The organism is Mesorhizobium sp. B2-3-15, from assembly GCF_006442875.1.
GTDB lineage: Bacteria > Pseudomonadota > Alphaproteobacteria > Rhizobiales > Rhizobiaceae > Mesorhizobium > Mesorhizobium australicum.
This window is the reverse complement of the sequence record NZ_VFVO01000004.1, coordinates 115,344-171,228: the sequence shown is the minus strand read 5'-3', so window position 1 is coordinate 171,228 and position 55,885 is coordinate 115,344. Positions and strand designations below refer to the sequence as shown.

Annotated in this window: 55 protein-coding genes and 2 pseudogenes (1 of these 57 running past the window's edge); 23 read left to right on the top strand and 34 right to left on the bottom strand. The window is 60.9% G+C overall.

All coding sequences use genetic code 11. The features are described 5' to 3' along the window. Nucleotides 1–245: 245 nt before the first annotated feature. From FJ954_RS10345 to FJ954_RS10330, 4 genes are all read left to right on the top strand, one after another. On the top strand, nt 246–833 hold the full coding sequence (locus FJ954_RS10345; protein WP_140620438.1) for a hypothetical protein: 588 nt from the start codon (nt 246–248) through the stop codon (nt 831–833). A gap of 562 nt (nt 834–1,395) precedes the next feature. After that, entirely contained in the window at nt 1,396–1,581 is a 186-nt protein-coding gene (locus FJ954_RS10340) for a hypothetical protein (protein WP_140620436.1), read from the top strand. A 221-nt stretch (nt 1,582–1,802) separates the two neighbouring features. Further along, nucleotides 1,803–2,717 carry a zincin-like metallopeptidase domain-containing protein gene (locus tag FJ954_RS10335; protein ID WP_140661385.1) on the top strand — a complete coding sequence of 305 codons (915 nt, stop codon included), beginning with the start codon at nt 1,803–1,805 and terminating at the stop codon, nt 2,715–2,717. A gap of 407 nt (nt 2,718–3,124) precedes the next feature. Continuing rightward, entirely contained in the window at nt 3,125–3,421 is a 297-nt protein-coding gene (locus tag FJ954_RS10330; protein ID WP_140620432.1) for a DUF736 domain-containing protein, read from the top strand. A 500-nt stretch (nt 3,422–3,921) separates the two neighbouring features. Here FJ954_RS10330 and FJ954_RS10325 read toward each other — a convergent pair. From FJ954_RS10325 to FJ954_RS10310, 4 genes and pseudogenes are all read right to left on the bottom strand, one after another. Then, nucleotides 3,922–4,152, bottom strand: a pseudogene (locus FJ954_RS10325) (WGR domain-containing protein); the annotation flags it as partial. A 172-nt stretch (nt 4,153–4,324) separates the two neighbouring features. Beyond that, nucleotides 4,325–4,807 (bottom strand): helix-turn-helix transcriptional regulator, encoded by a 483-nt coding sequence (locus FJ954_RS10320; protein WP_140620428.1) that lies wholly within the window; start codon nt 4,805–4,807, stop codon nt 4,325–4,327. 177 nt (nt 4,808–4,984) lie between these two features. Continuing rightward, nucleotides 4,985–5,320, bottom strand: coding sequence for a hypothetical protein (locus FJ954_RS10315; protein WP_140620426.1), 336 nt, complete (start codon nt 5,318–5,320; stop codon nt 4,985–4,987). Continuing rightward, nucleotides 5,320–6,018: a ParA family protein gene (locus FJ954_RS10310; RefSeq protein WP_140620424.1), complete on the bottom strand. Its 699-nt coding sequence runs from the start codon at nt 6,016–6,018 to the stop codon at nt 5,320–5,322. Before FJ954_RS10310 ends, FJ954_RS10315 begins: the two co-directional genes overlap by 1 nt. 353 nt (nt 6,019–6,371) lie before the next feature. Here FJ954_RS10310 and FJ954_RS10305 point away from each other — a divergent pair, with 353 nt between their 5' ends. Together FJ954_RS10305 and FJ954_RS10300 are read left to right on the top strand one after the other, a co-directional pair. Further along, nucleotides 6,372–6,686, top strand: a complete 315-nt coding sequence (locus FJ954_RS10305; protein ID WP_246677770.1) for a plasmid mobilization relaxosome protein MobC — start codon at nt 6,372–6,374, stop codon at nt 6,684–6,686. Further along, nucleotides 6,686–8,830 carry a conjugal transfer protein TraA gene (locus FJ954_RS10300; protein ID WP_140620420.1) on the top strand — a complete coding sequence of 715 codons (2,145 nt, stop codon included), beginning with the start codon at nt 6,686–6,688 and terminating at the stop codon, nt 8,828–8,830. Before FJ954_RS10305 ends, FJ954_RS10300 begins: the two co-directional genes overlap by 1 nt. 36 nt (nt 8,831–8,866) lie before the next feature. Here FJ954_RS10300 and FJ954_RS10295 read toward each other — a convergent pair whose 3' ends face one another. Beyond that, nucleotides 8,867–11,263 (bottom strand): 1-deoxy-D-xylulose-5-phosphate synthase N-terminal domain-containing protein, encoded by a 2,397-nt coding sequence (locus tag FJ954_RS10295; RefSeq protein WP_140661268.1) that lies wholly within the window; start codon nt 11,261–11,263, stop codon nt 8,867–8,869. Nucleotides 11,264–11,386: 123 nt separating this feature from the next. On the opposite strand from FJ954_RS10295, the gene FJ954_RS10290 reads away from it, so the two are divergent. Beyond that, nucleotides 11,387–11,860, top strand: a complete 474-nt coding sequence (locus tag FJ954_RS10290) for an Lrp/AsnC family transcriptional regulator (RefSeq protein ID WP_140620416.1) — start codon at nt 11,387–11,389, stop codon at nt 11,858–11,860. A gap of 350 nt (nt 11,861–12,210) precedes the next feature. On the opposite strand, the gene FJ954_RS10285 is transcribed toward FJ954_RS10290, so the two are convergent. Continuing rightward, on the bottom strand, nt 12,211–12,540 hold the full coding sequence (locus FJ954_RS10285; protein ID WP_224643194.1) for an ArsR family transcriptional regulator: 330 nt from the start codon (nt 12,538–12,540) through the stop codon (nt 12,211–12,213). 239 nt (nt 12,541–12,779) lie between these two features. After that, on the bottom strand, nt 12,780–13,013 hold the full coding sequence (locus tag FJ954_RS10280; RefSeq protein WP_140620412.1) for a hypothetical protein: 234 nt from the start codon (nt 13,011–13,013) through the stop codon (nt 12,780–12,782). 449 nt (nt 13,014–13,462) lie between these two features. On the opposite strand from FJ954_RS10280, the pseudogene FJ954_RS10270 reads away from it, so the two are divergent. From FJ954_RS10270 to FJ954_RS10260, 3 genes and pseudogenes are all read left to right on the top strand, one after another. Then, nucleotides 13,463–13,956: pseudogene (locus tag FJ954_RS10270) on the top strand (helix-turn-helix domain-containing protein); the annotation flags it as partial. 155 nt (nt 13,957–14,111) lie between these two features. After that, entirely contained in the window at nt 14,112–14,363 is a 252-nt protein-coding gene (locus FJ954_RS10265) for a helix-turn-helix domain-containing protein (protein WP_140620410.1), read from the top strand. Continuing rightward, complete coding sequence (locus FJ954_RS10260; RefSeq protein WP_140620408.1) at nt 14,363–15,676, top strand: type II toxin-antitoxin system HipA family toxin; 1,314 nt, start codon at nt 14,363–14,365, stop codon at nt 15,674–15,676. Before FJ954_RS10265 ends, FJ954_RS10260 begins: the two co-directional genes overlap by 1 nt. Nucleotides 15,677–15,709: 33 nt before the next feature. On the opposite strand, the gene FJ954_RS10255 is transcribed toward FJ954_RS10260, so the two are convergent. Genes FJ954_RS10255 through FJ954_RS10195 form a run of 13 tightly spaced genes read right to left on the bottom strand, consistent with a single transcriptional unit; the run spans nt 15,710 to nt 28,402 of the window. After that, nucleotides 15,710–17,662, bottom strand: coding sequence for a type IV secretory system conjugative DNA transfer family protein (locus FJ954_RS10255; RefSeq protein WP_140620406.1), 1,953 nt, complete (start codon nt 17,660–17,662; stop codon nt 15,710–15,712). Next, the gene (gene virB11 / locus FJ954_RS10250) at nt 17,659–18,684 is read right to left on the bottom strand and encodes a P-type DNA transfer ATPase VirB11 (protein ID WP_140620405.1); all 1,026 of its coding nucleotides are present in this window, start codon (nt 18,682–18,684) and stop codon (nt 17,659–17,661) included. Before virB11 ends, FJ954_RS10255 begins: the two co-directional genes overlap by 4 nt. Next, nucleotides 18,650–19,873 carry a type IV secretion system protein VirB10 gene (gene virB10, locus FJ954_RS10245; RefSeq protein WP_140661383.1) on the bottom strand — a complete coding sequence of 408 codons (1,224 nt, stop codon included), beginning with the start codon at nt 19,871–19,873 and terminating at the stop codon, nt 18,650–18,652. The genes virB11 and virB10 overlap by 35 nt, the downstream gene beginning before the upstream one ends. Next, nucleotides 19,873–20,685 (bottom strand): TrbG/VirB9 family P-type conjugative transfer protein, encoded by an 813-nt coding sequence (locus tag FJ954_RS10240; protein ID WP_140620530.1) that lies wholly within the window; start codon nt 20,683–20,685, stop codon nt 19,873–19,875. The genes virB10 and FJ954_RS10240 overlap by 1 nt, the downstream gene beginning before the upstream one ends. Then, nucleotides 20,685–21,380, bottom strand: coding sequence for a type IV secretion system protein (locus tag FJ954_RS10235; RefSeq protein ID WP_140620403.1), 696 nt, complete (start codon nt 21,378–21,380; stop codon nt 20,685–20,687). The genes FJ954_RS10240 and FJ954_RS10235 overlap by 1 nt, the downstream gene beginning before the upstream one ends. 45 nt (nt 21,381–21,425) lie before the next feature. After that, nucleotides 21,426–22,427 (bottom strand): type IV secretion system protein, encoded by a 1,002-nt coding sequence (locus FJ954_RS10230; protein ID WP_140661267.1) that lies wholly within the window; start codon nt 22,425–22,427, stop codon nt 21,426–21,428. Between the two features lie 7 nt (nt 22,428–22,434). Continuing rightward, complete coding sequence (locus FJ954_RS10225; RefSeq protein WP_140620399.1) at nt 22,435–22,662, bottom strand: hypothetical protein; 228 nt, start codon at nt 22,660–22,662, stop codon at nt 22,435–22,437. Then, nucleotides 22,659–23,354 (bottom strand): type IV secretion system protein, encoded by a 696-nt coding sequence (locus FJ954_RS10220; RefSeq protein WP_140620397.1) that lies wholly within the window; start codon nt 23,352–23,354, stop codon nt 22,659–22,661. Before FJ954_RS10220 ends, FJ954_RS10225 begins: the two co-directional genes overlap by 4 nt. After that, nucleotides 23,351–24,427: a lytic transglycosylase domain-containing protein gene (locus FJ954_RS10215; RefSeq protein ID WP_140661266.1), complete on the bottom strand. Its 1,077-nt coding sequence runs from the start codon at nt 24,425–24,427 to the stop codon at nt 23,351–23,353. The genes FJ954_RS10220 and FJ954_RS10215 overlap by 4 nt, the downstream gene beginning before the upstream one ends. Continuing rightward, nucleotides 24,424–26,838: a VirB4 family type IV secretion system protein gene (locus tag FJ954_RS10210; RefSeq protein WP_140620393.1), complete on the bottom strand. Its 2,415-nt coding sequence runs from the start codon at nt 26,836–26,838 to the stop codon at nt 24,424–24,426. Before FJ954_RS10210 ends, FJ954_RS10215 begins: the two co-directional genes overlap by 4 nt. 2 nt (nt 26,839–26,840) lie before the next feature. After that, nucleotides 26,841–27,140 carry a VirB3 family type IV secretion system protein gene (locus tag FJ954_RS10205; RefSeq protein WP_140620392.1) on the bottom strand — a complete coding sequence of 100 codons (300 nt, stop codon included), beginning with the start codon at nt 27,138–27,140 and terminating at the stop codon, nt 26,841–26,843. A gap of 3 nt (nt 27,141–27,143) precedes the next feature. Continuing rightward, a complete protein-coding gene (locus FJ954_RS10200; RefSeq protein WP_140620390.1) occupies nt 27,144–27,482 on the bottom strand; it encodes a TrbC/VirB2 family protein in 339 nt (112 codons plus the stop codon). An 11-nt stretch (nt 27,483–27,493) separates the two neighbouring features. Continuing rightward, the gene (locus FJ954_RS10195; RefSeq protein WP_140620388.1) at nt 27,494–28,402 is read right to left on the bottom strand and encodes a lytic transglycosylase domain-containing protein; all 909 of its coding nucleotides are present in this window, start codon (nt 28,400–28,402) and stop codon (nt 27,494–27,496) included. Between the two features lie 148 nt (nt 28,403–28,550). Between FJ954_RS10195 and FJ954_RS10190 the strand changes: the two genes are divergently transcribed. The 3 genes from FJ954_RS10190 to FJ954_RS10180 all read left to right on the top strand — a co-directional run bounded on the left by FJ954_RS10190 (nt 28,551) and on the right by FJ954_RS10180 (nt 30,399). Next, nucleotides 28,551–29,165: a hypothetical protein gene (locus FJ954_RS10190; RefSeq protein WP_140620386.1), complete on the top strand. Its 615-nt coding sequence runs from the start codon at nt 28,551–28,553 to the stop codon at nt 29,163–29,165. Continuing rightward, nucleotides 29,162–29,695, top strand: a complete 534-nt coding sequence (locus FJ954_RS10185; RefSeq protein WP_140620385.1) for a thermonuclease family protein — start codon at nt 29,162–29,164, stop codon at nt 29,693–29,695. The genes FJ954_RS10190 and FJ954_RS10185 overlap by 4 nt, the downstream gene beginning before the upstream one ends. Nucleotides 29,696–29,859: 164 nt before the next feature. After that, complete coding sequence (locus tag FJ954_RS10180; protein ID WP_224643157.1) at nt 29,860–30,399, top strand: thermonuclease family protein; 540 nt, start codon at nt 29,860–29,862, stop codon at nt 30,397–30,399. Nucleotides 30,400–30,520: 121 nt separating this feature from the next. Here the strand turns inward: FJ954_RS10180 and FJ954_RS10175 are convergent, their stop codons facing one another. Then, a complete protein-coding gene (locus FJ954_RS10175) occupies nt 30,521–31,015 on the bottom strand; it encodes a hypothetical protein (RefSeq protein WP_140620381.1) in 495 nt (164 codons plus the stop codon). A 291-nt stretch (nt 31,016–31,306) separates the two neighbouring features. Beyond that, complete coding sequence (locus FJ954_RS10170; RefSeq protein WP_224682167.1) at nt 31,307–31,531, bottom strand: hypothetical protein; 225 nt, start codon at nt 31,529–31,531, stop codon at nt 31,307–31,309. 237 nt (nt 31,532–31,768) lie between these two features. Here FJ954_RS10170 and FJ954_RS31930 point away from each other — a divergent pair, with 237 nt between their 5' ends. Then, a complete protein-coding gene (locus FJ954_RS31930) occupies nt 31,769–32,164 on the top strand; it encodes a hypothetical protein (protein ID WP_246677772.1) in 396 nt (131 codons plus the stop codon). Between the two features lie 529 nt (nt 32,165–32,693). Further along, nucleotides 32,694–32,960 (top strand): hypothetical protein, encoded by a 267-nt coding sequence (locus FJ954_RS31805; protein ID WP_140620377.1) that lies wholly within the window; start codon nt 32,694–32,696, stop codon nt 32,958–32,960. 181 nt (nt 32,961–33,141) lie between these two features. Here FJ954_RS31805 and FJ954_RS10155 read toward each other — a convergent pair whose 3' ends face one another. The 4 genes from FJ954_RS10155 to FJ954_RS31515 form a co-directional block, all read right to left on the bottom strand. After that, entirely contained in the window at nt 33,142–33,612 is a 471-nt protein-coding gene (locus FJ954_RS10155; protein WP_140620375.1) for a hypothetical protein, read from the bottom strand. Between the two features lie 290 nt (nt 33,613–33,902). Beyond that, nucleotides 33,903–37,373, bottom strand: coding sequence for an AAA family ATPase (locus FJ954_RS10150; RefSeq protein WP_140620373.1), 3,471 nt, complete (start codon nt 37,371–37,373; stop codon nt 33,903–33,905). Continuing rightward, on the bottom strand, nt 37,370–38,629 hold the full coding sequence (locus tag FJ954_RS10145; protein WP_140620371.1) for a DNA repair exonuclease: 1,260 nt from the start codon (nt 38,627–38,629) through the stop codon (nt 37,370–37,372). Before FJ954_RS10145 ends, FJ954_RS10150 begins: the two co-directional genes overlap by 4 nt. Before the next feature lie 285 nt (nt 38,630–38,914). Further along, a complete protein-coding gene (locus FJ954_RS31515; protein ID WP_181177801.1) occupies nt 38,915–39,424 on the bottom strand; it encodes a hypothetical protein in 510 nt (169 codons plus the stop codon). On the opposite strand from FJ954_RS31515, the gene FJ954_RS10140 reads away from it, so the two are divergent. The 6 genes from FJ954_RS10140 (at nt 39,306) to FJ954_RS10115 (ending at nt 45,669) form a co-directional block, all read left to right on the top strand. Beyond that, nucleotides 39,306–40,133, top strand: coding sequence for an SDR family oxidoreductase (locus FJ954_RS10140; RefSeq protein WP_140620369.1), 828 nt, complete (start codon nt 39,306–39,308; stop codon nt 40,131–40,133). The genes FJ954_RS31515 and FJ954_RS10140 overlap by 119 nt on opposite strands. After that, the gene (locus FJ954_RS10135) at nt 40,130–40,924 is read left to right on the top strand and encodes a FadR/GntR family transcriptional regulator (RefSeq protein WP_181166440.1); all 795 of its coding nucleotides are present in this window, start codon (nt 40,130–40,132) and stop codon (nt 40,922–40,924) included. Before FJ954_RS10140 ends, FJ954_RS10135 begins: the two co-directional genes overlap by 4 nt. Before the next feature lie 82 nt (nt 40,925–41,006). Then, complete coding sequence (locus FJ954_RS10130) at nt 41,007–42,011, top strand: substrate-binding domain-containing protein (RefSeq protein ID WP_246677773.1); 1,005 nt, start codon at nt 41,007–41,009, stop codon at nt 42,009–42,011. A 127-nt stretch (nt 42,012–42,138) separates the two neighbouring features. Beyond that, nucleotides 42,139–43,647: a sugar ABC transporter ATP-binding protein gene (locus tag FJ954_RS10125; protein WP_140620366.1), complete on the top strand. Its 1,509-nt coding sequence runs from the start codon at nt 42,139–42,141 to the stop codon at nt 43,645–43,647. Beyond that, on the top strand, nt 43,640–44,638 hold the full coding sequence (locus FJ954_RS10120; RefSeq protein WP_140620364.1) for an ABC transporter permease: 999 nt from the start codon (nt 43,640–43,642) through the stop codon (nt 44,636–44,638). Before FJ954_RS10125 ends, FJ954_RS10120 begins: the two co-directional genes overlap by 8 nt. A gap of 26 nt (nt 44,639–44,664) precedes the next feature. After that, nucleotides 44,665–45,669: an ABC transporter permease gene (locus tag FJ954_RS10115; RefSeq protein ID WP_181166441.1), complete on the top strand. Its 1,005-nt coding sequence runs from the start codon at nt 44,665–44,667 to the stop codon at nt 45,667–45,669. Nucleotides 45,670–45,678: 9 nt separating this feature from the next. Here the strand turns inward: FJ954_RS10115 and FJ954_RS10110 are convergent, their stop codons facing one another. The 5 genes from FJ954_RS10110 to iolG all read right to left on the bottom strand — a co-directional run bounded on the left by FJ954_RS10110 (nt 45,679) and on the right by iolG (nt 51,796). Further along, a complete protein-coding gene (locus FJ954_RS10110; RefSeq protein WP_246677774.1) occupies nt 45,679–46,641 on the bottom strand; it encodes an aldo/keto reductase in 963 nt (320 codons plus the stop codon). A gap of 141 nt (nt 46,642–46,782) precedes the next feature. After that, entirely contained in the window at nt 46,783–47,829 is a 1,047-nt protein-coding gene (locus FJ954_RS10105; RefSeq protein ID WP_140620358.1) for an ABC transporter permease, read from the bottom strand. Continuing rightward, nucleotides 47,826–49,310 carry a sugar ABC transporter ATP-binding protein gene (locus FJ954_RS10100; protein ID WP_140824032.1) on the bottom strand — a complete coding sequence of 495 codons (1,485 nt, stop codon included), beginning with the start codon at nt 49,308–49,310 and terminating at the stop codon, nt 47,826–47,828. The genes FJ954_RS10105 and FJ954_RS10100 overlap by 4 nt, the downstream gene beginning before the upstream one ends. Nucleotides 49,311–49,338: 28 nt before the next feature. Further along, entirely contained in the window at nt 49,339–50,403 is a 1,065-nt protein-coding gene (locus FJ954_RS10095; RefSeq protein WP_140620354.1) for a sugar ABC transporter substrate-binding protein, read from the bottom strand. 379 nt (nt 50,404–50,782) lie between these two features. Next, on the bottom strand, nt 50,783–51,796 hold the full coding sequence (gene iolG, locus FJ954_RS10090) for an inositol 2-dehydrogenase (protein ID WP_210243317.1): 1,014 nt from the start codon (nt 51,794–51,796) through the stop codon (nt 50,783–50,785). Nucleotides 51,797–51,943: 147 nt separating this feature from the next. Here iolG and FJ954_RS10085 point away from each other — a divergent pair, with 147 nt between their 5' ends. Then, nucleotides 51,944–52,762 (top strand): SDR family oxidoreductase, encoded by an 819-nt coding sequence (locus tag FJ954_RS10085; protein WP_140620351.1) that lies wholly within the window; start codon nt 51,944–51,946, stop codon nt 52,760–52,762. Nucleotides 52,763–52,832: 70 nt separating this feature from the next. Here the strand turns inward: FJ954_RS10085 and FJ954_RS10080 are convergent, their stop codons facing one another. Beyond that, nucleotides 52,833–54,047, bottom strand: coding sequence for a substrate-binding domain-containing protein (locus FJ954_RS10080; RefSeq protein ID WP_140620349.1), 1,215 nt, complete (start codon nt 54,045–54,047; stop codon nt 52,833–52,835). Between the two features lie 18 nt (nt 54,048–54,065). Between FJ954_RS10080 and FJ954_RS10075 the strand changes: the two genes are divergently transcribed. Next, a complete protein-coding gene (locus tag FJ954_RS10075; RefSeq protein WP_140620347.1) occupies nt 54,066–54,287 on the top strand; it encodes a hypothetical protein in 222 nt (73 codons plus the stop codon). Here the strand turns inward: FJ954_RS10075 and FJ954_RS10070 are convergent. Together FJ954_RS10070 and FJ954_RS10065 are read right to left on the bottom strand one after the other, a co-directional pair. Further along, nucleotides 54,274–55,398 (bottom strand): Gfo/Idh/MocA family oxidoreductase, encoded by a 1,125-nt coding sequence (locus FJ954_RS10070; RefSeq protein WP_140661263.1) that lies wholly within the window; start codon nt 55,396–55,398, stop codon nt 54,274–54,276. The two genes, FJ954_RS10075 and FJ954_RS10070, sit on opposite strands and share 14 nt — an antisense overlap. Then, nucleotides 55,388–55,885, bottom strand: the 3' portion of a protein-coding gene (locus FJ954_RS10065; protein WP_140620343.1) for a hydroxyacid dehydrogenase. Its footprint extends 468 nt past the window's final position; only the last 498 of its 966 coding nucleotides appear in the window; its start codon lies off the right edge, out of view — the gene reads right to left on this strand; its stop codon occupies nt 55,388–55,390. Before FJ954_RS10065 ends, FJ954_RS10070 begins: the two co-directional genes overlap by 11 nt.

The following is a 55,885-nucleotide window of genomic DNA, read 5'->3' as shown; positions in this document are numbered from 1 at the left end:
GTCGTTCACTTCAAGGCCGCGTTCCGCGCCGCGCGGCGGCCGGAGCGATCCAGTCTCGGCATAGCAGCCCCGCGTCCCGCGCGAGGGCTGGGAAGGAGCCCTGCTTGGCCGCAAACCTGCCCTGCTCGCCTCGGTCCACCCGGACCTTGAAGCGAACGCCGCTCGGCCGGTTCTGTGGGTCCGCGCCCGAGGGCGGGCCGGCACGGAGCCGGTCTGCGCTTCGGAAACCGAAGAAAGGATGTGTCATGATCAAGAAAGCTGCCAATCCTCGCTCTACCGCTCGCGTGGTGCCGCTGCGCAAGGCAACCACCTTGCAGATGGTGCGGTTCGCCTGCCCCGATGCCGCGCAGTGCTCTCTCGTTTCCGAGAGCTTCGGCCTGCCTGTCCTCGACAGCGACGGCATCCGCGACCTGCACGAAAAGCTGATCGTCGACACCGCAGCAGCGCTGGACGAGGGGCTTGGCGAGCGCGCCATGCAGATCCACCTGCAGCGCGTCGTCGGGGCCTTCGTCGGGTCCGCCTACGGCGCCGGCCAGTTCTACAGCCGGGCGGTCTCCCAAGCTCGCGACGCAACCGCCAAGTCCGCCTGTGACGATCGGGACGAAGATGTCGGTGGTCCCGTTGGTTTCGACAGCGCCGCCCAGCGCCAGCGCGAGTTCGCTGCGGACATGGCACTCCAGGCCCACGCTTTGCGCATGGCCGCCGAGGGGGCCATCATCGCCTATGAGCACGTTGTTGGCGAGGTCTGGAAGCCTTTCGAGCGGTCGGTCGAGAACTCTGGCCCCACAGTCGACCGCAAGGCGGCCGAGCTGCAGATGGCAGCTCTCGGGTAGGCGCCTTCAGGGCGGGGCTCTGCCCCGCTCTTCGCTTGCCGCGCCCCAACTTCTCCCGCCTGCCTCGGCGGGGGAGGTCTACTGAACCCGGGACCCGCCAACTCAACGGATGGTCCTAGGGCCGACCCGTTGGCTCGAGTGTTGGTGGCGCATGCGGATTTGCCTCAAGGATCGATAAAGATGGGTCAGGCACTACACAGCCGTTGAGAGATCACGTTGCCGCGGCAATTCCAACGCTGCTCAGCTTGGGTCCGGCAGGTCGCCCGGCCGCGCCAAATGTCCGACAGAATGGCCGCCGCGGTCACGCTGCCGATCCATGGAGCCGCCTTCAGGCCAGTGACATCGGATGCGGCCGAGCACTGCCGGCCCGGACTTGAGCAATCCAATCCCGCTCTTTCGTGATGGCTTTCCTGGTGCGGCGCGGTCTTCCACGATCAACCCGCAAGGGGTCCGCTAGCAAGCTGCGGCCGCTCGGCTGTCGCCTCGCGATGATCGCGCCCGCCGCCGCACCCCGACGCAGCCATTGAGCGGGGATTGGCCCGCTCCAAGATGGAGCCCTCAGATGTCGCACGATCTCACTCTTGCCCAGAAGGCCGCCTGGCATCTCGCCCGCACCCTCATGGCCCCAGTCGTTCTCTTCCAGGTCGACGCCGAATTCGGCATCCTGCCCGCCGACGAGCTCGATGACGCAGAGGTCGAAATCCTCTGCGAATACGATCCCTACCGGGGCGGCCGTGCGATTCGCTGAGCCGACCCTTCTTGCGAGACGTATCGAGGCGGCGCCCAGCGCCGCCTCTTTCGCGCCCCGTCTTTCCCGCGGTCCTGGCGCAGCAAGACAGTCAGCGCAACGGCTGCGCCGTCCTTCGCTGGCGCTATGGCCCTGCGGGTGCGCTGCCCGTCTTCCTTCGCCACCGGCGGACCGTGACGGGCCGCGATCGGCGCGGCCTCCAAAACCAGAGGTTCAGAGAGATGAGCAGAAAAGGGCCGCGCGTCGACATCTATGCGCGGATCACCGATCGGATTGTCGCCGATCTCGAGAGGGGCGTCCGCCCCTGGATGCAGCCATGGCACTGCGCCACCGCCGTCGGTCGGGTGACCCGACCGATACGGCATAACGGCATGCCCTACAACGGCATGAACGTGTTGTTGCTGTGGTCAGAGGCAATCGCGCGGGGCTTCTCCAGCCCGATGTGGATGACCTTCAAGCAGGCGCTCGAGCTCGGCGGGGCGGTGCGCAAGGGAGAGTCGGGCACCCTGGTGGTCTTCGCAGGCCGCCTCACCAAGACGCAAATCGACGCCTCGGGCGAGGAGTTCGACCGCGAGATCCCGTTTCTCAAAGCCTACAGCGTCTTCAACGCCGGCCAGATCGAGGGTCTGCCCGACCAGCTTTATGAGCGGGTTGAGCCGGTTCGTGAGCCGGTCGAGCATATCGTTCACGCCGACCGCTTCTTTGCCAACACCGGTGCGGTCATCCGACACGGCGGCGATCGCGCTTACTTTTCGCCTGCGACCGACCATATCCAGATGCCGCCGCCCCAAGCCTTCCGCGATGCGGCGGCCTATGTCGCGACGCTCAGCCACGAGGCCACACATTGGACATCGGCGCCGCAACGGGTGAACCGCGACCTCAGCCGGTATGCCAAGGATCGCAGCGAGCGGGCGCGGGAGGAGCTCATTGCCGAACTTGGCAGCTGCTTCCTTTGCGCGGATCTGGGCATCGCGCCGGAACTCGAGCCGCGGCCGGATCACGCGAGCTATCTCGCCTCCTGGCTTCAGGTCCTTGCCAGCGACAAGCGGGCGATCTTTTCCGCTGCCGGTCATGCACAGCGAGCCGTCGCCTTCCTGCACGATCTTCAGCCCGCGCCCTCAATGCCACCGGACTGAGCCATCGCTTCGCGGCCCCTCCGAGATACCCGCATTATCACGGTCACACTTGCCGGGCCTCAGGATCGCGCCTGGATATTGGACATAGCATCGCCAGCGGCGGTTTTGGCCTCGCCGAGGGTCCTCTGCTCCACGCGGTTACCAGAGGAGCGTCCACTACGGCCTTTCTTGGTGGCGTATCTCACACCGCGTCCAGCTGCTGCGCAGCCCGACTTCGATCCCGCAACAGCCATGCCGACCTTCTTCCCCGCCGTGCTGCGCGCGGCTTCCTCGCGCGCCAAGAAGCTCGGCGCTGCGCTGCCTCCCACTCGCGTTTTAGCCCTGCGGGTGCGGGCCGGTCGCGTGGTGCCCTGCGATCGCCATCAAGGCCGCGATGGTCGCGACCTGATACAGCAAGGAGAAAACCCATGGCTCAGATCGGCACTTTCACTCGCAACGAAGACGGCTCGTTTGTCGGAGTTATCAAGACGCTCAACCTCAACATCAAGGCCCGCCTGATCCAGGCCGAGAAGGAAAGCGATAAGTCGCCCGACCTTCGGGCCCTCGCAGGGACCATCGAGATTGGCGCCGGCTGGAAGAAGGCAGCCAAGGAAACCGGCCGAGAATACCACTCCGTCAAGCTTGATGATCCAAGCTTCCCCGCTCCGATCTACGCGAGCCTGGTCGAGAATGACGAGGGATACGCTCTCATATGGTCGCGCTGAGGCGGCCACGCATTGGACGCGGCGCTCCCCCGGGGCGCCGCGATCCTGCGAAGGGGCAAGGCGAGAACTCCGGCGGCGAAAGCTCGACCGCAAGCCTGCTCATCCGACGGGTCGCGAGCCCTTTGTCGGCGAAGGGTCACCCACGGCGCTCAAGCCAACAGGGTCCCCGACGATCCCGGGGCGTCAGACGATCGTCGCTTCAGCGGCCCAATGCGCCAACCTGTTGGGGACAAGGAGGGGGCAGGTTTTCGCTGTTCCGTTCTCGATGGCCTGGCATCGGCAACCGACCGCGCAGCGCCCGCCGAACAGGCCGGGCGCTTGGCGCAAAGGCGAGGCATGAGGTCATTTGGAATTGGGCGCAGCATCGATGCGCCACGCCTGCCTGCTTACTTCGTGCCAGGGGTCGTGATGATCATCTGTGATGCCTTGCCGGCAAACGGCACCGGCTGGCACGCCGGATCGGGCGCACCTGCCGGGGAGACCTCATGGGGATTGCCCGAATATCCCCGATTGGACTTTTGCGCGGCCAGCCGCGACAGCGCCGCAGCTGCTTGCAGGCAATCGTCGAAAAACTCGACTTTCTGACGCCCACGTGTGCCGATGCGGCCCCATTGCCGTACAAGGGACACGTCACCGAACAGCGTGGGTTGCAATGCCATGACATAGTACCGCGCCATGTTGCGGGCACTGTCTATGCGCCGCAGGAACAGTGGATGGGTCGCGTGCTTCATGCATCGGATTATCTGCGTTCGCCCAAATACCGTCCAATGCATTTTCTGAATCGGTGGTTCGAGACCGATTCAAAACTTTGATCGAATAGCGGGCTTTCGGGCCGGGCCAGTTGCGGCCGGCATGAGCACGTTGCCGCCGGCCGGGAATCGGGGACAGGGCGCGGCGATCGCATCATCGATCGCCCGGATCGTCTCCGGCACTTGCGCCGGCGAGACCCTCGACAAGGTTCAACAGGCCTGATGCCGACGAAGCCGGCATATCAAGCACACGCAAAATCAGTTTCAGCTTATCGTCAGCTTCTTGCCGGTTCTGGCCGAAAAAATGCGGGGCAGCAAAATGGATCATTTCGATCGGTGAGCAGTCGAGAATCTCGCAAACATGAATGAGTCTCGTCGCATGCAGCTTCGAAAAGGCCCGCTCATAGCGTGCAAAGATAGTCTCATGCAGGCCGACCATGGTTCCCATCTGGGCGCGATTGAGCCTTCTGGCTTCGCGGCGTTCGCGCACAAACCGACCGAAGGCCTTCTCCATATCGCCGAAGCTCCGTACGCCTTCGAAGCCGGGTTTCCTGTAGACCGGCTTTTCGGATTCGGCGTCTTCCGTTTCGGTGAGTGCGTGCTCGTGAATGTATTTCTGAAGGTCCTTGATTGCCATTTCGAGGGCTTTTGCCAGCTCCTGTGCGTGTCGAGAAAGCACATCGATAGGACGTGCCTTTCCACCTCAAATTGCCCGATGTGAGAAAAATCAGAGCCAACTTGACCGCGAGTCTAGCAGGGGAGGGGTCTGACATCAAATTCCGCGATCCGCCAGGGAAGAACCACGTGGCTGGAGTTATAGGCCTAGCTCGTCCAAATACTTGACGATCGCCGCTTCCACGATTGCCTGCATCGTTGTGTCGTCATGGAAGGCTGCCAGTTTCAAGCGGCGCTTGGTTGGCCGGTCGAGGTTCACATTGACAAAGCAGCTTTGCCCCTTAACGCGCTCTCGTTTCATCCGGCGCAAGGCTTTTCGGGCCTCCTGTCGAAGGTCGCTCCGGTTCGGCGACGTGCGGTCTGAGTTAGGGTCAGTGCTGACTAGATCCGACGCACGATCTTCATCACCTCTCACCGCTTGCTTCCTGGCAGCGAGCGCGAACTCGTCGAGCGACAGGGTTTCCCTGCCGCTCATCAAGCGGGCCCCGCTTCTGCGCCGGAGCTCAGCAGTGCATCGATTTCGCTCACGATCTCTTGGGTCTCGCGCCGCGCTTTGGCGACAGCCTCGGACAGCGTCTGCATCTGGAGAGTGCCGATGCCGTTTTGAATGTCCTTGTAGACGTTACGCTCCATAACCTCGGTACGAAACAGATAGGTTCCGACCTTGTCCTCGATGATTGGCCTAATCTTGCGGTAGAGCTCTGTCTGGCGAACCGTCATCGAGATGCGGGTTCGCAAAACACCATGCCGGCATGCGCTGGCGCGAGCCTCGTTGATCCTGAGTACGGAGTGAAAGCAGTCGATCGCGCCAAGGACCTCGCGTTTAGACGGCTGCACAGGAGATATCACCAGGTCGGACCAACCAATCACCGGATCGATCGTAGAAATATCCTCTCCAGGCGTGTCGATGAGGAGGTAATCGAAACGGTGGCCATGGCGCTCAACGAACGCGTCCAAGGACTTGGCGGTCTTGTGGCTGAAAACGCTGATGCCTTCCGGCTGCGCGTTCTTGTCGTGGCACTCGCTCCACCATTTGGTCAGATTGCTTCTCCCGTCCATGTCGACCATGGCCACGGCTGAACCGCGCAGTGCGTACTCGCCAGCAATGTTCATCAAGGCGGTGGTCTTGCCGGCGCCCCCCTTGCCATTGATGGCGGAGATCACGACAGGCATGAGCGAGCTCTCCTCATAAACGTGTGTTCCTACATCCACTTGAATCCAGATCTGTTCGAAAGTGGATCAGTGGACAGATGGATTTCCATCAATATAGAAAAACACAGTCAAAACTACAAGAAAAATCAGTTCAATTGCGGTAAACAGGAAAATTCGATGTCAAAGCGGTTGGCAGGATACGCAAAAACGTGATACGTTTTTTCTGACGATCGAGGGACTGGCCCTCGATCCGCGGCTTCGGCCGCGAACAAGGCAGAAGCGTAATGACGAGAGCCGGCGCAGCTATCGCAAGACGGCCGCCGAGGCGGGAGAGGGTCGCACATATCCGGTTCGCCCCGGATGAGCTTGCCGTCATGAAATCGGCCGCGAATGGCGCCGGCATGTCAGTGTCCGCCTTCATCCGCACACTCGCCTGCGAGGGTGCGGGCATCCGCCCGTTTCTCAATGATGCCGATCGCGCGATCCTACAACTCCTCGCCGCGGATCTGAGTGCTGTTGCCAATGGCCTCAATCAAGCCGTACGCGCGCTCAACACGGGGCGGTTAAGCTCGGTTTCGGATATCGCCGCAGCTGCCGATGATGCCCGCGCAATTTCATTGACGGTCGCTGCAGAGCTGTCCCAGATGACGAAACGCGCCGGCGCGGCGCGGCGCTCGGGGGCTGGCTAATGGAATTTTTCCTGGGGGCTTTCGAACGGGAGTGGGAACGGCGTCGCGCAGCGCTGCTTCATGAAATGCAGCGGGGGCGCGACGCGCATGAATGTGACTGGCGGCGAAGGGGCGGGGTGGCGTTGGCACCAGACGAAACGGTAAAGCGAGGGGACAGGGCGCGCGCCGGCCACAATGCCAGCGCGCGTTCCTGTCGCACCGGAGCTGTCGCGCCGAACCGATCGATGCGTCAACGGTTCACAGCCGTGGCTCAAGGGAGCCAGCCTGCGGTGGTCAAGCTCACGTCCTATGGTCGTGGAGCGCGTATGGGTGCGATGGTGAGCTACGTCTCCCGGAATGGCGAACTGGCCGTAGAAACCGACAAGGGCGAGCAGATCATCGGCAAGGCGGGCCTGCTGCAACTTCGCACCGAATGGGAGCATCTTTTTGATAATCGTGCCTCGAGCCGGGACGTAAGTCTGTTCCAGGTGACGGTGAACTTAAAGGCAAGCGATCGCGAGCATGACCAAATCGTTCGCCACGTCCTGCGCGCCGCCTTCGGCGAGCGCCGGTTCGTTTATGCAATGGAGCAAGCGGACGGCGAGCGTTTGCGGGTGCAGGGGGTCCTGCTCCTGCGCGGGCCGGATGGCGAGCGCCTGACCGGCGACGCGAAGGCCGCGGCAATCGCCCAAGAGCGGTTGAACAGGAGCAAGATCGGCAGCGACGTCCAGGCACGGGTTCTGTTCCACGGTCACGGCAATGGCGTTGCCTTCGCAACGAGCCGGATTCGCCAAATGGTGGAGCGCTTCGAAGGGCGGGTCCGTGATGATACGGACAGCCATATCGAGACTGTCAAACAAGCCGGCGATCTCGTCCAGAAAGACTGGCGCAAGCAGATGCAAAGCCGCACAGGACGCGACATCATGCATCTGGTCGCCTCGGCGCGCGCGGGCACCGATCAAGCTGCATTTCGAGATGCCGTGCGGGAGTTCCTTGGCGATCAATTCCCCGGGCATCGGTATGTTTATGCCATGCACGATCCGTCTGACGATCCAAAAGTGGCAGGGCAGGGTGGCAAGCGGCCCCATGTCCACGCCCACGCGATCGTCACCATGCGTGCGGAGACAGGAGAACGCATCGAGACGAGCCCGCGGGAGTTTCGGGAATGGCGCTCACTGATGGCTGAGAAGGCCCGGGAGCACGGAATCCGCATGGAGCTGACCGACCGCCGCGAGTTTGCAAGTGCGCCGGCCTATGCTCGTACTCAGGTGCGTCCTGTCAGCTATGTCGGCAGAAGCGAGCATGAGGGCACCAGCCAGCCGGCACAGGCACGCTATGCAGCCAAACGTTCCAATCTCCGTCACGCGGCGAGGTCCATCCGCAGTACCAAATACGTGACGGAAGTTGGTCAGGCATGGAGCGCAATTGCGCGCGATAGCCAAGATAAGAAGGTGGCCGAGTTCGCCGCAGATCAGCTCGAACGAATCCGGGCCGCGTCACGTTTCACCCAGATCGCGACTGAGAATGAATTCTCTCGGCAAACACCGGACGGGGACGACCCCAAAGCCGTTTTGGCCCGGGAACTTTTTGGAGGCGAGGAAGCTGCCATGCTTGCTATGACACGTCCTGAGTTCGAGGCATACGAAAAGCGGATAGGGACTATTCTGGCGGACATTGAGCGCTCAATCGAGCCATGGGAGCGCAAACAATTCAACGAAGTCGTTGAAGCCGCGCGCGAAGTGATGACCGTCCGGCGGGAAAACCTCCGCATTTCGGAACAACAGCTTGCCGCCAGCGAAGCTGACCACAACACCCCAGTTCGCAGTGGCGAGCTTTCGCAGTTGTTTGAGAGCGGATCTCGAACCCCTCAAACCACATCGAACTCAAAGCACGAGCCGATTTCAGGGAATGCGCCTGTGGTCCGCAGCCGGGAGGTTGCCCAGGAGGATCGGCTGCGCAGCGCCCATCAAGCTCTTGATCCCCGCGATCTACGTGCGGGTGAAAGGACGGGATTGCCCAGGAAAATAGCGGGTCAACAAAGAGGGCTGCCGGAGCCGAGTTCGCCACGACAGGATCCACACCAGCAATCCGCGCAGCGTACGCCAGGATTGGAGCAGGAAATCGAAGAGAGGCACCCGCGTGACCGCAACGAGCGCGAGCGCTAGACCAATGACACCTTCGCGCCTTGTAGAGCCGAGATGTTAGACGGCCGCTCGTAAGTGTCGGATTGGCCTTCCAGGTGAAAGCGACTGCGCGGCTCGCGCGATGCTTTGCGCGTCAATTCCATGGTGCCGATAAAGGTCCGCGATGGTGCCCGACTGGCCGAAATGCTCCACGCCCAGTGAACGGGTCTTGTGACCCTCGACGGATCCGAGCCAAGCAAGCGTGGCGGGATGGCCGTCAAGCACGGTGATGAGCCCACAATATGAGGGGACGCTGGCAAGCAGGCGCTCAACAGGGCTTTGTGCATGGGCGACGCCGTGCTCCCTGGCGCGCTGCGCGGCCGTCCATCCCGCATTCAGGCGATCTGCAGACGTTACCGCCAAAAGGCCCACATCGCGGCGATCCTCTGCAATCAACCCAATCGCATCAATGGCTTCGGGTGCAACCGCTCCCGTATAGGCGATCACAATCTGGGCATTTGGCCCTGGCTTTCGCATCCAATAGCCTCCATTGAGGATGTCTTCAGCCAACGTCTGATCAATGACGCGTTTGGGTTGTTCAATCGGCCGAGTCGACAGTCTGAGATATACCGAGCCTCCAGTGGCATCCCTGAGCCAGCTCACGGGATCGGGCTGGGTGTCTCCATCGCGCTGGATGTAGTCAAACGAAAATCGCAGAATGGTTGCAAGCTCGTCGACGAAGGCTGGCTCAAAGCTGGCGAGCCCATCCTGAGCCATGCCGATAAGTGGAGTTGCTATCGATTGATGGGCGCCGCCTTCAGGCGCCAAACTGATCCCGGAAGGGGTGGCAACGACAATGAAGCGCGCATCTTGGTAGCAGGCGTAGTTCAGCGCATCGAGCCCACGTTCGATGAACGGGTCATAAAGGGTCCCTATCGGCAAAAGCCGCTCGCCAAATGTCGAATGGGAAAGCCCCAGAGCCGAGAGGTTTATAAACAAGTTCATCTCGGCGATGCCGAGTTCGATATGCTGGCCTTTGGGCGAGAATTGCCAGTTGAAGGTCGACGGGATCCGCTCCTTCTTGAATAGATCCGCCTTCTCTTCCCGGGCAAAGAGCCCCCGACGATTGACCCATGCGCCGAGATTGGTTGAGACGGTGACGTCCGGCGACGTCGTGACGATCCGTCTCGCCAGATCAGTCTCCGTCTTGGCGACCTCGTGGATGAGAATTCCGAAGCCGTGCTGTGTGGAGACAGGAGATTGCACCTCTATGGCAAACGCCTCAGGGACAGCGATTTTCGGTGCCCGGTGGCGGCCACGGCGCCGGGCATTGAATGGAGCTTCCTTGAGGAAAGCAGCCAGCTCAGCGGCAGGCAGCTGAAGACCTTCAAACAATTCCCATTCGCAGCCCGGCCGAATCCGAAGACGAGCGCGCAGGTCTTCGGTCTGCGCGGTGGTCATCAAACCTGCATGATTGTCCTTGTGGCCCGCCAGCGGCAGGCCGAATCCCTTGATCGTGTAGGCGAGAAAGCAGATCGGCCGGTCATGCTTGCGGGCCTCTTCGAAGGTCCTCAACAACAGGGGCAGATCATGACCGCCAAGGTTTGTCATTAAGCACGCAAGGTCTTCGTCCGAACGCTTTTCAATCAACCGGGAGATTTGACCCTGGTCACCGATCTCATCGAGCAGGCGTCTGCGCCACGCTGCCCCACCTTGATAAGCCAGAGCCGAATAGAGCTGGTTGGGACAATTGTCGATCCAGGCGCGTAAAGCCTCGCCCCCAGGCTCCTCGAAGGCTTGCTCGAGCAGGGAGCCGTATTTGAGGATTACCACCTCCCAGCCGAAATCGCGAAACAGAGAGACGAAGCGCTCCCACAAGCCCTCCCTTACGACCGCGTCCAAGCTTTGGCGATTATAATCAACGATCCACCACGTGTTGCGCAGACCGTGTTTCCAACCCTCGAGAAGAGCCTCAAAAATGTTACCCTCATCCATCTCGGCGTCGCCAATAAGCGCGACCATGCGGCCTTCCGGACGGTCCTTGGCCATGCCTTTTGCTCGAAGGTAATCCTGCACCAATGAGGAAAACAGGGTTTGCGCGACGCCCAGTCCGACAGACCCGGTCGAGAAGTCGACATCGTCCGTATCCTTCGTCCGTGATGGATAGGACTGCGCACCTCCATAAGCGCGGAAGGATTCCAGTTTCGACCGTGTCTGGTTGCCGAAGAGATACTGGATGGCGTGAAAGACCGGACTTGCATGCGGTTTCACCGCGACCCTGTCTTCTGGATGCAAGACCGCGAAGTATAGCGCAGTCATGAGCGTGGTGAGCGATGCTGACGAGGCCTGATGCCCTCCAACTTTGAGCCCGTCGTCATTCGGCCGAAGGTTGTTGGCGTTGTGGACCATCCATGTGGAAAGCCACAGTACCTTGCTTTCGAGTTCCTTGAGGCACGCGAGTTGAGGATCGTTCATTTTATAACTCCACCGAGAGGAGGGAGGATAGGAAAATCCAGCGGGCGATTGCGGCTAAAAGCGCGATAAGCTAGAGCCGCTTCGGCCGGACTCAGCTAATTTTTATGCAGGAAACAAAAACCTATGCCAAAAGATGTGATTGACGATATCGATCGCAGGTTGCTGGCTGCACTTCAGTCGGATGCTCACGCGACAACGGAAGATCTCAGCGAGATCGCCGGGCTCTCTCCATCGCCTTGCGCGCGCCGAGTGCGGATGCTCGAAAAATCAGGCGTGATCAGAGCCTACGTGGCAATCGTTGATCAGGTGAAGGTTGGATTGCCCGTTAGCGCCTTTGCTTCCGTCAAGCTTGAGCGACAACGGGAGGAAGAGCTCGATGGTTTTTCGAGCGCGGTCCGTCGTTGGCCGGAAGTCGTCGAATGTTATTTGATGACCGGAAAAATGGATTTCTTGCTGCGTGTCGTCGTCAAGGATCTAGAGGCATATGAAACCTTCCTGAAGCAGAAACTCACCAGGCTCGACGGCGTGGCCTCGATCGAATCCAGCTTTGCGTTGGGCCAGGTGAAGCATGCTCACGGGTTGCCGATCGGCGTCTGACAGCCGGCCTGTAAATCTCGCGGGCGACCAGGGCACGGTAAGCCTATGGTGCCAGATAGCGAACGAATCCTATCGGGCTACGATATTGACGACGTTGATGCCGGCGCCGTTTCGTATTTGCGCTATTGCTAATATTAGTTCATGATCCTTCTGCCGGGGGGGATCGCCGGCATGGCCCGGTTGGGGACCTTCAAGCCCAAATCAACCCCTCGGTAGCCGGGCCGCTCATCATCAATTGGTTGACGAAGGCCGCCGCACAGGCCCGGTGGTATTCCAACGGATGAACTCGGTTCCTTCCCTGTCGATTCCCGCATAGACTTAACAGTCCCTCATGGGGGGTCCGCAAGGGCTCAATCTGGAATTCCCAAGTCTGCGTTTTGCTTCGAAGGGCCACTTCCATAAGCGTGGTCCAGCAGGGCAAGCAGTTTGCGGGCCGAGTCATTGCAACAGGAATAGTGAACTATGTTGTCACGGTCGCGGCGGACGCGGACCAGGCCGAGTGCGCGTAACTTGGCCATGTGCTGTGACAGTGCCGACGAGCTAAGCCCCAGTTGCTCTCGAAGCGCCTCAGCCGGCAATTCGCGGTCGAGCACGAGGTGCATGATCAACAGGCGTCGAGCATTGGCCATCGCCGTCACAAATCTTGCAGCCTCTTTAGCTTTAGTCCCAATTTGTTTCACGCGCCCCCCTGCCGAGCGAAGTTCGGCGACCGATATGCCCATCGTCACGTCGGCGGGCGCCCGTCTTTGAGCCCTGTAGCCACGCCATAGGGGTCCGTCGGGGAGCGCGCGGCGGCCTTCCTGAACGCTGTTTCATCGCGGTACGCGTAAGGGCTGGACGCCTTGCCCATGAAATGCTGGTCGATGTTCCCCTACCCACTGGCGTGCCATTGGGGCGAAGGGGACAAGGAAGTCTAGGTTCACGATCGTTCTACATTGGCTTGCATTGGCAGATTGCGCACGCGATCTTCCAGATCGCGCTGCTTTTCTTCGTTCGAGGCCAGCCGGTTGAAGGCATGTTCGGCAAGCATGGACCCGACGGATATGATCAGGAGCGGCGCGGTCCACGTCCAGCAGGAATGCAAGGCGAAACACGCCAAGCCGGCGACAGCGGCCGAAACCGCAAAGATCGCGAACCGGATCATCTGGGCCATCGTTACTCCCTGTCCAATTAGCATGATCGAGGATTAATGCAGCAAGGGGCTGCATTAGCAATGATTAAAGCAAGCTGGAAGGCCGCAGGAGCGTCATCTCAGTCGCCGAGCTGACACAAAAGCTTTTCACTGACGCCAAAAAGGTCGGCATCAGCAGCACTGAGATCGAGGAAGATACTGGCAGCCCTCACTTGGCAGTCGGGCACGACTTACAGGCGGCGGCCAGCTCAACTCTCTATATGGTTGAATCTAAACGACAATATTCCGTTCCATAATGTATGTTATGCCGCAAAATGGTTCTAGCAGCTATTTAGTAATGCGACAGTTGCCCCAGTTAGAGATGCGACACTTCCCGCGTCCGAGGCTGGTCAACATGAAGCTGGAAAGGAAGGCTAGCGACTTCACAGAGTCTGGCGTGAGGGCGGGCTTATTGCGGGAGCCGTCATGCTTTGGTCACCTTGTCGCAAAAAGAGCTGCATCGTCCCGAAGCCATCCAGAAGATCCGCGACCGACGGCTGAGCGTCGTACATGCAGCGGAGCTCCTTCACCTCAGCCGCAGTCAGGTTCACCGGCTGTTGCAGGCCTATGACCAGGACGGCGCCGGCGGGCTGGCGTCCAAGAAGCGCGGTCGGCCGAGCAATCGACGCCATGATGAGGATTTCCGCAACACCACATTGGATCTGGTAAGCGATCGCTACCGGGACTTCGGCCCGACGCTCGCCCGAGAGAAGCTGCTTGAATGGCACCAGATTGCCGTCAGCACCGAGACACTACGCAAATGGATGACGGAGCCGGAATCTGGACTTCACGCCGTGAGCGGAAGCGCCAACTGCATCAGCCGCGCGGTCGGCGTGACTGTCTGGGCGAGCTCGTGCAGATCGATGGCTCTCACCATTGGTGGTTCGAGAGCCGCGGCCCCAAATGCGCCTTGCTCGTCTATATCGCGACGCGATCAGCCGAGGCATTAAGGGGGTTCCCGTGGGAGCATCTGTTATGCGCTTCCTTGGATAATTGCGTATATCCGACTTAGCAGATAAGTTCAGGATATTCGATCTAACACATATTTACAAAATATAGAAGCTGACGCATAATTCGAGCATGGTCCTCGCCCGTACCCCTGAGCAAATCGGAAATGCTATCCGCCGCGCTCGCAAGCAGAAAGGCCTCAGCCAAGCCGCGCTTGGCGATCGTGCCGGTATGCGGCAGCCCTCCGTTTCCATTATTGAGAGCGGGAACCCAGCCGCCCGACTTGACAGCGTGCTGGCTTTGCTGGCAGCCCTCGACCTGGAGTTCCAAGTCGCGCCGCGCTCCAAGCGGTCCTCCTCTGAAATAGAAGACCTGCTCAGCTGATGGGTCGGCGGCCCCTTCACGTGCCGTTGCGGGTCTATCTGAACAACCGCCTTGTCGGCCAGCTCAGCAAAGAGTCCAGCGGCGCCGTTCGCTTCCGCTACGAGGATCACTGGCTTGCGCGGCGGGGCGCGTTTCCGGTCTCCCTCTCCCTGCCTTTGCGCGAAGATGCCTACCGGGGTGAACCCGTCAACGCCGTTTTCGAGAATCTGCTGCCTGACTCGGACGCGCTGCGCCGCCGTGTGGCCGAGAAAGTCGGCGCGCGGGGTATAGACGCCTACAGCCTGCTGGCGCGGATTGGCCGCGACTGCGTGGGCGCACTGCAATTCATTGCCGGAGACGATGACTTACCAGATATCGAAGCTATCAGCGGCGAAGCCGTCGATGACGGTGAGATTGAGAAACTCCTCAAGAACCTGGCACAGGCTCCGCTCGGCTTGAGCCGCGATGATGACTTCCGCATCTCTGTCGCCGGCGCTCAGGAGAAGACGGCCCTGCTCCGGCATGACGGACGGTGGCTCAAACCGCACGGCACCACCCCCACCACACACATCTTCAAGACGCAGATCGGCACGCTGCCTAACGGCATCGACCTCACCAACAGCGTCGAGAACGAGTTTTACTGCCTGGCGCTGGCCGAAGCGTTTGGCCTGCCCGTCAACACGGCGCGCATTGCCACCTTCGGCAAGACCAAGGCGCTGGCCATCGAACGCTTCGATCGACGCTGGACCGAGAGCGGACGCCTCATCCGCCTTCCACAGGAAGACTGCTGCCAAGCCCTCTCTGTGCCGCCGACCCTCAAGTACCAACACGAGGGCGGGCCAGGCATGGCGGCAATCCTCAATCTCCTCAAAGGCAGTGATACGCCGGCAGAAGACCAGAAGACCTTCCTCGCCGCCCAGATGTTGTTCTGGATCCTAGGCGCGACTGACGGCCACGCAAAGAATTTCAGCGTGTTTCTGGCGCCCGGTGGCGGCTACCAACTGACCCCGCTCTACGACATCCTAACCGCTCAGCCGAGCCTCGACTTGAACCAGATCACGCGCAAGCAGATGAAGCTGGCAATGGCAGTGGGAACGAACCGTAACTACCGGATAGACCAAATTCACCCGCGGCATTTCCTTCAGACCGCCGCCGCGGTCAAACTGCCGGACAGCGTGGTGAATGGGGCCATGGCGCATATCGCAGAACGTGGCGAACGCGCCTTCACCCGGGTAACTGAACTCCTTCCTCGTGACTTTCCCGAAGCGATCCACGCCAGCGTCAGTGCCGCCGCCCTACCGCGGCTGAGGGCGTTTGAAGAGGCGGTGTCCTGAGTAGGACAAGAACCACCCCGGATGGATAACAAGTTAGCTCGTGCCGAAAGTTGACGGGCCCTGACTGCATGCATCGTCTTCCTGCCCGGTCGGATCGTCAGGCACGATCTCATCAAAAATCGCGGACCAATTCCGCTTTGCCTTGCCGCTGGATCTCTCGGATACCGTGGTGGTCAGTTGTTTCAGTTTTCGAGCTGCAGCAACAAAGCGCGCCTCTATCGCAGCTCCGGAGGGAGGCGTAGGCGGATGAGCTGTGCCGAATGCTGCAATGCGGCGATCTTCGGACGCGCCCGACTGGGAATAGGCGTCTGTGAGCGCGGGTATCGCAGCCCGCGGCAGCAGCTCCGTCGCTGGTACATCGGGGGTATTGGATCGCGAGAACCGCTCCATTGCCTTGAATGGAGAAGTCGCAAAAAAGCGCAACTTGTCTGCCAAAACAGGCGCCTGCCCTTCTACGAGGATGACCATCTTGTCGGCGGGCATTTGCCTGACCTCCTGAGGCATCATCAGATCGCGTTCGCGCACCTGTTCGACTTTGGTGCGGCGATGCAGCCCCATCAGTTCGATCGTTCTCGACTCCGTCCTGTAACGCACTGTCTTCTTGCCCAGTCCCCTTGAAACGCTCTCGGCCGTGACCTGGTCGTTTGCGCCAAGCACTAGCTGATATCCGCAATTGCCCATAAGCGAATGGCGGGCGGTTTCGCCGTAGATCTCATCCAAGTTTTTGAGGTCTTGGATGATGAAGGCCATTTTTATGTTGTAGCCGGCCACATAGGGCAGTTTGCTGGTGATCTCGGAGACTTTTCTCAGCTGCCGAAACTCGTCCAGCAGGAAGTAGATGGGCAGCGAATTCTGGTCCTGGGTGAGCAGCAGCGTGTCCAGCGACTGTTGGACAAAAAGCGATAGCAGCGGTTTCAGCATCGCCACGTCGGTGATGTTGGGCGCCAGGTATATCGAGATCGGTCGATGCTTCAGCGCACGAAGATCCATGTCGGTGACTTCGGTGGCTGCGACCACGCGCTCGTTGCGAAAGGGACGCAGGGCCTTCTGCACGTCGAGCAGCGCGGACGCAGCGGCGCGCTCCGACAGCGCGATATAGGCGTTGAAGCTTTCGAGCGTAAAGCGCGACAGGTTCGGCTCCTTTTCTTTGATGAGGCTCATCAGGGCCTGCAGATCGACGCCGCTGTTGAAGAATGAAATCACCTCGCCAAGATTGCGGCGGCCGCGATAGGAGTCGCTCTCGTTCACGTAGCTGATAGCCCCAGCCAGCACCAGCTGCGCGGTGGCCTGCCAGATCGCGTTCTCGGAATCGGCACTCTCGGGGACGAGAATGCTTGCTATGTTCAGAATGTCCGTTGTGCGATCGCCCCGGTCGGGCCTGATGAAGTCGAGCGGATTGTAACGATGTGTTCTTTCGCTGCCCGGCGCGAACAGGAAGACCTGGTTTCCGGTTGCCTTGCGATACCCGGCCGTTGAGCGGAAGATTTCGCCTTTCAGGTCGGTAACGATCATCGACCCTTGATGAGTGAGTGCGTTCGGGATGACGTAGGAGGTCCCCTTGCCCGAGCGCGTCGGACCGATGACCAGGTGATGGCGCTCGTCTTGGACGCGAAGGACATGGCGCCCGTAACGCCCCAGAATGTGTCCGTGGCGCCGGAACCATCTGCCATGCCGCAGCGAGGTCGTATTTTGGAAACGAGCATTGCCAAGCGGTTCGGAAGCACGCTTCAAACCGAGAGAGGCGATCGCACCGGCGATGAGGACCGACACGGCGGCTGCCCCCAGACTGGTCCGCTGCAACACGGCGTTGTGAGGGTAACGGGCAAGCTGCTGGAGCGCTGCGAACGGATTGGTTGTCGCGGTGACCTGCAAGATGCGGCCGTCGCCATACAACAACTGTAGCACCACCCCGTAGGCGAGCAGCCAGACGACAAAACCAATCGCGAGGCAGAAAACGAGATAGGCGATGCGGAACGTGCCGGTCATGATCGATCCATTCTTGAGAAATAGATCTCCGACACGCCACGACGTCCGCCCTCGCGCCTCAGCTGGACAACGATCGGAATGACGCTGCGAATGTAGGAAATAAGGTCGGCTTTCGAGTAAGCTGCCGACAGACCCGATTGCATCACCATCATGGCGAGCTGCTCATAGGCGCCGCGAGGCGTGTCGGCGTGGACTGTCGACATCGAGCCTGGATGGCCCGTGTTGACCGCACGCAGGAACGAGAACGCCTCACCTCCTCTCACTTCGCCCACGAACAGCCGGTCCGGGCGCATGCGCAACGAGGCCTCGAGCAGGTTCTGGATCGTCACACTCGCCGTGCCTTGGTCGCCTTTGGATGAAAGCAGGTGCACGGTGTTGCGCTGGGGAGGAAACAGCTCGCGAGTATCTTCCAGCGTGATCAGGCGTTCGCCCTCGTGGACGGCCTTGAGGCAGGCGTTCATGAATGTGGTCTTGCCGCTTGAGGTGCCACCACTGATTAGCATGGAGACGCGGCTGAAAATGGCGCTACGGACAAAGCCATAGGCGTCGTCCCTCCGCAAAAGCTCCGTCAAGCCGCGATCGGCATCGTTCATGCCGCTGATGCCAACGGATACCTTATTGAAGGCGCCAGCGTCGCGATAATCCTCAAGCGTGAACTCGCCAACGACTTGCTTTCGGATCGAAACCGCGCCCCCCTCGGGCGCTGCCGGCGGCAGCACGAATTGTATGCGCTCCCCAGTTGGAAGGGCTGCGCTGAGGATCGGGTTTGCGGGACCAATGAACTGATTGGTGGCGGCCGCGACCCGTTCGCCCATATGGACGATTTCGGAGGCTGTCAGCTTTGGAATGTGATGGTATTCCATGTGACCGGCACCAAGGCGCTCGACATAGACATGGCCAGGTTTGTTGATCGAGATCTCGACAATCTGTGGATCTGTCAGCAGCGGCCTGAGCGGTTCGAGAGACCGGTGAAGGAAATAGTGCCGGTCATTGTTGCCAGGCTCGATCGAAACCGCGCTCATGACGAATTTCCTCCAATGCCTCTGAAACCGGATCGTCGTAGACAGCGGAAAAGTCGAGGTCCTGGCGCACGAAGACGAAGATCCGCTCGCCTTGCGGCACGCTGATCGTCGGCGGGATTTTCAGGCTCTCGCCAAGCGCCTGGTTGGCCATGTCCGAGAACGTCTGAGCAATCGTCGAGCGTGCGTTATCCTCAGCGCGCCTTGCCTCGTCGCTGCCTGTCGCGGTCTGGCTGCCGTAGCCGGTCAGGTAACTGGCGCCGCCGCCGACGATCGAAAGCAGGATGGCCGCGCCGAAGCGCTCCCGAAACTTGGTGTCGACCCGGCCGGTAAGCCCGGAGCGGCCAAGACTGTCGGCGCCGATCGAGTTCAAGCGGACGCTGACACCGTCATCGCGAAGCAATCGTGTCCAGATCACGAAGATGCGCTTCTGGCCGCGGGTGATTTCGGACTGGTATTCACCTATCAGCCGCGTGCCTGTCGGGATCAGTACACGACGGCCGTCGAATGAATAGACGTCCTCGGCGACGATGGCGCGGATCTGACCGGGAAGGTCGCTGACAACCGCGGTCTCGAGAATGCCGGGAAGGAGCGTGCCTTCCGCAATCAGTGCATCGACCCGGGCGATCTTCCTGGCCCGTGCCGAGCGATCGCCGATGTTGGCCGCTGCAGCGAGAAACTTGCTGTTACGGTCTTCGCCGGCAACGGCGCGCGGTTGCGCATCGCCGGCCGAGGCGCCTTGCTCGTCGCTGGTCGCCCCCTTTTCGTCGAAGACGATCATCTTGGAACGAAAGCGTTTGGGAAACTCATCGCCTGGGGCTGCCGGGGCGTCGGGAGCGGATAGAGGCGCTGCGGGCGGTGGCACATCGAAAGGCGTGACATTGGGACTCGGCACTGGCGGCGGTGGTGGCGGTGGCGGCAATTCGATCACTTCGGGCGCGGTGGGCTTCGCCGGCTGTTCTCGCTCACGCATGAACGAAGGCGGCCGAAAACTGGTGGTCGAGAACTCCTCGTCACCGGCTGGCACGTGGCCTTGCAACGGTTGACGCCCAGCCAAGGTAAAATAGCCCGCCACAAGCCCCAACAGGATCAGGACGGCACCACCGGCAAGCTGCTTGCGACGTACGGACCCGTCCGCAACAGCGGGGTCGTCATTGCCGGCCAAAGCCTCCAGTTCGGGACTTCGCTGGATCAATTTCCGCTCCTCCTGCGGACCGTTGCCATGTCGTCTCGCACTGGCGCCAGCGCGTCGGCATCGGGCGCGCCGAAATCGGGCTTTCGAAGATTGAAGATGCACAGCCACTGATTGCCGTCGCGCAACGTGTATTGGGCGGCGACACCGTCGACGACGATGTACTCGCCTTCCTTGCGGAAGTTCCTCAGCATCTCCGAGAAATCGGAATTGACGGCGAAGATCGCCGCGGCACGCCGGCCGAAACGGAAGAAAGTCTTTGTGCCGTCATCGAACACTAACGCCGGCTTCAGACCCGCATCGCCGGAAAATGAATAGTCGATGTTGACATTGGCCTTGTCGATCGCGGCGATGTTGGGCCAGGCCGCGCGCTGCTCAGCTTCGCTCCTCAGCGCCGCGTCGCGGTCCTTCTCCGGATAAGCGAAACGAATGCCGAACACCTGTCGGCCTCCTGCGGGAGCACTATCCTTCAGCTCCAGAAAGTAAATGCGCCTGCTGGTCACGACGTTCATGTTCGTCGTCACGTTCCTGGCGATCGGCTTGACGAAAAGGATGTTGCCCTGCTCAGCAGGAACGACCTGCCAACTTTCGCTGTCGCCGAGCGATATGGTCTGAAATTTCTCCTCCTCGTCGAAGACGATCATCGTCGATACGCCATAGCTTGCATGCACTTGGACGACGTTGTTCTCCTGATAGGTGACGCTGGTGATGCGCGCGTCCAGGCGACCGGCCTTCGGCGTCTGCGCGCCGAAGGCCACAGCGGTGAACTCGAAGAGGATCAGATAAGCGACCACGACCAGACCGCGTGCCATCATTCGGAACCGCCCGGTGTCACCGTTTCCTGGTCGCGGCGGTAGCTGTAGACCTGGAAGCCGAGCGGATTTTCGAAGCGCCATTCGTTCTTGAGCGGGCTCTCGGTGTAGCGGAATCTCACCACCGAGATCCAATGCCTGTGAATGGCTTCCGTCTCGCTCTTTTCTGTGGTCGAGAAGCGCACGATCGCCGTACTGGCGTTTGGGAAGGTGACGGACTTGATATCGACAAGCACCCGCTTCAGCCGGCCATAGATCTTCGCCGGATTTTGCGCGTTGGCGGCGCTGAACTGCATCTGCAGGTCGCGGGCCGCCTCGTCGGTCGACAAAAGCGCCGCGATCCCGAAATATTCGTCGATGGCAAAAGGATCATATCCCTCGCGGTTGCGGATGTAGCGAACGACATTGGCCTGGGTGACAGCCTCCTGACCGGTGAGATCAGAGGTCCTCGTCAATCCCGACTTGACCTCGATATAGCCGGTGTTCCTGTCGACCTCGACCACATAGGGCTCGAAGCTCTTCAGCGGCACCATCAGCACCAGCGCCAACAGGGCAAGGGCCGCGATCGAGGCAAATAGCAGCGTGAAAAACCAGGCGATGCGGCTGGAGCGCATGGCGCGCTTGAAGATCTCGTGCTCCCAGACGTCACCGTCCTGGAAGTAGGATCTCAGCTTTTCGTCGAGGGGTTCTGCCATTGGACGTTGCGGAGCGTTGGAGGACAATTCTGTTGCGTTTTGGTGTTACCGCGTCTGTGCATTGGCGGTGATGGCGCGCTGCATGGCCTCGCGCGACGGCGTTTGAGGGCTGCGCAATCGGGCCTGCACACGATTGATAGCGGCCTGCATCTGTGTGGCCGAGCCGGCAACAGCGGCGCGCCCCGAAAGGACGCCGCGGCCGGTAAGGGCTCGCGAACGCTGACCAACCGGCATCGCGAGCCCGCCGACAATGCCTTGCGCCAGCGACTGGATCTGCAAGAGAACGAAACTGCCGGCCAGGCACAACATCACGAAGGCTGCAAGGTCGCTGAGCTTCAGCTCGCGATTGCCCGAGATCTGGTTGATCTTGGTCAGTTCCGGCGCCATCGCCGCGATCAGGAAGGCGGCGATCACGTAGACGAACAACGGGATCAGTGCGTAGAGCAGCGACTGGTTCAACCATCCCATCGCGTAGTTGCGCGTCACATCAAAGAACATGCAGGCGATGAAGATCGGCGCGGTGCCAAGCAGAACCCACAGGATCACCTTGGCCAGGACCAGGATGCCCAGCGCCACGGAGACGAACAGCCCGGCAAAGGCCATGATGATCATGCCGATCAAGGCCGGCAGCACGGAGAAATAGCCGGCCTGCTCGGCAAATGTGGACGCTGCCAGATTGGCGGTCTGCCAGATCTCCGAGAGGCCGTTGCTGGGTTCCGTCACCCCTGTGCCCGATGCGGCCAGTATTGCCCGCCCCGCCGCCTCCGGGACTTTTGTGATCCAGGCATAGACGAGAGCCTGGAAGTGCGACCAGGTGCTGACCAGAACGAGGATCACCATGACGCGGGCGACGCGGCCCACGATCTCGGCAGCGCTGAGCCTCGACGTTCCCAGCACCAATTGCACTCCGTAGAAGAGCACGACCAGCATGAACAGCAGCCGAAGCAGTGGCTCGATGTCCCTGCTCAGAACCTCGAACGCACGCTCGGAGAAATTCTCGCCCGAAGCATCGATGCGCTGCAGCAGTTCGCCGATGAAATTATCCACGTCAGCCCTATTCCGTTCGAGAGGGAAAATCGCCGCCGATCATTGCCCATGCCGCCGCTCTGTCGGGGTTGACCGGCCGCATCGGCCCGCACTCAAGGTGGGTGGCTTGTGCCGCGTAGCTCATCACGGCGGCCGGCCGTTTGCAGGGCGCGGATTTTTCCTTGGGCGTGGCGCACCCGGCAAGCAGCAGCGCCACGACGCTAAGCGCGATCGGTTCGTGCCGGCCTCGTGTCATTCGTAGGTCAGCGCCTTCTTGGTGTTTGAAATATCAGTCAACCTGCGCTGGTTCTCCGCCTGCAGCGCCTGGACGGCACCGTTCATGACGCCGATCATCTCGTTCAGGGTCAGTCCGGTCTGCACCTGCAATTGTGTGTTCTGGTCAATCGAGCCTTTGATGTCCTGAGCCTGGCCGATCCCCTGCCCGGCTCGCTCAAGCGCGGCACGCCGCGTTGCGACAGCCTGTCGCGAGCCAGTGATCAGAGCCGACACGCCGAGCACCGTCTTGACCATCTCCTCGTACGATTTGTCGCTCGCCAGAGAACTTTGCTGTTTGCCAGAAAGCGATTTCACCAGTTGCATGCCGTTGATGAAGGTCGTCGCGGCCTTGGCGATCTCCGGACCCATGGAGCCAAAATCCGGAACGCCATTTTGAAGCACGCTGTCGAAGGAAGGCACCGAGGAGACGCTGAAACCATTGCCGATCGCCAAGTCCTTGAGCGAGCCGACGTCGCTGCCGCGGTTGCCGGTAACTGCCTGCAGGGTCTTTTCGACGGTGGTCAGAATATCCCTGTTGGTGTCCAGGATTCTCGCGGCCTTGTCGGCGGTGTCCTTGGCGACGGCATAGTTCGTCCTGTCGATCACCGGAATGTCGGCTTTGGCCGAGGTGACCATCACGGTCGCGGCGACCAGCACAAGAGCACGTTTCATTGGAGACCTCCTTGTTGCGGGTTGAAGAACAGCTCGACCTCTTGCTCGAGCTCGTGGACGCAGGCTTGCGCTTGCCGGCTCCAGACCAGACCGACGCGCGCATCGCAAAATCCGCCTGTCGGCGGCTGGTCGTCGGGCTTCGGACGGCCACCCGAACGGCTGGCGCCTGAAAGGTCGCTCAGCGTCACCGCGTTGCTCGAGTTGACCAGGTCTGCGAAACTGGCGCCCAGTTGGATCAGCCGGTTGAGCATTTCGACATTGGCGTTGCGGGCGCCTGAATTCTTGTCCCAGCTGTCTTGAACCGTGCCGGTGGCAGCCGAGCCGAATTGCTCAAACCAGGACGCCACATCGTTTGAGCCGTCGCCGACCGCACTGGTCAGTCCCATGGCGTCCACCGTTGCGGTACGCATGCCCTGGAAGGCGGCACCCGTTCCGCCATAGTTCAATGGAATGCCCGACTTGTCCGAGCCGCCAAAGGCCGGCAGCCACTTTTGCGTTATCGCCGCGACATAGCCCTGCGTTTCTCTGAAGGGCGGGATGCCGCCGTACTTTTCGACGCTGCCGGCACCTGCATTGTATGCGGCCAGTGCAAGCGAGGCGTTTCCGTTGAAGCGTTCGAGCTGCTGCTTAAAGTAACGCGCGCCGCCACGCAGATTCTGCTCGACGCTGTTTGCGTCAACGCCAAGCTCCGCCGCCGTTCCCGGCATCAGCTGCGCCAGCCCGATGGCGCCAGCGCTCGATCTTGCACAGGGGTTAAACCTGCTCTCCTGGTAGACCAGGGCCAGAAACTGGTTCTCGTCGACGCCCTCCTCGCGGGCCACCCGCCGGACGAGGCCGGCGATGGTTGGGTTGACGTTGGCGGCGGCAACCGGATCGTCCTTGCGGCCCGGCCGATACATCGCGCATGTGATGCTTTGATCGACGCTGTAGCGATCGCGATCGGCCTTCTCGATTGCCGTGACATTGCCGTTGCGGTCCTTTCGCCTTTCGAGCACCGAGCCGTCGATGGTCACCACATCGGCTGCCGAGGGCGAGGCAAGAAGCAGCAAAAGCAGGGGGAGACGCCGGATCATGTCGATTGCCTCCAACCGCAGAATTCCGCCAGCCAGAGTGCCGGATCATCACCCAGTCGCGCCCGCAGGGCTGCGCATGCCTCGATCGTTTCCTTGCGGCCCGACAGCACTTTGAGGATGTCAGGCATGGTCGAGAGATCAAGTCGGGCAATGACGGAATCGTTGCCGTGCTTGATCAGGAACGTCCGCCGCTCCGGTGGCGTGTTCCTGACAAAGGCGAACTCCTTGGCCGTCAGCCCGAAGCGGCCGACATAGCTCTCCTCATCGGCGCGCGGATTTGGAAAGTGCAGGTTGGTGGAGGACTGCTCGATGAGGGTGTGCGATTGTGGTGCCTTGGCGATGTCGGCCGCCGACTGCGTGCCGAACCCGACGATCCCGTTCAGCTTGCGGATCGTCTTCATCTTGTCGACGATATAGCCGGAGAAGGTCTTGTCCTGCAGAAGCTTCCAGCCCTCGTCCATGAAGATCAGGACCGGATTGCCGGTGAGCAGCTCATCGAGGCGGTGGTAAAGGTACATCAGTGCAGGCGTGCGCACCTCGGCATTGTCCAACACATGCGTCATATCGAAACCGAAGATGCGGCTGCCGGAGAAGGACAGGACATCGCGCGGCGCATTGAACAACCAGGCCCTCTCCCCCTCGAACCATGGCCTGAGGCGTGATTGGAGGTCGTTGGCGTCGGAGCGCGATCGCCCCATCAGCAGAGCCGAGAGGTTGGCGAAGGTGCGCTGCTGCGCCGGCACCTGGCAAATGCGCGCGATCGCGCCTTCCAGCGTATGCTCTTCCTCCTGCGAGAAGCCGCGGCCGTCGGCGGGTTGCAGCATCGCCTTGACCAGCCGCAGCAGGAATTCGCGGTTGGCCGGCGTATTGTCCATCTGCAGCGGATTGAAGCCGGTGGCGACGCCGGGCTCCAGCACTTCATAGGTTCCACCGACGGCGCGAATGAAGATCTCGGCGCCGCGATCCTTGTCGAAGAAGACCGCACGCGGCTCTGGCGAGATGCGAAGCGCCTGCGCGAGCAGGAAGCTCAGCACCACGGTCTTGCCGGATCCGGTCGGCCCGGTGACCAGGAAGTGGCCGATGTCGCGCTGGTGGAAGTTGAACCAGTAGGGTGTCTGCGAGGTTGTCTCAAGCAGCGCGACCGGCAAGCCCCAGTGATTTCCCGTGGCCGTGCCGGTGGCGAAATTGTGCATCGACGAAAAGCCGGCGAAATTCGCGCTCGACAGCATGGAAGAACGGGCGATGTAGCTGTGGTTGCCTGGCAGCTGCGCCCAGAATGAGGCCTCCATATTGAGGTCTTCGCGCAGCCAGTTGATGTTCATGTCGGTGAGGCAGGCGCCGAGTTCCGAGACGGATTTGTCGACGCCGGCAAGGTCGTGCGCCAGACACAGGAGGCTGAAATGATGATAGCCGAACACGGCCTCCTGGTTGACGAGGCTGTTGAAGGCAGAATCGATGTCGGTCTCGACCGTGCTGCCGGCTTCGTCGGACGCCTGGATCTGCCGCTGCAATCTTGCGATCCGTTCTTGCGCGATCGGCTTGTCGGCGATGGTGAAAGATTGCGTCAGGATGAATTCGTGATTGAGCTGCAGCAGCCCGTCCAGCATGCCCGGTCCTGAAAAAGGCGGGTATTCCTTGATCGAGAGCATGGCGCCGAAGCGGTGGTCAGCCGTCGTCGGACCCTGCGCCTGTAGCGTCCTTTTGGAAAAGTGCAGCCGCGAGGTGCCGATATAGTTGCGGATCGCCATGCGCGGCAGCCGCATGGGGGCAGACGTCCCGCAGGTCAGAAGCGTGTTGAAGAACCCGCACGGCTCCGAATAGGGCTGGCCGTCGCGGTAGACGATGCCAAGCGGCCGGGCTCCATATTTCTGCAGGTCGCGTGCGACAGTGGAGACAATTTCCTCCAACTCGTTGATGCGCTCGAGCACCTGCTGTTTCTGGCTGTCCCTGTCACGCGTCCGGCTGAACACGGCAGAAAGGCTATCGGCTACGCCCAGCGCACCACGCATGCGGGAGCGAACGATGGTGAGGTACAGCTCGTTTGTGAACATGCGGCGCTGCTTGAGCTCGGCCATGTAGCGTGTGTTGAGGAGAGCGCAGAACGGATCCGAGAAAGAACCGCCGATCTCTGGAATGACTTGCCTGCGAATGACGGTCGACCACAGCGAAAACCTGCTCGAGCCTAGGGCCCGGATCATGGTGTTCTGCACGCTGGCCCGCATGTTGAGTTCGGCCTGGTCCTCGGTCTGGAAGAACAAGCCATCGAGCTTGATGACGCTGAGCAGCGCCCCGCTTTCTAGACCGATCACCGTGTTGGCGAGGTGGCGCATGTAGGGCACGTGCATGGCCATTGGTCTGTCGCGGCGCCGTTGGCGTCCGAAGCCCAGTTCTTCGGCGACAATGTTGAGCATGATCAGGGCCCGTAGGAATTGGTTTGCCAAAAGGTCCTGTTTGGCGTGCGCGGTGTGCGGCGCCCCGCGGTCTGGACCAGATCGAGGATGCGCACGTCACGGCTGCAGAGCGCGAACAGGGCGAGATAGGTGACAGGCGCGATTGCGGCTGCCCAGAAACTGCTGGTCACCAGGAACGCGATGAGCGTGATGCCGAGGATGAGGTAGAAGGCGCTGAGCGGGACTCCCCACATCATCGGCGGCCGGGTGAGCCCGATGACCAGCGGTGTCAGTTGCGGCCTGTCGTCAGAATGATCGCTCATGGCTCAGTTGCCGACAGCCGATATCATCTGGTCGACGATCGCCGGCGCGCCGAACACCAGCCCGATGCCGATCACCACGGCGCCCGCGGTGAACCAGGAGAGGCGTCCGGCGAAGGCCAGAAAGCCAAGCCCGATGACGGCGATGATGGCGAGCAGCCGTCCGAATGGGCCGGTTATGAAATCGACGATCATTTGCACCGCGGTTTCGAGCGGTGCAAATGCGCCGGAGGTCTGCGCCAACGCCGGCTCGGCAATGGCGCACAGCGATACGCCAAGGACCAGGGCGGTGCCTGCAATTCGAAATGCCCGTGTCCGTCGAGCGTTCGAGAGGGCTCGCTTCATGTCTTCCTCCGTCAAAATTGCAGGACGCCGCCGACCCACTGCCGCGGCTTGCCTTTAGAGTTCGCTCCGATGAGAGGAGGCGCCTTGCCGGTGTCGGCAGGATCAGCTGCTATGCCGCTGCCGGCCTGCCGCCTGAGCGGCGGCAGCTTCAGCTGCCGATTGATGACGTCGGCGACGAACCGGACCGTCTCCGGGAAGGGTGGCACGCCGTCATATTGAAGGATTCTCGCCTCGCCGGCGTTGTAGGCGGCGGCAACGATCAGCGGGTTGCGATAGGTGGCAAACAGATCCCGCAGCAGCCGCACGCCGCCGTCGATGTTTTCGGCCGGATCACAGATGTCGCTGACGCCGAAATGGGCTGCCGTCGACGGCATCAATTGCATCGGGCCACGCGCCCCTTTTGGAGAGTTCCGGCTGTGGTCGAGGCGGCTTTCAGACATCGCGACTGCAAGTGCGAAATCGCGATCGACGCCATACCTGGATGCAGCCTGCGCCACGAGCCGTGCGATCTCTTCCGAATTGAGGGGTGATGGCCCGCATTCAGCGTCGCCGGGAAGTCCGTTGTTAGCCGACGCGAAGTCAAATTGACTATGATCGATGGAGCGCGATGCGCTCGCCGTCTGCCCCGGCGGCGCCACATCCACGTCATTGCGCGTGGGGGCTTGGGTTTGACGAAGTCTGCCTTGGCCATCGAGCACATACTCTCCTGCCCTCTCCGCCCAGCGGCTATGGAAAACGCTGTCGATTATGCCGGCCTCTCCCGCGCTGACCGCCGAGACCGTTGAATTGCGCGGCGGCTGGCGCAGGTCGCGGTTTTCCGCCGCGCTGCTTGCGGAGTATGCCGACGGCCAACTCAGGAGGGCCGAACTCAGCAGCAGGAGCAGCCGCCGGTTTGCCAATATGAACAATGGAGAAACCATCGCAAGTTTCCACGCCGGTGGGTCGAAGTTTCGATAAATCGGTAGCTGACGGAAAAAAGAATGTCAAATCGATATTGTTTTTTGTTGCGCAAAGGATCCGTAATTGGCAAGCTGGATCGAAACGAGATGCTATTTGGGAGTGTCAAATATGAGAGCCAGCGTCGGCGGCAGCTTCGTCCTTTGCCTGGCGTCATTGGTGCCGGCCATCGCGGCCGAACCCGTCGATCAGGCCTACATCAGGTCACTCGCCGCGCCGGGAAAGACGGTCCTGGTCGTCGAATACTACGATGGCCAGGGAAGCATTGCCGAGCGCAAGGGCTTCGCTTCGACGAGCGGCTTCAAGGCCGTCTCGCCGATCGACTTCCGCGTCGATTCAAAAACCGTACTCCGCCTCTATGGCATCGAGCCCTGCGAGGGCGATCTGGTCAACCGCCGCGAGGATTTCTCCGGCACCTGCGCCGACTATGCCAGGAAGGGACTGGAGACGCTGTTGCAATCGCCAAAGGTGATCTTCTGCCGGGCCTTCGTCAGCGAGGCGAATGCGCCGCTTCAGGATGCGACCTGCTACGGCTACTACAATTACCCCGGCAGCCTCGACACGGTGGACATGTTCGAGGAGCAGCTGGTTTCGGTTGGTAGCCACCGGGTGGCAAGGAACCCTGACGGCACTGCGGTGCGCAAGGATCTCGCAGAAGCAGAAAAGATCGGTCGCGGCGGTTATGGCATGTGGGCCGATCCCAGGATGAAGGCGCAAGCGCAATGAGGACCGTTCGTATTCTCCTGGCCGGTGCGCTCGCCGCAGGCCCGGCAGGCGCCGCGCCGCCCGGATATTTCGACCTGCGACCGGGCGTGACGCTCGAGACTGGCGATAGTTGGGTCGAAGCCGGCACCAAGTATCGTCTATACGGCACCCAGGCGTGCCTTCGCGGAACTTTCTACACCGATGCCGCCGGCCGCCGTGCCGATTGTGGCGAGGCTTCGCTCGCGGTGTTCGGCGCCCTGATCGCCGACACCAGGCCTGAATGCGCCCCTGTGCTGAGGGTCGGCGACACCGTGCATGTTGCCTGTTTCGTCATGATCGAGGGCGATCGGCTTGATCTCGGCAATCTCATGATCACAAGCGGCTTTGCCTTCGCGGCCCTGCGTGCCGACGGATTGCCCTACCACGCCGGCTACGCCGTCGCCGAGCAGGCGGCGCGCGCCAGACACGCCGGGCTGTGGCAGTTCAAGGACGTCCAGCATCCGGCGATCCTGCTTGGTCAGGCTGCCGGCGCAAAAGCGTCGCGGCCATGACCGCGAGGCATTTGCTTTGGGCGCTGACCGCGCTGGCTTGCTCTTGCCTCCCCTCTCCTTCGCCCGGCGCCGATATCGCCAGAGCGGCTGGGAGCGGGCAAAGTGGTGAGCCTGCTTCCCTGACCGCTGGGCGATCTTCAAAGGCGATTGCGGGACGGGCCAGCGTGATCGACGGCCGCACCTTGTGGTTTCCTCGATCGGCTCAAAAAGTTCGCCTTGCCGGCATCGACAGTTGCGAATTGCCGCAATGGGCCTTCGATGCCAAGCGGCGCGGCGAAAGTGCTGTTCTGAAGCCGGTTCCGTGCGGGGCCTTGGCAAAAGCCTGGCTGAAGCGGATGGTCGGCGACAGACAAGTTGTCTGTCTCCTAGGCGAGTTCCCTGATCGCGACGGTGCCCTCAAAGGCAGGTGTGTCGCCGACGGGCACGACCTTGCCGTGGAGATGCTGCGCGTCGGCTGGGCGCGGGTGGAGACCGGCTCCCCGGTCCACTCGCACTATTTGAAATGGCAACGCTACGCCATGTCGGCGCGCTATGGAATGTGGTCTACATACGTCCTCGACATGGACGAGTGGCGCGCCAAGGCCATCGACAGTAGTTTGGCGCGAAGGCCAGTTGCAGATTCCAATCTAATCGCCGAGCGCAAATATGAGATCACGCCGCCTTTTGTGGACGCCAGAAGGCGCGCTTCCAGCTCGGTTCGGTAGCGCCGAGCCCTCGCAAGTTCGCAACAGCCAAAGTCGCCGCTCTAGATGTGACGCCCACCCACCGGGCACAGTCGAACGGCCACTGACGCGATGAGTACGGCCTCTGGATCACATCAGAGAGTCACGGGTCTTTTCTCCGCAGTAAATCAGCAATGCCCGACTGGAATTCCATGACACTGGCTTTGACTTCGTCGACCTCCGCAGGTCGCAAATGCGTCTTCCGCGCCAGGATTGCAGCAATCAGATAAAGAATTTTCTGCTCGGCCTCGCAGCTTTCAACAGGCTTGCGCTGGACCAGTCGGCGCCACGCAGATCGTTCAAGAGGCCGGCTTACGACCAGAGCCAGCCAGGCGGCAGCCGACAGCAGGCTGAAACGGCTGGCGCACCGTTTCCGGGAGAACCTCTCAACGGCGGCCACGAGGCGCCGGTGGCGTGCGATGCAACGTGCCATCCCGATGGCAGGATTCCCGATTTTGGCGCGGCCGACGTCCGAAGCGGTTGGCGAAACCCGCTCAACGCCCCTGAACGGGTCGCGCTGGGTGGCCGTGTTCCCACTGTGCTCTTGTCCCGTCATTCTTCCCGTCGACCTGAACAGATTGGCACCAGAAGCGATCATCGTGGCCGACATTCCTGTGAAATGAATTTCCTCGCATGCCGGCTTTGGATCTGCTCCGGCCGAAATCGGATGAAAGACATTCTTCCTCCGGGCTCGGCGTCGGTGAAGGATAGCGCAGTCACTCCCGGCGCTGTACTAAAGTTAGATGAAATGGCGTTAAGCGCCGGAAACATGTTGTTCGTGCATTAAGTATTCAGGCCTGTCCGCCACCTGTCTCGCCTCCAGTGAGGCGGCTCGGGGACGTTGCACATCGACTGTGTCGGAACGGGGACATTCGTTCTCAAACAGAGTTCAAGACTGGAGTCTGTTGCCCAGTTTTGAGAAGACCGTGCACCAGAAGCGATAGTCCTCCTCGCGCCCGTCGAAGTTCGCAGTCAGCGCGCACCATGCCGCGGCGGTCGCCGCGTCCGGGCCGTAGAGTTCGACCGCAGCCTCTACCGTCGCTGCTGGATCCGCCAATTCCCAGAGCGTCAATTCGCTGTAGCTGGCGGCGAAATCAGAGTGGATTTTTGGCATGCCAAAGGCCTCCCGCGGATCGGTCCGGCAGGGGCAGCGGTGCGCTGCGGGCCGGACGTTGGGGAACCCACCTGGAGTGAGCCACGATCCCGAGCGGTTACGCTCAGACACTCGCCGTGTCGTCCCTGGCCTTCTACAGCTTCACACGGTGATCGCGGAAACTGGCGCAGATGCAATTGTTGCAGAGCCTTCCTATAAAGACAACCGGTCTGCGCGCGCTGACTTGTGACTGCCCTATTGGCGACCAGCGACAAGACTGGGCTTTGCCTGGCGATGCGATTGCGAGGCGTGGAAAAGGCCTTAGCCGATCGCACAATTCGCGAGGCGCTCGACAGCTTGCGCCATCTGAGATTCGAAGCGCTCTCTCATCCCAAGAGCCTGGTTAGCTTTCCGCGTGGACTGAAGCGCCTCGTCACGCGCTTGCTCATCGCTGAGCAGCCGATCGATTGCCGCGGCGAATTCAAAAGCATCGGATGTCGGCTTCGGCGCAGGGGCTGGAAATCCGGAGGAAGCCCACGAAAGCCAAGTGGCGACGCGACGATCGGACGCCCGGCGGCGAGAGCTTCCAGCGCCTTGATTGCGATCCCCACGCCGGCAATGATCGGCATGGCGACAAGACGCGCCGATGCATAATGAGGCGCCAGGTTCTTAACGACGCCAAGTTATTGAACCTGGTCGTGCAGGAGGCCCCTCCCGCTGCGCCATCGTATGCTCGACGGCCGCAAGGCCAGGGGCTGAACCGGGTTGCCAACAAGGCGCCGCAAAGAACTGCAAAGGGCCGACAAGCACGGCTGAGGCGATTTAGGATCAGGCCTGAGGACATCACATTCCCGCTGAGGTCCCTTGTGATCGGACTTAAGTCTGAATCGACAGACGAAAAGGTCCCACTCTCGAAAGCGCCTGGAACCAGCCTCGCTTGGGAATGTTGTCGCTACGAAGGCGGGAGATTCCAACTGAACAGCAGTATTGACTGAGGCGGCGGTTGCTCGCCCCCGTCTCTATCACCGCATTCAGCGTCAAGTGTGGGCACGATCTCGTTGATAACGAGGGGGATGTAGTTAATTATTTACGCAAGGAAACGACATGAACAGATTGATTTGGATCATCGGAGCGGTAGTCGTGGTCATCGCAATCCTGAGCTTTCTTGGTCTGCGATAACGCGATGATCGTCCAGCAGGCCACCTCCCCGGCAGAGAACGACATTCCGAAGCTCAAAGCTGGACAGCCAGCGAGGCGGAGGGCTGTCGAGTCCTCCGAAGGCGGTCGGCCCGGCCTTCCTATTCCATCCGAAGAAAAGCGTTTTCGGGTCATGCTCCTGTCCCGGGAAACCGGCATCGACACCGAGCAAGCGCGGGTCCTTGTCGATAGAATCGAAATGGATGGAGCCGCGCTATTCGATGCTGCTTGGCAAACCAAGCGATTGGACTAGAGGTTGAAGCTGAAGAGCAGCCCCAACCTCCCACATGGGTCTCGTGTGCCGCCAATGGCCGTCCGGTGAAGGCTCCCTCGGAAGGCAAGCCTTATGGGCCTTGCTGGCTCCGGGTGGCCGCCACCAAGCGTCATCGGCCGTCACCGTGCGCTTCACGCCGGATAGCGACGAGAATGACTAATCATTGCTTGGTCAACACGCCGGTATAGGTCTTACCGGCAAGCGCGAATGTTTCGGCCAGGGTTCCATCGGGCAGCATCTGAAAACTGACGTCCGCGCCATTCGGAAGACGGCCAAGCCTCAACGCATTCCCTACGATCTTTCCTGTGCCGGCAGCCTCACCTGGATTGTTATCGTCCAGGACGCCCCATGCGTAGTTGACGGTCACCTTCCCGTTTGAGGAAACGGACTGAACATCGAGCCTTCCTTCAGATGTGCTCTCCAACATGCCAACCCAACTGCCCGAAAAGGCGGCATACTTTGCCGGCACGTCCTTTCCAGGAGGAGTGATTGTCGGCGATTGAACCATCGTTGCCGCAGGCAGAACAGCCGGACTCGATGCTGGTTCAACAGCGACGGATTGCCGAACTTCTTGAGGTGATTGGCATGCGGCCAAGGCAAGTGCCGCGAAGACCAGCATAAGATTCCGCATCTCGTTCTCCCCGTATTGCTGGTGAAGGAGGGCAATGAAACACCTGTCCGCTTCAACCCAATCTTGCGTGCCTCGGCCCTGACCTCAAGCTCAATGAGAGCCATCGCCCATAGCAGACTATCTGGAAGCTCGCCGATGGGCCGAAGTTCCATGTCTCACTCATGCCGAACCGATGCAACACCGCCGAGCTTATTGGTCTCTGTGTTGCCCTTAGCTAAGCAGATCTCGGCCGAGCCGTGGTGCAAGCCACAACATCGCAGGCACAAGTCCGCCTTTGGCACAGGTCGATGCTATCCGAGTTCGTGGATCATCACGCCCGGCACCACCGTCTTGGCTATCTCGCACAGATGCTGGTGGTGTGTGAGGTAGATCACCTGGCCGGCATCCGCCATTTGACCAAACAACCTGAAAACCTCCTCTGAGCGGACGTGGTCGAACGTCTCCATGATGTCGTCGGCGATGAAGGGGACCGAGGGGCGAAACTGCGCGAATTCGTAATAGCCGGCAAGCCTGAGCGCCAGGTAGAGCTGAAAACGGGCGCCCTTCGAAAGCGCCTCGGTCACTTTCGACTGCCCGTCGCTTTGCAAGGCGATTAGGACTTCGCCACCTTTCACCGGTTGGGTCGTCAGCCCCGAGTAGCGCCCGCGCGTCATCAGCGCGAATGCATCGGAAGCCCGCGCCATCATCCCGGAGCGATGGCGCTCGCGGTAGGCGCGCAAGGCATTTCCGGCGGACATCACGCCCAGCTTCAATTCGATGTAGCGGACCGCCCTGTCTTCTATTTCCAGCAGGATCGTGCGTCGTTCGGCGTCTATTCGGGCGACGGCGCTGTCGCCGCCAATGGCATCGAGCTTGTCGGCGGCACGCGTCTGCCGGATCAGCTGCTGCTGGATTGCTTCGTCAAGGAGCTGAATCCGTTGCTCCCCTTCCGCTTTCTCAATCGCTATGCCTCCGAAATCGAGCGCATCGAGGATCGAGCGCGCCTGCTCGAATGTCTGAACGCCGAGTTCGGCCGCCAGCTGGTCCTCCAGTTCGGTGACTGTCGCGTGTAGACGGTCCCGCTCACGCAACTGCTCGTCGCGTTCCACCACTTCGGCAAGCGTCGTAACGCCAAAGGCGCTCAGCACCTCGTTCTTGCGGCGCTCGTGTACCGAGATCTCGGCGTCAAGGAGCTCACGGCCGTCGAGGAGGCGCTGCAGATCCGCAGCGAGATTTGCTTTCGCCTCGCGCGCGCGATCGGCATCCGCCAAGCGCTCGCCCAGCCGGATCGCCAGCTGCTCGGCGTCTTCGCCATTTGCCGGCTCGCCGGCTTCAGTTGCTGCCGCGGCGCCCTCGACCACGAAATTATCCCGGTCGGCCTGCATCTTGTCGATGCGCAGTTGCATCGCGTCGCGTTCCTGAAGGTTCCTGGCCAGCTCAGTCAGCTGGTCGAGAACGGTGCCGACGCCCGTTGCGGACAGCCCGTTCTCAAGCCAGGTGCCTCTCAGTGCCTCGACAATGCCGGCCAGCCATTCTTCTTCACGGCGCTCGGCCACGCCAACTGCCCGGCGCCGGGTGGCCAGCTCTTCCTGTCTGGCGGCGACTGTCTTGAGCGCCTCGGCATGTCTGGCGTCCACCTTGCGTTGCCGGTCCAGAAACAACTCAGCAACGCCCATGATCGTCTCAAGACTGTCGCCAGGATCCGAACCAATGCCGACGCTCTCCAGCGCCGTGGCGAGGTCCAGCCTCAGCCGTGCCTCGTCTTCGCTCGCCCGGCCGACCTTCTTGGCGGCCAGTTCGATCTCCTGCCAGGCGGCGAGCGCATCAGCGCGAGCCGAAGTGCGACGCTCGATCAGTTCGATCAGGTCCTCGAGCGATGCCTCCACACGTTCTCCAAGCAGGCCGCTGGCTGCCGCGCGCATCTGCGACGATGCGGCGTTGACCTCCATGTCGACTCGCGCAAGCTTGTCGCCGATACGCGCGATATCGGCCGCGGCTTCCGCAAGGCCGTGCGTTATGGCTCGAATATCGGCGAGCGCGCCCGCGCCAGCCAGCCTGCCTGCATTGACGTCGTCGTCGCGTTCCAACGCCGCGGCGAAGGCGTCGGCTGTTTCGCCGCTCAGCGCCGCACGATGCCTTGTCCACGCTTCGTTGCGGCTACGCCGGCTGGCGGCGGCCACCTCATCGTCGGCGACATCGACCGAGGCGCGAAGCGCGCTTAGACGCGCCGCTAGCGTTTCGTGGTTGGCCTGGAGTTCGGCGAGACGTTCGGACAGGACGGCTTTGTTCTTACCAAGCTGCGCGGCAAGCGTTTTCCAGACGCCAACCTGTCTGGCGCTCGGAACGGCGATGCAGGCCAACGCCTGCGCGTCGCCAGACCACGCATGCAAACCGCCGAGGGCGCTCTCCCATTTGACCTCGCCAGCGTCCTGCGCCTCGCGTGCCGCCTTCATGTCACCGAGGTGGCCGCTCGCCCTCGCCTTCGCCAGGGCCGCGTTCAGCCTGGCCCTGGCCGGCTCGGGCACTGCCCGCTCCTCGCCAACGCGATCTTGCGCCGCCTGCAGCGCATCGAGGGCGGCTGTGGCCTCATCACGGGCAACGCGTGCAGCAGTGGCGATCCCGGACCGTTGCTCGACCATGGCGCGAACAGCCCCTATAGTAGCGGCCGGCAACAGCAGTGCGGTGGGATCGGTCTCTGAAGACCGTCCGAGCGCGGCAAGCGAGGCCGCAACCGCATTGTCGAGGATTTGCAGGTCTATCCTGCGATTGGGAAGGTCCAGGCCCGCCGAGACGTGGCGCACCTTGCTTTCCGCCAGGCCGCGGATGCGCTCGGAGATGCCGAGGATCGCCTCGTCGACATCGACCGCGGCAATCTTTGTTTTCAGTCGCTCGACCTCATCGATATTTGCCGACAGCCGCGTTCTCAGGCTGGCATCGTCATCGATCAGTCCGGCAGCACTGCCGGTCCAGGTCCGCGCCGGTGAAGCCATGTCGGGCAGCTCGGCCAGCCGGGCGGCCTTGCGTCGGACGTCGGCTAGGATCGGACCGACGCGCAGGTACTTGGCAATGGTGCCAACCCTGGCCGACAGCAGCGATCGCTCGGCGATGGTTCGATCATATTGTTGCGCCGCCTCACGACGTTCGGCCTCCAGGCTCTCATAGGCCGAGGCCAAAGTGTCGATCTGATCCCTGCTTGATTTCAGCTCGGCAAGACGCTTCTTGAGCAGCGCAAGCTCGGTACCATGCGCCTGTTTCCGGTATAGCCCATCGGCTTCGGCTTCGAGTGCGCTCAACGTGTCGCTGGCATGTCCAAGGCCGGCACTGGCGGTAAACAGCAGCTTGCCGAGATCGCCGCGCGACTCCAGGATCGACTTGCCGCCGGCTTCCAGGGTTTCGTCGTCCAGGGAAAACATGGTCTGATAAGCATCGCGCGACAGGCCGGCCAGGTGAGCCGATATCGCCATTTCGCTCACCGGTTGGCCAATTGCGTCCAAGAGCGAGTTGCTGCGCTGTTTGGTGCGTGTGAAGGCATGCTCCGTGCCAGCCAGCTCGAGCAACCCCCCGATGCGCATGGCGCTGTACTCGTGCAGGAAATTGTAGCGGCTGCGCTCCTCGATGCCGAACAGCAGATCCAGATAGCCCGACAGCGCCGTCGACTTGCCGGCCTCGTTGAGGCCGAACACGATATGGAGGTCAGGTCCCGATTCCGGCTTGGGTCCGAAATCGATCACCTTGTCGGTGAACTTTCCGTATCGGATGAGGTCAAGGCGCAGAAGCCTCATTGCGCGCCACCTGCCTTGAGACGGGCCGTGACCAGGTCGGCGCCGCCGGCCAGGGCCTTGTCGAGGAAGAGGTCCAGCCCGGCCTCGTCCTTTCCGGCGAAGTCGCGCCCTTCGGCAGGAAGGTCTGCAATCATCTTCTGCACGAACGCCCTCGCCTCGGCCCGGAAAGCCTGCGAGCCGGCATCGGCACGCATCGACTGAGCGAGCTCCAAAATCGGGTCCGCGCCCTCCTCGGCCGTTCCGGCCCCGATCGGAGCAACATCAAGCTCCAGCTTTTCAACCCATGTGTCGCCCACCTGTTCGGCTGCCTGCTCGGCCTCGGCGAGCAGCAGGTCCCGGTCGCGGATCAGCGCCCAGGACACAGGCGACGCGCCTGTCAGGCTGAGGCGGATAACGGCATGAGGCGACCTGACGGAAGCCCGAATGGTTTCGAGCGCCGAACGGACACGCCCGACGGCCTCAGGCCATTCGACCGTACCCGTCAGGTCGACTCTCGCGCGCTCGAATTGCGCCACACTGGTCAGCCTTTCCTCGATCTCGATCGAACGGTCGTCTCGTATGGTCACCAGGGTAATGGATTTTGCGCCGGCTTCGTTGATGTCCCTGCCCTGCGGTATTCCCGGCATCACCACAGTGCTTGTTCCGGGATGGACCTGACGCAGATGAATGTGGCCGAGCGCCCAGTAATCGAAACCGTGGCCGTGCAGGTCGGCGACACTGCATGGGGCGTAGACGTCGTGACCCGGCGACCCGGCCAGGCTGGTGTGCATGATGCCGACATTGACGGCCCCCTCGCGGGCGGCCGGATATCTGGGCAGCAGGCTTTCCGGCGCCTTGGCGTTGGCAAAGCTCAAGCCATGGAACATGACCTCGAGCCCGCCGGCTTTCTGCAGCACGGATTGGGGCCGACCGCCGAAGATCGTCACGGTGTCGGGGAACACCAGCTGTTTTGATATTCGCGACAGCGCATCATGATTGCCGCGGATCTTGTAAACTGTGATGCCGGCCTGATGCAGGCGCGCCATCTGCGACGCCAGGAAGCGCGCCGTTTTCATCGACGTCTGGTCGCCATCATAGAGATCGCCGGCGATAACCAGCGCATCGACATGCTCGGCAAGACAGAGATCCACTATCGAGACGAATGCCTGGCGGCTGGCGTCGCCGACGAGTTCGGCAAGCTCGGAGTTTCGCAACGCGAGCGAACGCAGCGGCGAATCGAGATGAATATCGGCGGTGTGTACGAATCGAAATGCCATGGGCGGTCTCCGACCATGGAAGATAAAGCGTTCGACGGAGGCTTGAGAAAAAATTTTTCTATGAGGCGTGTGGTGAGATGAGCCGTTACTCACTTCGCTCTTTTACGGACGTGTTTGCCAGCCCTTGTGACATCGAGAATGCGGAAGCCCGGCAAGGCTGTCGGATTGAGTTGGTTCGAATCTGCCGCCTCTGCGCATCAACAACCTTTGTTGTATTATTGTTGTATTATTCTTGTTGTAAAGTTTTGTTGATAGACGTAATTTCTTAGCCAAGTATATGTGATACTAAGACGCTATGCCGATGTTGGTATTTATGTTGGTATCTGATCCTATCGGGTGTATTTCCGCCGTCTCATAAGATAAAAAGCCAACTTTCAGGATTAATTTTATTTTTAATAGCTTAGCAGCATCCGGTTCGAATCCGGAAATCGGAATCGAACCGCCGCCAGACACAGAAGCGGCTCTGCCGGGCGCGAAGCATATGGGTTCATTTCGCCTTTCGGTGGACGCAGCTTTCAACGGGCCATAATTGTCGGCAGGTCCCGGGACGCCCGCGGCCGCCCCAACTTTCTTCCAAGCGACGGCGTTCCAAATCCGAGTAAGGGATGCGAAATGACCAAGTGGACAGACCACTTCAATTTCGCTATCCCTTTCTGCGCAATCGCTGGAGGACAGCATGGAAGGCTTGATAGGTAAGGTTGCGTTGATCACCGGCGCCGGGAGGGGTATCGGCAGATTGGCTGCAATGCGGCTTGCCGGAGGCGGCGCAAGGGTTGCGTTGGTTTCGCGAAGCATGGACCAGCTCAACGATACACTGGAGCACATTGAAGCTAAGGGCGGATCCGGCATTGTCATCCCTGGCGATGTGGCATCCGCCGAATCCGTCGCCTCGATCAAAAGTGAGGTCGAAGCCCGCCTCGGATCGCCATCGATCCTGATCAACGCGGCCGGCATCTTTGGCCCTATCCAGTTGATCTGGAAAACCGATCCGGCGGCCTGGATCAACACGGTGATGATCAACACGGTCGGCCCTTACCTGACCAGCCGCGCCTTCGTCGAAGCAATGGTTCGCCAGCGCTGGGGGCGCATCCTCAATATCACCTCCGCCGCAGCGCTGCATGAGCCGGGGCCGATCAACAGCGCCTATGGCACCAGCAAGGCCGCGCTCAATCAGTTCACCCGCCATCTCGCCGCCGAGCTCGAAGGCACTGGGGTAACGGCGAATGTGATCCATCCGGGCGACGTCAAGACGGAGATGTGGGCCGATATCCGCGACGGCGTATCGGATCTCGGACCTGTCGCCGAACGCTATCACGAATGGGCGGCGTGGGTTGAGCGGACCGGTGGCGACAATCCCGAAAAGGCGAGCGAGCTCATCGAAAGACTGGTGGGTGAAAACGCCGCCCACATAAACGGGCGATTTCTCTGGATCAAAAACGGGCTACAACTGCCCATACCGAGCTGGGGCGAATTCAAGCCCGCTGAGGCATGGGAGAGCTCATGACACAACGTTCCGACAGGCCTTCGAAGCGGGCAGGCACGAAGCTGCACCCAATAGCTGAGACGCTGCAGGCCGCCAACACCGGCGTTGCCCAGGCGGTCGTCAACCGAATTCTCGACCTAGTGCGAACTGGCATGTTGCGTTCCGGAGACCGGCTGCCTTCCGAGCGCGAGCTGATCGAGATCCTCAATATCAGCCGGCCGAGTCTGCGCGAGGCGATACGAGCCCTGTCGACGCTAGGCGTGGTGGACAGCCGCCACGGCGGCGGCGCTTACATCACCAGCCTCGATGCGCGAACCCTGCTTGCGCCGCTCGACTTCTTCCTGTCACTCACACCCTCCAACCTTGCGGATGTATTCGAGAGCCGCCGCATCATCGAAATCGAGATCGCGCGCAAGGCGGCTTTCAATGCGAGCGATGCCGATGTCGAGGCGCTCAACGGCATGCTGGTGGCGCATGAGAACGTGTTGGCAGACTCTGTGGGTTTCAGAATTCTCGACGCGCAGTTTCATGCCAGGCTTTGGCAAATGTCCGGCAACACGGTTCTCGATCGCGTTGCCTACGGGCTCTATAATATGGGGCTCGATGTGCGCCGCCGCGCCACCGAGGACGTTGCCCTCATCCGCCGCAGCCTTGGCGAACATGCCAGGATAGTCCGCGCCATCGCCGATCACGACAGCACGGGTGCGGCCGAGGCGATGTCGGCGCATCTCGACCATATCGAGGAGAGCACCCGCGCGATGATCGAGTCCGATGTTGCCGCACTTTCAAGGATTTCGGCGCTGCGACGCTGACCGGAACGCGATGGGCGCTTGCGTTTACGAGAGGCCCAAGTTAGAAGTGGTCTGTCCACTTTGGAATGGGAGGAAACTTTCCATGCGCGACATTTCCCGCCGCACGTTCATGAAGAGCGCGACGGCTTTAGGCGTGATAACGGCTCTGGCGCCTGCCGCGGCCCGGGCAGCCAGCGAACCAGCCAAGATAGGCATTGTAGGCAAGGTCAAAATCCCGTGGTTCGACAACGTCGAGAAAGGCGTTCTCAAGGCCGGCAAGGATCTTGGCGTCGACGCGTCGATCATCAATCCGACGACTGACGATCCCGCCGAGCAGGTGCGGGCCATCGAGGACCTGATCGCCAAGAAGGTCGACGTGATCGGCGTCGTGCCGAATGACGGCAAGGCGCTCGAGCCCGTCCTGAAGCGGGCGCAGGGCGCCGGCATCAAGGTCATCATGAATGAATCGCCCGGCCAGAAGAATGCCGATTGGGACATCGAGCTTATCCAGGACAAGGCCTTTGGCGAGGCGCATCTCGAAGCCTTCGCCGAGGCGATCGGCGGCGAGGGCAAGTATGTCGTCTTCGTCGGCGGTCTGACGGTGGTGCAGCACAATCTGTGGGCTGATTTTGCGCTTGAACTTCAGAAGCAGAAATATCCCAAGATGCAGCAGGTCGGCGACCGCTTCGGCGTCTCCAACAGCGTAGACGACAGCTACAAGACCGCCATGGACCAGATGCAGGCAAATCCCGACCTGAAGGGGTTTCTTATCTTCGGCGCGAACGGGCCGATCGGTGCAGGCAATGCCGTCAGTGACCGCGACCAGATAGGCAACGTCATCGTCGTCGGGCCATTCATCCCGAGCCAGGGTCAGAAGCTGATGAAGTCGGGCGCCATCACCCGTGGTTTCCTTTGGAACCCGGTCGATTCAGGTTATGCGATGGTCGCGCTCGGCAAGACGGTCGCGGCCGGCACGGAGATCAAGAACGGCATCGACATCCCGGGCATGGGCCCCTGCGAGGTCGAACCCGAGAGCCATGTCATCCGGGCCAACAAGCAGATCGATCTCAATCCCAAGACCATCGACAAATGGGCCCAGGTGATCTGACGAGACAGATGGCAGAGCGAACCCACAGCATCCGGTGGGCAGTCGGCAACGTCCCATTCCGGCGCGGCATGGGACGTTGTGTTCTTCGCTTTCGAGAATGCAGCAGTGGACGAAACAAGGTCAGTTGATGAATAGCCCTGCCGCCGGGGATGCAAGCCTCCTCACCTTGTCCAAGATCAGCAAGCAGTTCGGCGGAACGCGGGCGCTCGACGCGATTGACTGGTCGATCGCCGCCGGCGAGGTGCATTGCCTGGTCGGCGAGAACGGCTCGGGCAAGACCACCTTGATCAAGATCCTCTCTGGCGTCCACGCGCCCGATGCCGGAGGCTCGATCACCATCGACGGGACAGCCCATGCCCGGCTGACGCCGCAGCAAGCGAGGGCGCTCGGCATCCAGGTGATATTCCAGGACCTGTCTCTGTTTCCGAACCTCACGGTCGAAGAAAACATCGGCATCGGGCTGGAATTGTCAGCCCCGCTGAAGCTGCCGCCCCGAGCCGAAATGCGCAGGGTCGCCAAGGCGGCGCTGGAGCGCCTGGATACTCAACTTCCCCTCGATCTGCCGGTCGGCAGGCTGTCCGTCGCGCAGCGGCAGATCGTGGCGATATGCCGGGGCATCGCTTCCAACGCGCGCGTCCTGTTCATGGATGAGCCGACCGCCTCGCTGACGCGCCACGAGGTCGACCTGCTGCTGGCCACCGTCCGCAGGCTGAAGGCGCAGGGCATCAGCATCGTTTTCGTCAGCCACCGGCTGGAAGAGGTCACCGAAATCGCCGAGCGTGTCACCGTGCTGCGCGATGGGAAGAAGGTCGGCACCTTTCCCGCCCGCGAGATCGACGACAACCGCATCGCCGAGCTGATGACCGGCGAAAGCCTGGAGAACAAGGTTTCGGCGCGCCCCGTCAACGAAAGAAAGCCGGTGCTCGAAGTAAGGGGCGCGACCCGTGTCGGCGAATTTGAGGACGTATCCTTCACTATCCGCGAAGGTGAGATCCTCGGCCTGATCGGCCTTCTTGGCGCCGGCCGGACCGAACTGGCGCTCTCGCTTTTCGGCATGACCCAACTCGATCGCGGGGAAATCCTCGTCGACGGCAAGCCCATGCGACTCCGCTCCAACAAGGCCGCCATTTCCGCCGGCATCGCCTATGCCTCGGAAGACCGGCTGGCTCTAGGAGTGAACCTCCGCCAATCGATAGCAGACAACATCGCGATCACCGTGCTGAAATCGCTCAGCGACCGGTTCGGCATGGTGCCATTCCGCCGCCGGGCAGCCTTGGCGAAATCATGGGTCGAGCAATTGAAGATTCGCGCCGCAGGCGTCGAGGCGGCAAGTCAGACGCTGTCGGGCGGCAACCAGCAGCGCGTCGTGCTCGCCAAATGGCTAGCAACCCACCCGAAGGTGCTCATCCTAGACGGCCCGACAATTGGCGTGGACATTCGCAACAAGGCCGGCATCCACGCGCTGATAAGGTCGCTGGCGCGGGAGGGAATGAGCATCCTGCTGATCTCGGACGAGGCGCCGGAAGTGTATTTCAACAGCGACCGCGTTCTTCACATGCGACAGGGCCGCATCGTCGGCGAGTTCTTGCCCGGCTCGGTCGCCGAAGCCCGGCTCTCGGAGGCGGTGCATGCCTAGGCTGCTGGCGACTATCTTCGGGCAGCCAGAACGCGCCCTTGGCTCGGCCATCATCGTGACGGCCATCATTCTCACCGCGTCGTCTCCTCATTTCCTGACGGCGTCGAACCTTGTGAACCTCGTCGAGGCCTATTCGGTGATAGCGATCCTCGCAGCCGGCGTTTTCGTCGTCCTGGTTTGCGGTGGCATCGATATTTCGTTCACGGCCACGGCGGCGGCCGCCCAATATCTGGCCGCGACGCTCGCCACTACCTACGAAATGTCGGTCATTCCAACGCTGGTGATCGCGGCAGCCTTTGGTACCACACTTGGCGCGCTGAACGCGGTGCTCGTGCATTTTCTGCGCGTCGGCTCGATCATCATCACTATCGCGACATCGAGCATCTACTACGCGCTCCTGATCTACATCACCGATGCGCATGAGATCTACAATCTGCCCGATTGGTGGGCCGAGCCTGTCGTTGTCTACCGGACGGTCCTTGCCTCGGGCGACGTCGTCAAGATCGGCCTGCCCACCCTCGTTATGCTGACGGTGGTGCTGCTCACGCACTTCCTGATGAAGCACACACGGCTCGGCCGGCAGGTTTACGCCTTTGGCGGCAATCCGGAAGCGGCAAGCCGCATTGGCATCAACGTGCTCGGCGTCCAGCTCTTTGCCTATGGCTATCTTGGCTTTCTCGCCGCGATCGGCGGCTTCATCCAGGCCTATCGCGTTCACCAGGCGGTTCCGACCGCAATGGCCGGGCAGGAGCTCAACGTGCTTGCCGTAGCCATCCTCGGCGGCGCCAGCCTTGTCGGCGGAAAGGGATCGATGGCCGGTGTCCTGCTAGGTGTGCTCTTCCTGGCCATGCTGCAGAACGGGCTCAATCTTCTCGGTATTTCCTCGTACTTCTTCGGCGTTGTCACGGGCTTGGCGATCCTGGTCTCGATCGTGATGACCGGATACGCTGAAAAGCGTTCCACTCGACGGCAACGCATCCAGGCCGGTTGAGGGGATATCCGATGTCGGAGCAAAGGGTGCGACAGCTCAACAGCCAATTCGCCAGTGTGATGGCGCTTTTGCGCCAGCCGGTCAAAGGCAAGGGCGGCTTGTTTGTGCTCCTCGTGGCATTGATGGCTGTCTTTTCGCTCCTGGAACCGGGCACCTTCCTGCGCGGTGCGACGCTGCAGGCGATGATGTTCCAACTGCCCGAACTCGGCCTTCTCTCGCTGGCGATGGCAATTCCGCTGATTTCGGGCGGCATCAATCTGGCAATCATCGCGACCGCCAATCTGGCAGGCCTGCTGATGGCCTGGATCCTAACTTCGCTGATGCCGCCGGATGCCGCAGACCTTGACCTGGCGCTATGGATGACAGCTGCCCTGCTGGCAGGCTTGGCGCTTTGCGCGCTGATCGGGCTGATCACCGGCTTCCTCGTCGCGTATGCCGGCGTTCACCCCATCCTGGTCACGCTCGGCACGATGACGCTCCTTCATGGAATCAGTATTTACTTCACGCGCGGGCGCACGGTGTCGGGCTTTCCCGAGGCTCTGATAGCGGTGTCCAACGAAACCGTGCTGGGCGTACCCACCTCGTTCCTGCTGTTCACGATGGTGGCTATAGTCGTTCATGTGCTGCTTACCCGCACGCCGCTTGGCATCCGCATGCACATGATCGGATCCAACCCCGAGGCGACCAGGTATTCGGGTGTTGACACGGGCCGAGTGCTAATTTGGGTCTATGTCCTGTCTTCCCTGCTGTGCTGGCTTGCGGCCATTGTCATGATGGCCCGGTTCAATTCGGCCGGTGCCGAGATCGCACATTCCTATTTGTTGATAACGGTTCTCGCGGCCATCTTGGGCGGGATCGATCCGTATGGCGGTTTTGGAAAGATCGCTGGCCTGTTCGTCGCGCTGATCATTCTTCAAGTCATCGCCAGCGGCTTCAACATCATCGGACTAAGCCCTCATCTTGCGCTCACAGCTTGGGGGGTGATCTTGCTGTTCGTGGTCGCGGCCAAACGTTTAGCAGTGCGCCTTTGATGACGCAGACTAGCCCGGCTTGTAAATCCGCCGGGCCTCGGGATCATCCACCGAATACCCAATCTTCCCAAGATCCTCCCAAGTCTGTTCAGGGATGGCCGCGGTGGCCCACTCAAGCGTCTGGGCGATCCTTTCGGGTTTCGAAACACCCACAACGGTCGAGGTTATCCGCGGCTCATTTAGTGAGAACTGCAGTGCTGCCGCGCCAGGGGCCAGGGAATGCTTTCTGCACAGCCCCTCGATCTGGCGCACAGGTGCGAGCATTGTCTCATCAATCTCTTGATAGGTTATCCGAGACACCCGCGAACTGCCCTTTGCCAGGACGCCGCCAGCGTAAGGAGCCGCATTGAACACAGCTATCCCTCTTTCATTGGCTAGCTCGAAGAGATGACCTGCCGATCGGTTCAAAAGCGTGAAGCGATTGTGATTGAGCAGGACATCAAAGGGCCAGTCTTTGACCATCGGCAACATGATATCGAGACGGCCCATTGCCAGCCCCACGGCGGTCGCCAGACCTTCCTCTTTTATCCCAAACAATTCATCGAGCGCACCGCCTGGCCGCGTGATCTCGTTGAGATCCACGGAATGCTCAGGATCGTGAAGGTGCAGTATATGAACGCGATCAAGACCGAGAGCCAGAAGACTCTCCTCAAGCGACTGCCTAGCGCGACCGGCGTCGAAGCGACCTGTACTCATATCCCGGTCTAATTTCGTCGAAAGCACAAACCCTGGAGGTAGCCCTCCGCGCTCCCTGATCACTCTTCCAATCCGCTCCTCGCTGCGGCCAAGGCCGTAGTTGCGGGAAGTGTCCATGAAGTTGACTGGACCGTCGAAAATCGCTCGGATGGTCGCAAGGGCCGTGGCTTCGTCAACGCTATAGCCGTAAGTGTCCGGCATCCCGCCGAGAGGAGCTGTTCCGAAACAAATTTCGGTGACTTCCAATCCGGACCGGCCGATTGGTCTCCGTTTCACCGCCGCCTCCACGTTAGGACTAGCAACAAGAGCGGACTTCGACCCGTTGAGTGTCCACTGCGCTGAAGCCGTGCACGCACGCTCCATTCGAGCTTGGCAGTTATGCTGGCAGAAACCCTTAGCTCCTGCCGGCATAATATCTCAGGTTCGGGTTCGCACGCCGCTTGAGCGTTGGCTCGCGATCGTCGTCAGCACCGCTGCGACTATGATGACGGCACCGGTCGATGCCTGAACGTAAAAGGACGGAACCTGCGCCAACGTGAGCAAGTTGTTGATGACGCCAATCAAGAGCACTCCGCTAACAACTCCGACGATTGTCCCTCGCCCGCCGCCAAGACTTACGCCCCCGATCACGGCAGCGGCAAAGGCGGAGAAAATGATCCCCTGCCCTTGGGTTGTCACCGTCGAATCAAGGCGCCCCGTCATCAGAACACCGGCTAAGCCCGCCAAGAGAGCCGCGAAGACAAACGCCGACCAAATGACCCTGTCCACGTTAATGCCGGCGGCCCTCGCAGCGTCTTCATTGCCGCCGATAGCATACAGTGCCCGACCGTAGCGGTGATAGTGGAAGACAAGGCCGACCACGGCCGCTACCACAATGAATACGATCACAGACACTGGAACACCGAGCCAACTCTCGGAACCGAGGTATGTCAGCGCTTTGCCGGGAGAGTAGATCGATCGCCCGTTCGAAATGATCAGCACTCCGCCGCGAAGCAGCACAAGCAGCCCGAGCGTCGAGATGAACGGGTTGAGACCCACCCTGACGACCATGAAACCATTGAAAAACCCGATCAGCCCCGCAGTACCCAGGGCAACGAATAGGCCAGTCCAACTTGGCAACTCCAATCCAAGCCCGCCAGCCGCCGCAGGCACCAGTGTGACAGCCGCCAACATCGGAGCGAAGCCGACAATTCCCTCGAGCGAGAGATCCAGTCGACCTATCAGGACGACGAAAGTCAGTCCGATTGTCGTCAGGCCCAGAACGCTCACCTGGTCGAGGATATTCAGCAGATTGGCCGCCGTGGCGAACCGGGGAGCAACGATGGCACCCACGATGACCAGTATGAGAAGGACCGGGTACATCGTATATCCACCGGCCACAAAGGCGCTCCCAAAGGCGGACAGCCGCGACTGTCCGGAATGTTCCTTCTTCGGCGTGGATTTGCTCACGATATCGGTGCTCATACGACGCCCTCCATTCGCAGGATTAGATCTTTGATTGTGTATCCGCCCACCAGTTCATCAACGACGTGCCCCTCGAACACGATCACGACCCGGTTGGCCAGCTGATCAATTTCGTCTTCCTCGTCCGAGACGACCACAACCCCCAACCCCTTGCTGGCAAGATCGCGCAACAGCGAATAGAGCTGCTCCTTGGCTCCCACATCGACGCCGCGGGTTGGGCTGAGAGCGACGATGACCTCGGGAGCTCGACAAAGCGCGCGCGCGAAAACAACCTTCTGCTGATTGCCGCCACTGAGCTGGCTCACCGCTTGCTCCAGAGACGATGCGATTACGTTCGTCTGTTGGGCAAGGCGCCCGACATGCCTGGCTTCCTTGCCTTTGCTGATAAAACCAAGTTTGCCGGACAAGACGTCGAGGCCACCGATCGCCACATTTTCACGAACACCCAAAATGCCAACGTAGCCGCTGGCATGCCTGTCGGTCGGAACCAGCCCGATAGTCGGTAGCTTTCCACGAGGGCTGATCACCTCGCCTCTTTCAGGCCTTTGCTGGCCAGCAAGGACCATCGCGAGTGCTTCCTTCCCGCCACCCACCGGACCTGCCAGGGCCACGATCTCGCCCGCCCTTACAGCAAAGTTGATATCCTTTTCCGAAAAGCTGTCGAGCCTAATTCCCTTGGCCTGGAGCAGAACAGGGGCTTCATCCGTCAGGAAGTCCTGTCGCGTGCTTCGGACCGTCTTTTCACCCATCATAAGGTCAGCGATGGTCTCGACGTCGAGACGCTCCACGGGCTCGCGTTCCTTTACGACCTTCCCGTCCCTCAATATGGTGACTGTATCGGCAATCTCGAAAACCTCGTCCAGATGATGCGAGATATAGACGAACGAGACTCCCTTGGCTTTGAGCGCCCTCACATGCTCGAACAGAATCCGTTTTTCCGCATTGCTCAACGCCGCGGTTGGCTCGTCCAGAATCATGATGGGCACACCCCGACTGAGTGCTTTCATGATCTCGAGCAGCTGTCTCGTCCCGGCGCCCAGCTCTCCTGCAAGCGAGCGGGGCTGGATGTCCATGTTCCATTCGCTCAGCAGCTCAGCGGCGCGTTCCAACATCAGCTTGTGGCTCACCACGCCGAACCCTCTGCGGACGAGAGGGTTCTCTACAAAAAGGTTTTCCGCAACCGTCAGCAGGTTGAACAGCTGAGGCGTTTGTTGAACGTGGGCGATCAGCTTGCGAATGCAGGGCGCATAGTGTTGGCCTATCGCTTCTACCTCGACCTCGCCAATTCTGATCGACCCGGTATCGGCCGAAACATATCCGCTCAAGGTGGAAACAAGCGTGCTCTTTCCCGCGCCATTGCGGCCCAACAGGGCGTGAACCTCACCGCGCATGACGGTGAAATTCACGCCGCGAAGAGCCCGGGTCGAGCCAAAGGTCTTGGCGATGTCACGCATCTCGACGATGGGTCGCGCGCTGTCCATGATCCTCGGCTCCTCCCTTGGGTCCTGCTTACTTGCCGATCTTGTTCGCCCACAGATCAGGTGAGTCCACATTGTCGGCTGTCACCAGCGTCGCCTTGAGCTGGTACTGCGGTCCAACGGGTGTATCGATAACCTGGCCGTCGTCACGTGGCCCGATCTCGATCTTGCCACCCTTGGAGACGAGTTCGATCAGCTCGGCCGTCTTGGTCGCATAGGCGCTCAGGGGCTGTGACACCGTCGCGTCGAGGGCCTTGCTGCGGATCAGCTGAAGCCCTTGAGGCGTTCCATCGATTGCGATGCGGATCACCGAGTTCGGGTCACCCACCGGAGCGCCCTTGCCGCCGTTGGTGAGCTGCGCGTTCACGGCCGAGGCCATGAGTTCGGACGCCATGAAGATGCCGCTCAACGAAGGATTCTGGGTGAGGACGTTCTGCGCAGCATCGGCGGCCATGTCGGCAGTCCATTCGGTCGGGCGCTGTATCAGATTCACCTTGGGCGCGAGCTCATGCAGCGTTTTGGAGAAACCGTCGGATCGATCGCGGCCGTTTGGTGTGGTCAGGGCACCCTGTAGCTCAAGCACGATGCAGCTGTTGTCGGTCCAGCACGGCTTGGCCTGCAGGCGCTTGGCCATCTCCTTGGCGCCTTGAACGCCGGCGTCGACATTGTCCGCGCGCACCGTTGCCGTCACTTTGCCGCCCGCGGGGGCGTCATCGATCGAGAAAACCAGGACGTTGGCGTCATTCGCCTTCTTGACCGCGGGAACGATTCCGGCCGCGTCAATGGGAGCGAAGACCAGAACGTTTGCGCCGTTGGCAATCAGGTTCTGGAGCGCATCGACTTCGGCAGCGATATCGCCATTCGGATCAGGAGCACCGACCAGGGTGAAACCTTTTGCATCGAAGGCCTTCTTCGAGAGATCCAGCATCAGGGTCTGGAAATCATCCTTGAGAAACTTCGGGGTGAAACCGATCCTCACGTCCGCGGCCTTGTATTCGGCAAGCGCGGTCCCAGCGGTTATTGCAAGGAACAGCGCGCCGAAAGCCACTGTGCTGGCGGCCCTGCGGCGAGAAATGGGAAGACTTGGAAATTTCATTGGTTCCTCCTTTTGTTGCGCGGTCCGACTGCCCGTTGAGCCGGGCCTGACACCGCTTAGGCCTTCTGTGCTCACCACAGAAAGGTTCGATCTTGCGATGAGACACCGTTTGCGATGTCGTCACGCGCAAATGCAATTGCAGTGCCGGCCCGGCAGCACTGAAAGAGCCCTGGACCAGAAGTTGGGAGTGCGGGCTCGCTGTCGCGATTCTCCTTCGATCGTGATCGCAAGGAAGGCGGAGCCAAGATGCCGCGCTATTGCGGGGCCGGTCTCGGTCATTTCCCCACACGACGAACCGTGCGAGCCCATACTTCACCAAACGCTACTCCTCCCACTGCGCGGATCTTTCATCCTCCTGCGAATCCGCCGCCGAATGCTTTTATGCAGCCACCTCGGAGACGCGCACCAAACGTCCCTCTTTCATGGATTTGTAGGCCGCTTCCGCCAGGATGAGCGCACGGCGCCCATCTTCGAAACTTGCCAGCGGAACAGCGCCTTTCTCCACACAGTCCACGAACCCGTCGATCTCGGCCATGAAGGCTTCCTGGTAGCGCTCGAGAAAGAAGAACTGATACGGTTGGCTTGCCTCGGCGGCCGTGCCTGTAAAGCGTCGCAATTCGTGGGGTTTGCGGTTGTCGGAAAGAAGCATTCCGGCGCTCCCGATCAACTCAACGCGCTGATCGTAGCCGTAGACCGCCGTGCGCGAATTATTGATGTGGCATTGCTTGCCCGACGCGGTCCTCAGGATGACCATTGCACTGTCGACTTCATCGAGCTCCTTTCCGAGTGCCGGATCAATGAGCGCATTGGCAAGCGCGAAGACCTCGGTCGGCTCCTCGCCGAGCATGAAGCGAGCCAAGTCGAAGTCGTGGATCGTCATATCGCGGAACAGCCCGCCCGCAGCCTCCAGATAGGCTCTCGGCGGCAACGCAGGATCACGGGACGTGATAATGACCTGGTGCAACTCGCCGATATTGCCGGCCAGCATCGCAGTCCGCGCTGCACTGTGCCCAGGATCGTAACGACGGTTGAAGCCAAGCTGGATCGGGATCTTGGTCTCGCCGATGTTGGCGGCACACGCCTCGACGCGGGCGAGGCTAAGGTCGATCGGCTTCTCGCACAGCACCGCCTTACCCGCAGCGACTGCCATTTCTATGTAGTCGGCGTGGGTGGGAGTTGCCGTGGCGATCAGAACGGCGTCCACCATGTCCGACGCGAAGATATCCTCTGCGCTGGCTGCGGCCTTGACGCCTTGAGCCGCCGCGACCTTTTCGGCCGCCTCTGAATTGACATCGAATACCGCCGCCAACGCGGATCGGGGATGCCGAGCGACATTGGCAGCATGCATTTGACCAATTCGGCCACAGCCGAGTACGGCGATACGCAACATCAATTTCCTCCCTGCGGCCTGTTGTGCAAGCCAAGCACCAATCTTTGCGTGCACGATGCAAAATATCTTGCATTATTGCACGTGTGTCAATACAAATTCCGCATTGATTTCTTCTGCAAAATTCATTGCAGAGCGAGGAGGCCTTGAAAAATGAACAGAGTCGATGGGAAATTCGCGGTGGTCACCGGCGGGACGCAGGGACTGGGCGCTGCGATCGCCATGCATCTCGCAGACGCGGGCGCGGCCGGAATTGTCACCTGTGGGCGCAACGCCGATAAGGGCGGCGCCGTCGCTGCAGCAATTGAGGCTAAAACGGGCTGCGTGGTTCGCTTTGTCCAGGCCGATCTAGGGAACGTGGCCGATTGCCGGACGGTGATCGAGGCCGCGGATAGGGCCTTTGGGCGGGTCGATGTCCTGGTGAATGCCGCCGGCCTTACGGACCGTGGTGACATCCTCAACACGAGCGAGGAGCTTTTCGACCGGATGTTCGCGATCAACACGCGCGCTCCTTTCTTCTTGATGCAAGAAGCCATCCGGCGGATGGTCCGAGACCATATCGAAGGAGCGATCGTGAATGTTGGATCCACCTCGGCGCTCGCCGGGCAGCCGTTTATCGCGTCCTACTGCGCCTCCAAGGGTGCTCTTGCCACACTTACTCGCAACACGGCGTTTGCAACGATGCGGAACAAGATCCGGGTCAATCAGCTGAATATCGGCTGGATGGCTTCCGACGGCGAGGATCGCATCCAGCGCGAGTATCACGGCGCGGACGCAAACTGGCTCGAAAAGGCTGCGGCCGAACAACCTTTTGAGCGCCTGCTGGCTCCTGCGGAAGTGGCCAAGGCCGTCACATTTCTAGCTTCGGAGGATGCCGGGATGATGACTGGCTCTGTGATCAATTTCGACCAGTCGGTCTGGGGCGCTTACCCCTTCGCCCCGCCAACGCCTGTCGCCAAGTTGGCGATCTAGAGAGGCGATCGGAAGGAACCACCACTTCGGTTGCCCAACATCATCGCTCGCAGAAGAACTCTGCGATCAATCAGAAGGTGGCGCAGTTGAAGCGGGTAAAAACCTGGCTTTGCGTAATTCGATTTACAGGCTGGATGCCTTGGCGCGCCGTCCGTATGCAATCTACCGATAGCGCAATCTCGCGATCGAAGTCGTGGCCGATCGTCACATCCATGATTCCCCGCTCAAGCAGAGAGCGGGAATTCGCGTTCAATTCGTGGCCGACAAAGACGGTCGAATTACTGAGACCTTCTGCCTCCAATGCGCGCCCAACCCCGAGGTTAGCCCCTGAAACATTGTAGATGGCCGCCGGCGGACCGCTCTTTGCGATGTATCGCCGGACTGCCTCGTATATGACCTCAATGCTCTCATTGGAGCTCACCCTCTCATCGATAGCGAGGGTTGAGAATTCGGATCGCAGGACGTGCCGGAATCCCTGCTCCCGATCTTGGTGGCAGCGAAACGGCACGCTGCAAACAAATAGAACTTTGCCGGCAGTCCCACGCGGGAGCATTCGACCACACAGCCAGGCTGCCGTAGCCCCCGACACATATTGATCCGAGCCAACATAGGCTGCTCGACCTGACAAAGGGAGATCGGTGGTCAGGCAGATCACCGGGAGGCCCCGTCCAGTGGCCGCCCTCACGGCATCGTTGATTGCTGGATGCTCTCTGGCGACCAGGATAATGCCATCGGACGTTTCAGCCGCGCTCTCGATCCGGCGCGCAAAGTCCTCAGGTTGGACGTCGTATGAAGCATGCGACTCCGTTTCAATCTCAGTCGATGCGTTTTGCGCGCTGAACTTCTTCGCGGCGGCTTCCGCAGCCTCGTTGAACGATCGCCCTGAGTCGGCAAGAAGAACGAGACGAAGCGGCTTTGAAATCTCGGGCAAGGCAATCCCACCCGCGCCAGACTGCCTGGCTTCCACAATTGAGGCGGACAGATGCTGTTGGAGAACTGATTGAAATTCCCGGTAGCCCGAAAATCCCAAGGTCTGGACAAAACGCACCACACTGGATGCGTTCACGCCGCAGCGACTGGCAACCTCGGAACCTGACAGAAGGGCTGTCTCGCCAAGGTTCGCGATGAAGAAATTCGCCACGCGACGCCCGCCCCTGCCCATGTTATCCTGAGCTGAGTTCAAGATAGTCATCAACTCGCCGGCAGACTGAGGCTTCGATCGTAAGTGGTCCATGCCTGATCCTTTTTCGATCACCCACCATACCGAAACTTTGCGATCGAGCAATATTCCTTGCAAAAACGCATGAATCGCTTCGGCGCGGCATTGGATTCGCCGTCATCCGGCTTCGCGCGATCCATCCTGATCGGCAAAATAGCACGCGCCGATAATACCTACCTGCCTTCTGGCTACGTGCGACGCCCACAGGGTAAAGTTCTTTCCCTGCAAAACGCGCAAGCCCGTCGAATGAAGTTCTTCAGCGGCCGCCCCGGCGCCACATTCGAGATTGCCATCAAATTGTGCTGACCCAGCGGCCTCCAGTCGCCGAGGTGTGGATTGCTTCGACGAGTTCCTGGATGCGCTGTCCGGAGCGGAAGCTGAATGGCTCGGCACGGATCCCGGCGATAGCTTCGAGAAACAGCGCGACCTCGATGGCCTTGAGATCGTTGAAACCAAGCTGATGGCCTGGGGCCACGCAAAACAGCCCATAGGGCGGATGATCAGGCCCGGCCTCAATACGACGGAAGCCGCGAACGCGACCGGCGTCCGCAGTGGTGTAGAATTGCAGTTCGTTGAAGCGCTCCTGGCTGAAGGTCAGCGCCCCTCTCGAGCCATAGATCTCGAAATCGTGCTGCATTTTGCGGCCGGTCGCCACCCAACTCGCCTCGATGCTGCCGGTGGCGCCGCTGGCGAAGCGCAAGAAAGCCCGACCGATGTCGTCGACCTCGACGGCGGTACGGCCGCCCTTGCCGTCCGGACGACTGTTGATGACGGTGACCTCGTCGCCAAGAACGCGCTCGATCGGGCCGAGAAGGAACTCGGCGGTCGCCAAGGCATGACTGCCGAGATCGGCCAGCGCACCGCCCCCAACCGGGTCGAGGCGAAAGGTGAAGGGACTTTCAGCATCGCCCATGTAGTCTTCGGCGTGAATCCCGCGATAGCTGCGGATTTCGCCAAGCTCGCCAGACGCGATGAGCTCACGGGCCAGGGCCATCATCGGATTGCACAGGTAGTTGAACCCGACCTGCGTGCGTACGCCGGCAGCCACGGCAGCGGTTGCCATCTCGGCGGCCTCGGCTGCGCGCGGAGCAAGCGGTTTCTCGCAATAGACGTGCTTGCCGGCGGCGATAGCGGCCAGCGCCATCTCGCGGTGGAACGCGTTTGGCGCGGTGATGTCGACGAGATCGATATCCGGATCGCGGACAAGTCGGCGCCAATCGCCGGTAGCGTTCTTGAAGCCGAGCGTCCGCCCGGCTGCGCCGGCAAGTTCTTCGGTACGGTCCCCGACGGTATGAAGCTCGAGCTCGAATGGCAGATCGAAAACACGCTCCGCCGCGGCGAACCCAAACGAATGGGTCTTGCCCATGAAACCGGTCCCGATCAGCCCGACCCGCAGCTTGGGTTTCTCATTTCCCATTGATTTCGGCCCCATTGACGACCAGCGCGGGATCGATCTTGCTTTCAAAAAAATCGAGGACGTTCTTGACCGACGACACTGCCATGCGTTCCCCACATTCAACGGTAAGACCGGCGATGTGGGGCGTGAGGATGACCTGATCCATCGCCAGCAACGGGTTGTCCGGCGTTGGCGGCTCCTGGTCGAAAACATCGAGGCCCGCGGCCGCAACCGTGCCGGTTCGCAGCGCCTCAATCAGAGCGAGCTCCTCGACCACGCCACCACGGGCGGTGTTGATCAGGACGACGCCACGCTTGATGAGTTCGAATTCACGGGCACCGATCAACGGCACCTCGCCCTTGGGCGCGTGCACGGAAATTGCGTCGGCACGGCCCAGTGCAGCATCGAGGTCGCAGGCCGGCCTCACCTGGCCATCCGGCCAGCCCATCTTCTCGAGAAACGGATCGTAGGCTTCAACCTCCATGGAGAAGCCGGCAGCCATACGGGC

Bases quoted from the DNA above. Each gene is read 5' to 3' on its own strand.
- FJ954_RS10265 (WP_140620410.1), top strand. From the start codon at position 14,112: ATGGTCCTCGCCCGTACCCCTGAGCAAATCGGAAATGCTATCCGCCGC.
- FJ954_RS10195 (WP_140620388.1), bottom strand. From the start codon at position 28,402: ATGGTTTCTCCATTGTTCATATTGGCAAACCGGCGGCTGCTCCTGCTG.
- FJ954_RS10205 (WP_140620392.1), bottom strand. From the start codon at position 27,140: ATGAGCGATCATTCTGACGACAGGCCGCAACTGACACCGCTGGTCATC.
- FJ954_RS10295 (WP_140661268.1), bottom strand. From the start codon at position 11,263: ATGAACGATCCTCAACTCGCGTGCCTCAAGGAACTCGAAAGCAAGGTA.
- virB11 (WP_140620405.1), bottom strand. From the start codon at position 18,684: ATGAGCGCGGTTTCGATCGAGCCTGGCAACAATGACCGGCACTATTTC.
- FJ954_RS10100 (WP_140824032.1), bottom strand. From the start codon at position 49,310: ATGGACAGCGCGCGACCCATCGTCGAGATGCGTGACATCGCCAAGACC.
- FJ954_RS10155 (WP_140620375.1), bottom strand. From the start codon at position 33,612: ATGCGGAATCTTATGCTGGTCTTCGCGGCACTTGCCTTGGCCGCATGC.
- FJ954_RS10305 (WP_246677770.1), top strand. From the start codon at position 6,372: ATGAAATCGGCCGCGAATGGCGCCGGCATGTCAGTGTCCGCCTTCATC.
- FJ954_RS10225 (WP_140620399.1), bottom strand. From the start codon at position 22,662: ATGACACGAGGCCGGCACGAACCGATCGCGCTTAGCGTCGTGGCGCTG.
- FJ954_RS10310 (WP_140620424.1), bottom strand. From the start codon at position 6,018: ATGCCTGTCGTGATCTCCGCCATCAATGGCAAGGGGGGCGCCGGCAAG.
- FJ954_RS10220 (WP_140620397.1), bottom strand. From the start codon at position 23,354: ATGAAACGTGCTCTTGTGCTGGTCGCCGCGACCGTGATGGTCACCTCG.
- FJ954_RS10200 (WP_140620390.1), bottom strand. From the start codon at position 27,482: ATGAAGCGAGCCCTCTCGAACGCTCGACGGACACGGGCATTTCGAATT.
- FJ954_RS10140 (WP_140620369.1), top strand. From the start codon at position 39,306: ATGGAAGGCTTGATAGGTAAGGTTGCGTTGATCACCGGCGCCGGGAGG.
- FJ954_RS10150 (WP_140620373.1), bottom strand. From the start codon at position 37,373: ATGAGGCTTCTGCGCCTTGACCTCATCCGATACGGAAAGTTCACCGAC.
- FJ954_RS10175 (WP_140620381.1), bottom strand. From the start codon at position 31,015: ATGATCGCTTCTGGTGCCAATCTGTTCAGGTCGACGGGAAGAATGACG.
- FJ954_RS10290 (WP_140620416.1), top strand. From the start codon at position 11,387: ATGCCAAAAGATGTGATTGACGATATCGATCGCAGGTTGCTGGCTGCA.
- FJ954_RS10335 (WP_140661385.1), top strand. From the start codon at position 1,803: ATGAGCAGAAAAGGGCCGCGCGTCGACATCTATGCGCGGATCACCGAT.
- FJ954_RS10345 (WP_140620438.1), top strand. From the start codon at position 246: ATGATCAAGAAAGCTGCCAATCCTCGCTCTACCGCTCGCGTGGTGCCG.
- FJ954_RS10075 (WP_140620347.1), top strand. From the start codon at position 54,066: ATGAATCGCTTCGGCGCGGCATTGGATTCGCCGTCATCCGGCTTCGCG.
- FJ954_RS10120 (WP_140620364.1), top strand. From the start codon at position 43,640: ATGCCTAGGCTGCTGGCGACTATCTTCGGGCAGCCAGAACGCGCCCTT.
- FJ954_RS31805 (WP_140620377.1), top strand. From the start codon at position 32,694: ATGATCGTCCAGCAGGCCACCTCCCCGGCAGAGAACGACATTCCGAAG.
- FJ954_RS10145 (WP_140620371.1), bottom strand. From the start codon at position 38,629: ATGGCATTTCGATTCGTACACACCGCCGATATTCATCTCGATTCGCCG.
- FJ954_RS10210 (WP_140620393.1), bottom strand. From the start codon at position 26,838: ATGCTCAACATTGTCGCCGAAGAACTGGGCTTCGGACGCCAACGGCGC.
- FJ954_RS31515 (WP_181177801.1), bottom strand. From the start codon at position 39,424: ATGCTTCGCGAAACCAACGCAACCCTTGCGCCGCCTCCGGCAAGCCGC.
- FJ954_RS10130 (WP_246677773.1), top strand. From the start codon at position 41,007: ATGCGCGACATTTCCCGCCGCACGTTCATGAAGAGCGCGACGGCTTTA.
- FJ954_RS10085 (WP_140620351.1), top strand. From the start codon at position 51,944: ATGAACAGAGTCGATGGGAAATTCGCGGTGGTCACCGGCGGGACGCAG.
- FJ954_RS10190 (WP_140620386.1), top strand. From the start codon at position 28,551: ATGAGAGCCAGCGTCGGCGGCAGCTTCGTCCTTTGCCTGGCGTCATTG.
- FJ954_RS10185 (WP_140620385.1), top strand. From the start codon at position 29,162: ATGAGGACCGTTCGTATTCTCCTGGCCGGTGCGCTCGCCGCAGGCCCG.
- FJ954_RS10235 (WP_140620403.1), bottom strand. From the start codon at position 21,380: ATGGCAGAACCCCTCGACGAAAAGCTGAGATCCTACTTCCAGGACGGT.
- FJ954_RS10135 (WP_181166440.1), top strand. From the start codon at position 40,130: ATGACACAACGTTCCGACAGGCCTTCGAAGCGGGCAGGCACGAAGCTG.
- FJ954_RS10280 (WP_140620412.1), bottom strand. From the start codon at position 13,013: ATGGCCCAGATGATCCGGTTCGCGATCTTTGCGGTTTCGGCCGCTGTC.
- FJ954_RS10260 (WP_140620408.1), top strand. From the start codon at position 14,363: ATGGGTCGGCGGCCCCTTCACGTGCCGTTGCGGGTCTATCTGAACAAC.
- FJ954_RS10320 (WP_140620428.1), bottom strand. From the start codon at position 4,807: ATGGCAATCAAGGACCTTCAGAAATACATTCACGAGCACGCACTCACC.
- FJ954_RS10125 (WP_140620366.1), top strand. From the start codon at position 42,139: ATGAATAGCCCTGCCGCCGGGGATGCAAGCCTCCTCACCTTGTCCAAG.
- FJ954_RS10170 (WP_224682167.1), bottom strand. From the start codon at position 31,531: ATGCCAAAAATCCACTCTGATTTCGCCGCCAGCTACAGCGAATTGACG.
- FJ954_RS10215 (WP_140661266.1), bottom strand. From the start codon at position 24,427: ATGATCCGGCGTCTCCCCCTGCTTTTGCTGCTTCTTGCCTCGCCCTCG.
- FJ954_RS10240 (WP_140620530.1), bottom strand. From the start codon at position 20,685: ATGGCACGCGGTCTGGTCGTGGTCGCTTATCTGATCCTCTTCGAGTTC.
- FJ954_RS10105 (WP_140620358.1), bottom strand. From the start codon at position 47,829: ATGAGCACCGATATCGTGAGCAAATCCACGCCGAAGAAGGAACATTCC.
- FJ954_RS10070 (WP_140661263.1), bottom strand. From the start codon at position 55,398: ATGGGAAATGAGAAACCCAAGCTGCGGGTCGGGCTGATCGGGACCGGT.
- FJ954_RS10330 (WP_140620432.1), top strand. From the start codon at position 3,125: ATGGCTCAGATCGGCACTTTCACTCGCAACGAAGACGGCTCGTTTGTC.
- FJ954_RS10300 (WP_140620420.1), top strand. From the start codon at position 6,686: ATGGAATTTTTCCTGGGGGCTTTCGAACGGGAGTGGGAACGGCGTCGC.
- FJ954_RS10315 (WP_140620426.1), bottom strand. From the start codon at position 5,320: ATGAGCGGCAGGGAAACCCTGTCGCTCGACGAGTTCGCGCTCGCTGCC.
- FJ954_RS10255 (WP_140620406.1), bottom strand. From the start codon at position 17,662: ATGACCGGCACGTTCCGCATCGCCTATCTCGTTTTCTGCCTCGCGATT.
- FJ954_RS10340 (WP_140620436.1), top strand. From the start codon at position 1,396: ATGTCGCACGATCTCACTCTTGCCCAGAAGGCCGCCTGGCATCTCGCC.
- FJ954_RS10095 (WP_140620354.1), bottom strand. From the start codon at position 50,403: ATGAAATTTCCAAGTCTTCCCATTTCTCGCCGCAGGGCCGCCAGCACA.